General features: G+C 46.3%; 41 protein-coding genes, 1 tRNA gene, 3 pseudogenes and 1 riboswitch. Of the genes and pseudogenes, 22 read left to right on the forward strand and 23 right to left on the reverse strand.

Features of this window, described 5'->3' with window-relative positions; genetic code table 11:
* Window positions 1-18: 18 nt before the first annotated feature.
* Window positions 19-1,293, reverse strand: a complete 1,275-nt coding sequence (locus NXS07_RS09455) for a regulatory protein RecX (RefSeq protein ID WP_258086640.1) — start codon at window positions 1,291-1,293, stop codon at window positions 19-21.
* A 136-nt stretch (window positions 1,294-1,429) separates the two neighbouring features.
* Between NXS07_RS09455 and NXS07_RS09460 the strand changes: the two genes are divergently transcribed.
* The 3 genes from NXS07_RS09460 to rluA all read left to right on the forward strand — a co-directional run bounded on the left by NXS07_RS09460 (window position 1,430) and on the right by rluA (window position 7,691).
* On the forward strand, window positions 1,430-3,775 hold the full coding sequence (locus NXS07_RS09460; RefSeq protein WP_258086641.1) for a DNA polymerase II: 2,346 nt from the start codon (window positions 1,430-1,432) through the stop codon (window positions 3,773-3,775).
* Between the two features lie 218 nt (window positions 3,776-3,993).
* Window positions 3,994-6,903, forward strand: a complete 2,910-nt coding sequence (gene rapA, locus NXS07_RS09465; RefSeq protein WP_258086642.1) for an RNA polymerase-associated protein RapA — start codon at window positions 3,994-3,996, stop codon at window positions 6,901-6,903.
* A 134-nt stretch (window positions 6,904-7,037) separates the two neighbouring features.
* Complete coding sequence (gene rluA, locus NXS07_RS09470; RefSeq protein WP_012988291.1) at window positions 7,038-7,691, forward strand: bifunctional tRNA pseudouridine(32) synthase/23S rRNA pseudouridine(746) synthase RluA; 654 nt, start codon at window positions 7,038-7,040, stop codon at window positions 7,689-7,691.
* 6 nt (window positions 7,692-7,697) lie between these two features.
* Here rluA and djlA read toward each other — a convergent pair whose 3' ends face one another.
* Window positions 7,698-8,507: a co-chaperone DjlA gene (gene djlA / locus NXS07_RS09475; protein WP_258086643.1), complete on the reverse strand. Its 810-nt coding sequence runs from the start codon at window positions 8,505-8,507 to the stop codon at window positions 7,698-7,700.
* A 182-nt stretch (window positions 8,508-8,689) separates the two neighbouring features.
* Between djlA and lptD the strand changes: the two genes are divergently transcribed.
* The 6 genes from lptD (at window position 8,690) to apaH (ending at window position 15,447) form a co-directional block, all read left to right on the forward strand.
* Window positions 8,690-11,041 carry an LPS assembly protein LptD gene (gene lptD / locus NXS07_RS09480; protein WP_258086644.1) on the forward strand — a complete coding sequence of 784 codons (2,352 nt, stop codon included), beginning with the start codon at window positions 8,690-8,692 and terminating at the stop codon, window positions 11,039-11,041.
* 75 nt (window positions 11,042-11,116) lie between these two features.
* Entirely contained in the window at window positions 11,117-12,424 is a 1,308-nt protein-coding gene (surA, locus tag NXS07_RS09485; RefSeq protein WP_258086645.1) for a peptidylprolyl isomerase SurA, read from the forward strand.
* Entirely contained in the window at window positions 12,411-13,403 is a 993-nt protein-coding gene (gene pdxA, locus NXS07_RS09490) for a 4-hydroxythreonine-4-phosphate dehydrogenase PdxA (protein ID WP_258086646.1), read from the forward strand. Before surA ends, pdxA begins: the two co-directional genes overlap by 14 nt.
* On the forward strand, window positions 13,396-14,220 hold the full coding sequence (gene rsmA, locus NXS07_RS09495; protein ID WP_038196638.1) for a 16S rRNA (adenine(1518)-N(6)/adenine(1519)-N(6))-dimethyltransferase RsmA: 825 nt from the start codon (window positions 13,396-13,398) through the stop codon (window positions 14,218-14,220). The genes pdxA and rsmA overlap by 8 nt, the downstream gene beginning before the upstream one ends.
* Before the next feature lie 28 nt (window positions 14,221-14,248).
* A complete protein-coding gene (gene apaG, locus NXS07_RS09500; RefSeq protein WP_038196637.1) occupies window positions 14,249-14,626 on the forward strand; it encodes a Co2+/Mg2+ efflux facilitator ApaG/CorD in 378 nt (125 codons plus the stop codon).
* 2 nt (window positions 14,627-14,628) lie between these two features.
* Window positions 14,629-15,447, forward strand: a complete 819-nt coding sequence (apaH, locus tag NXS07_RS09505) for a bis(5'-nucleosyl)-tetraphosphatase (symmetrical) ApaH (RefSeq protein WP_258086647.1) — start codon at window positions 14,629-14,631, stop codon at window positions 15,445-15,447.
* Window positions 15,448-15,562: 115 nt separating this feature from the next.
* Here apaH and folA read toward each other — a convergent pair whose 3' ends face one another.
* The 8 genes from folA to nudF form a co-directional block, all read right to left on the reverse strand.
* Window positions 15,563-16,048 (reverse strand): type 3 dihydrofolate reductase, encoded by a 486-nt coding sequence (gene folA / locus NXS07_RS09510; RefSeq protein ID WP_038196635.1) that lies wholly within the window; start codon window positions 16,046-16,048, stop codon window positions 15,563-15,565.
* 259 nt (window positions 16,049-16,307) lie between these two features.
* Window positions 16,308-17,729 (reverse strand): cell division protein FtsP, encoded by a 1,422-nt coding sequence (gene ftsP / locus NXS07_RS09515; protein ID WP_038209280.1) that lies wholly within the window; start codon window positions 17,727-17,729, stop codon window positions 16,308-16,310.
* 277 nt (window positions 17,730-18,006) lie between these two features.
* Complete coding sequence (locus NXS07_RS09520) at window positions 18,007-18,738, reverse strand: 1-acylglycerol-3-phosphate O-acyltransferase (RefSeq protein ID WP_038196633.1); 732 nt, start codon at window positions 18,736-18,738, stop codon at window positions 18,007-18,009.
* 88 nt (window positions 18,739-18,826) lie between these two features.
* Window positions 18,827-21,082 (reverse strand): DNA topoisomerase IV subunit A, encoded by a 2,256-nt coding sequence (gene parC, locus NXS07_RS09525; protein WP_038221756.1) that lies wholly within the window; start codon window positions 21,080-21,082, stop codon window positions 18,827-18,829.
* A 53-nt stretch (window positions 21,083-21,135) separates the two neighbouring features.
* Complete coding sequence (parE, locus tag NXS07_RS09530) at window positions 21,136-23,031, reverse strand: DNA topoisomerase IV subunit B (RefSeq protein ID WP_038196631.1); 1,896 nt, start codon at window positions 23,029-23,031, stop codon at window positions 21,136-21,138.
* A 75-nt stretch (window positions 23,032-23,106) separates the two neighbouring features.
* Window positions 23,107-23,715: an esterase YqiA gene (yqiA, locus tag NXS07_RS09535; RefSeq protein WP_038209287.1), complete on the reverse strand. Its 609-nt coding sequence runs from the start codon at window positions 23,713-23,715 to the stop codon at window positions 23,107-23,109.
* Complete coding sequence (gene cpdA, locus NXS07_RS09540) at window positions 23,715-24,554, reverse strand: 3',5'-cyclic-AMP phosphodiesterase (protein ID WP_038209289.1); 840 nt, start codon at window positions 24,552-24,554, stop codon at window positions 23,715-23,717. The genes yqiA and cpdA overlap by 1 nt, the downstream gene beginning before the upstream one ends.
* A gap of 104 nt (window positions 24,555-24,658) precedes the next feature.
* On the reverse strand, window positions 24,659-25,294 hold the full coding sequence (gene nudF / locus NXS07_RS09545; protein WP_038186319.1) for an ADP-ribose diphosphatase: 636 nt from the start codon (window positions 25,292-25,294) through the stop codon (window positions 24,659-24,661).
* 217 nt (window positions 25,295-25,511) lie between these two features.
* Between nudF and tolC the strand changes: the two genes are divergently transcribed.
* The 3 genes from tolC (at window position 25,512) to NXS07_RS09560 (ending at window position 28,898) form a co-directional block, all read left to right on the forward strand.
* Entirely contained in the window at window positions 25,512-26,876 is a 1,365-nt protein-coding gene (gene tolC, locus NXS07_RS09550) for an outer membrane channel protein TolC (RefSeq protein ID WP_038221751.1), read from the forward strand.
* 183 nt (window positions 26,877-27,059) lie between these two features.
* Window positions 27,060-27,731, forward strand: coding sequence for a DUF1190 family protein (locus tag NXS07_RS09555; protein WP_196244117.1), 672 nt, complete (start codon window positions 27,060-27,062; stop codon window positions 27,729-27,731).
* 6 nt (window positions 27,732-27,737) lie between these two features.
* Window positions 27,738-28,898 carry a glutathionylspermidine synthase family protein gene (locus tag NXS07_RS09560; RefSeq protein ID WP_038221747.1) on the forward strand — a complete coding sequence of 387 codons (1,161 nt, stop codon included), beginning with the start codon at window positions 27,738-27,740 and terminating at the stop codon, window positions 28,896-28,898.
* 34 nt (window positions 28,899-28,932) lie between these two features.
* Here NXS07_RS09560 and ygiD read toward each other — a convergent pair whose 3' ends face one another.
* Together ygiD and ribB are read right to left on the reverse strand one after the other, a co-directional pair.
* Complete coding sequence (ygiD, locus tag NXS07_RS09565) at window positions 28,933-29,709, reverse strand: 4,5-DOPA-extradiol-dioxygenase (protein WP_258086648.1); 777 nt, start codon at window positions 29,707-29,709, stop codon at window positions 28,933-28,935.
* A gap of 272 nt (window positions 29,710-29,981) precedes the next feature.
* Window positions 29,982-30,635: a 3,4-dihydroxy-2-butanone-4-phosphate synthase gene (ribB, locus tag NXS07_RS09570; RefSeq protein WP_258086649.1), complete on the reverse strand. Its 654-nt coding sequence runs from the start codon at window positions 30,633-30,635 to the stop codon at window positions 29,982-29,984.
* Between the two features lie 117 nt (window positions 30,636-30,752).
* Window positions 30,753-30,960, reverse strand: a riboswitch (FMN riboswitch).
* A 136-nt stretch (window positions 30,961-31,096) separates the two neighbouring features.
* Here ribB and ubiK point away from each other — a divergent pair.
* Window positions 31,097-31,384, forward strand: coding sequence for a ubiquinone biosynthesis accessory factor UbiK (gene ubiK / locus NXS07_RS09575; protein WP_038221742.1), 288 nt, complete (start codon window positions 31,097-31,099; stop codon window positions 31,382-31,384).
* Between the two features lie 110 nt (window positions 31,385-31,494).
* Here ubiK and hldE read toward each other — a convergent pair whose 3' ends face one another.
* The 3 genes from hldE to NXS07_RS09590 all read right to left on the reverse strand — a co-directional run bounded on the left by hldE (window position 31,495) and on the right by NXS07_RS09590 (window position 36,874).
* Window positions 31,495-32,919 (reverse strand): bifunctional D-glycero-beta-D-manno-heptose-7-phosphate kinase/D-glycero-beta-D-manno-heptose 1-phosphate adenylyltransferase HldE, encoded by a 1,425-nt coding sequence (hldE, locus tag NXS07_RS09580; RefSeq protein WP_038221740.1) that lies wholly within the window; start codon window positions 32,917-32,919, stop codon window positions 31,495-31,497.
* A gap of 112 nt (window positions 32,920-33,031) precedes the next feature.
* A complete protein-coding gene (gene glnE, locus NXS07_RS09585) occupies window positions 33,032-35,872 on the reverse strand; it encodes a bifunctional [glutamate--ammonia ligase]-adenylyl-L-tyrosine phosphorylase/[glutamate--ammonia-ligase] adenylyltransferase (protein WP_258086650.1) in 2,841 nt (946 codons plus the stop codon).
* Between the two features lie 60 nt (window positions 35,873-35,932).
* On the reverse strand, window positions 35,933-36,874 hold the full coding sequence (locus NXS07_RS09590) for a CYTH domain-containing protein (protein WP_258086651.1): 942 nt from the start codon (window positions 36,872-36,874) through the stop codon (window positions 35,933-35,935).
* Between the two features lie 297 nt (window positions 36,875-37,171).
* Between NXS07_RS09590 and NXS07_RS09595 the strand changes: the two genes are divergently transcribed.
* Both NXS07_RS09595 and NXS07_RS09600 read left to right on the forward strand, forming a co-directional pair.
* Entirely contained in the window at window positions 37,172-37,792 is a 621-nt protein-coding gene (locus tag NXS07_RS09595) for a TIGR04211 family SH3 domain-containing protein (protein WP_038217286.1), read from the forward strand.
* A 15-nt stretch (window positions 37,793-37,807) separates the two neighbouring features.
* Window positions 37,808-38,989: a multifunctional CCA addition/repair protein gene (locus NXS07_RS09600; RefSeq protein ID WP_038221730.1), complete on the forward strand. Its 1,182-nt coding sequence runs from the start codon at window positions 37,808-37,810 to the stop codon at window positions 38,987-38,989.
* A 101-nt stretch (window positions 38,990-39,090) separates the two neighbouring features.
* On the opposite strand, the gene folB is transcribed toward NXS07_RS09600, so the two are convergent.
* Window positions 39,091-39,453: a bifunctional dihydroneopterin aldolase/7,8-dihydroneopterin epimerase gene (gene folB / locus NXS07_RS09605; protein ID WP_038196652.1), complete on the reverse strand. Its 363-nt coding sequence runs from the start codon at window positions 39,451-39,453 to the stop codon at window positions 39,091-39,093.
* Window positions 39,454-39,562: 109 nt separating this feature from the next.
* Between folB and plsY the strand changes: the two genes are divergently transcribed.
* Together plsY and NXS07_RS09615 are read left to right on the forward strand one after the other, a co-directional pair.
* On the forward strand, window positions 39,563-40,222 hold the full coding sequence (gene plsY / locus NXS07_RS09610) for a glycerol-3-phosphate 1-O-acyltransferase PlsY (RefSeq protein WP_038221728.1): 660 nt from the start codon (window positions 39,563-39,565) through the stop codon (window positions 40,220-40,222).
* Window positions 40,223-40,658: 436 nt separating this feature from the next.
* Window positions 40,659-41,633 carry a methyltransferase gene (locus NXS07_RS09615; RefSeq protein WP_038221726.1) on the forward strand — a complete coding sequence of 325 codons (975 nt, stop codon included), beginning with the start codon at window positions 40,659-40,661 and terminating at the stop codon, window positions 41,631-41,633.
* A gap of 65 nt (window positions 41,634-41,698) precedes the next feature.
* On the opposite strand, the gene tsaD is transcribed toward NXS07_RS09615, so the two are convergent.
* Window positions 41,699-42,736: a tRNA (adenosine(37)-N6)-threonylcarbamoyltransferase complex transferase subunit TsaD gene (gene tsaD / locus NXS07_RS09620; RefSeq protein WP_038196616.1), complete on the reverse strand. Its 1,038-nt coding sequence runs from the start codon at window positions 42,734-42,736 to the stop codon at window positions 41,699-41,701.
* Window positions 42,737-43,206: 470 nt separating this feature from the next.
* Between tsaD and rpsU the strand changes: the two genes are divergently transcribed.
* From rpsU to rpoD, 3 genes are all read left to right on the forward strand, one after another.
* The gene (gene rpsU, locus NXS07_RS09625; RefSeq protein WP_001144069.1) at window positions 43,207-43,422 is read left to right on the forward strand and encodes a 30S ribosomal protein S21; all 216 of its coding nucleotides are present in this window, start codon (window positions 43,207-43,209) and stop codon (window positions 43,420-43,422) included.
* A gap of 115 nt (window positions 43,423-43,537) precedes the next feature.
* A complete protein-coding gene (gene dnaG, locus NXS07_RS09630; protein WP_038221724.1) occupies window positions 43,538-45,286 on the forward strand; it encodes a DNA primase in 1,749 nt (582 codons plus the stop codon).
* A 256-nt stretch (window positions 45,287-45,542) separates the two neighbouring features.
* The gene (rpoD, locus tag NXS07_RS09635; protein WP_038196614.1) at window positions 45,543-47,393 is read left to right on the forward strand and encodes an RNA polymerase sigma factor RpoD; all 1,851 of its coding nucleotides are present in this window, start codon (window positions 45,543-45,545) and stop codon (window positions 47,391-47,393) included.
* A 52-nt stretch (window positions 47,394-47,445) separates the two neighbouring features.
* On the opposite strand, the gene NXS07_RS09640 is transcribed toward rpoD, so the two are convergent.
* Window positions 47,446-48,228: a GNAT family N-acetyltransferase gene (locus NXS07_RS09640; RefSeq protein WP_258086652.1), complete on the reverse strand. Its 783-nt coding sequence runs from the start codon at window positions 48,226-48,228 to the stop codon at window positions 47,446-47,448.
* A gap of 284 nt (window positions 48,229-48,512) precedes the next feature.
* Between NXS07_RS09640 and NXS07_RS09645 the strand changes: the two genes are divergently transcribed.
* Window positions 48,513-48,588 (forward strand) — tRNA-Ile (locus NXS07_RS09645).
* A 261-nt stretch (window positions 48,589-48,849) separates the two neighbouring features.
* Here NXS07_RS09645 and NXS07_RS09650 read toward each other — a convergent pair.
* Together NXS07_RS09650 and NXS07_RS09655 are read right to left on the reverse strand one after the other, a co-directional pair.
* Window positions 48,850-49,113, reverse strand: a complete 264-nt coding sequence (locus tag NXS07_RS09650) for a helix-turn-helix domain-containing protein (RefSeq protein WP_038221672.1) — start codon at window positions 49,111-49,113, stop codon at window positions 48,850-48,852.
* A gap of 390 nt (window positions 49,114-49,503) precedes the next feature.
* Window positions 49,504-50,214, reverse strand: a pseudogene (locus NXS07_RS09655) (ISAs1 family transposase); the annotation flags it as partial.
* 56 nt (window positions 50,215-50,270) lie between these two features.
* Here NXS07_RS09655 and NXS07_RS21600 point away from each other — a divergent pair.
* Window positions 50,271-50,354: pseudogene (locus NXS07_RS21600) on the forward strand (M15 family metallopeptidase); the annotation flags it as partial.
* 7 nt (window positions 50,355-50,361) lie between these two features.
* On the opposite strand, the pseudogene NXS07_RS09660 reads toward NXS07_RS21600, so the two are convergent.
* From NXS07_RS09660 to NXS07_RS09670, 3 genes and pseudogenes are all read right to left on the reverse strand, one after another.
* Window positions 50,362-50,940: pseudogene (locus NXS07_RS09660) on the reverse strand (phage major capsid protein); the annotation flags it as partial.
* 137 nt (window positions 50,941-51,077) lie between these two features.
* Window positions 51,078-51,311 (reverse strand): immunoglobulin domain-containing protein, encoded by a 234-nt coding sequence (locus NXS07_RS09665; RefSeq protein ID WP_038221656.1) that lies wholly within the window; start codon window positions 51,309-51,311, stop codon window positions 51,078-51,080.
* 153 nt (window positions 51,312-51,464) lie between these two features.
* Window positions 51,465-51,657, reverse strand: a 193-nt coding sequence (locus NXS07_RS09670) for a hypothetical protein (RefSeq protein WP_258086653.1), incomplete at its 5' end; no start/stop codon positions are given.

Consider the following 51,657-nt stretch of genomic DNA (forward strand, 5'->3'; position numbering starts at 1 on the left):
ATTAGTGGACGCGGTAAGTCAGTGTATTGTATTACCGACTATAACAAAAGTGCAGATAATTTCATTGATTAACTTATAATACTTACTTGCTCCACGACCAAGCACATCTTCAACAAGCGCACGTCTTACGAGCGTCGCAGAAAGAGGAAAACCACTTTTATGCAGTGAACTTGACACTTTTCTCGCCGTACTGGGAATAATAGAATCGGTAATTTTTATTATATTATCTTTTCCTAAATTCAAAACGTAATCATTGATCACATCGAATCTTTCCACTTCTATTAGGAATAGTAAATAAAAGAAACGGTTTTCTTCATATTGATTAGCTATATCCAAAAATAATTTTATAGCACTCCCTTTTTCATCCTTATCAAGAGTATTTTCATATAATTCGTAAAATTTATGGTTATAGTATTCCTTGAAAGCGTTAATACAAAGTTGCCTGGCTTCTTCTTTCTTGCCCTCTTCCATATTGGCCTTAATCAATAATTCCATTATCTTATCATCATTGAGTTCAACTGGCAGTTTGTTGTTTTTTTCTCTGAGATTTTCCAACAACACAATAGCTTCATCAGACCTGACATCTTCAATCAGCAATTCAGCGTAATCCAGATAATATCTTGGATATAAAAACTCTTTCTCCTTATCGAGATACGTCTTGAAGAATTCAATATCTTTAATGGAATAACTCAACTCCAGTGCTTCATCATCTTTTTTGTGCTGATAAAAGATATCTCTTAGCTGGCGAAGAATATCAAGACCCAAAGTAGATTTATATTCAGCCAGCAGGGACAAAGAGAAATAATATTCACCTTGGAAAATATTGAAAAGCTTATTTGCTACCGTAACCTTATCAATATCTTTTTGCAGAGATAACGCCTTAATCCAAGATTCAACAAGGTAGTAGTAATAATCCTGCCAGCCACCACTCGAGGTGTCTTTAGTTTCACTCAGGCGTTCAAAATCTTGTAACATATTTGACAGTAACACTTCTGATTCTGCTGGCTTTAAAGGGATAATCGTGTCAAAAAGCGTTGCCATATAGCTATGCAGTTCACCGAAGAAGATATCCGTTTCATAATAATCGAAAAATCGTTTGCTCTTGCTGCGTTTTTTATACTCTTTTTCAATGAGTTTCAGAATATCTTCAGACTCCAGCAAATATCCACTGACTAATGTGGTTTGAGCCAGCTCATTATTTCTGATTAATACATGGATGATTTCAAGTAATTCTTCTTTATTAAAACTGGCGAGTAACTCAGATTGTTTTTTACTCAATTCATTCTTCATCATAAAAACCCTATATTCTGACTTTACTAAAAAAACTACTGTATAAATAACCATTGTAACTGCTATAGTTTAGACTACTATTCATCACAATGTAGAGGCGGCTCTTTGCCCTCAACACAAAAACAGTTGCAGAAATATTATGCAAACAAAGCATGTTGAACAAGGTTTTATACTCACCCGCCACTGGAAAGATACGCCATCCGGTATTGAGTTAGTATATTGGCTAGCGACGGATCAGGGTGCACGCCGCATCACTATTTCTCACCAAAAAGCGGTGGCTTTTATTCCCCAGCATGATTTGCAGAAGGCAAAGCGGATTATCGGCCAAGAACAGCGTTGTGAATTCAAACCTGTTCCGTTGAAAGATTTCAATCGCCAACCTGTTACTGCCTTATATTGCCTGCAATATCGTCAATTGCAACAACTAGAAAAAGCGCTGAAAGAGCAGGATATTCCGCTCTACGAAACCGATATCCGCCCACCTGACCGATTTATGATGGAGCGTTTTATTACCGCACCCGTCTGGTTCAATCAGAAGCCGGATGGCAGCTATCAAATGAAACCGAATCCCACCTATCGCCCTAAACTGAAATGGGTTTCACTGGATATTGAAACCAGCCAGCATGGGGAGCTGTATTCCATCGGATTAGCGGGTTGCGGTGAGCAAACGGTGTTTATGCTGGGGCCAGAAAACGGGGGCAGGCAAAATAGGAATTTCAAGCTGGAGTATGTCGCCAGCCGTCCGCAGATGCTGGAAAAGCTAAACGAATGGATAGCATTTTACGATCCCGATGCCATTATTGGCTGGAGTCTGATCCAGTTTGATTTAAAAGTATTACAGAAACATGCTGAACGCTATAACGTACCGCTGAAACTCGGTCCTCATCATGGTTTGCTGGAATGGCGGGAGCACGGTTTCAAGCCGGGGCATTTTTTCGCCTCGGCTGAAGGCCGCCTGATTATTGATGGCATTGATGCGCTGAAAACCGCAACGTGGAATTTTCCTTCGTTCAGTCTTGAATCTGTCGCACAGGCGTTATTGGGGGAAGGAAAAGCCATTGATAGCCCCTATGATCGGATGGATGAAATCAATCGCCGCTTTCAGGAGGATAAACCCGCCCTCGCCCACTATAATTTGCAGGACTGTATTCTGGTCAACCGTATTTTTGATAAGACGGATTTGATGACGTTCCTGCTGGAGCGCGCTACGGTGACAGGGCTGGCAGTGGATCGCAGCGGGGGATCAGTGGCTGCGTTCACGCACCTTTATCTGCCGAGAATGCACCGCATCGGCTATGTCGCTCCCGTTCATGCAACTGACTCCGGTGATAGCCCCGGCGGTTTTGTGATGGATTCGTTTCCGGGGCTGTATGATTCAGTGCTGGTTTTGGATTACAAGAGCCTCTATCCTTCTATTATTCGCACTTTTCTGATTGATCCCGTGGGCATGGTAGAAGGCCTCGCCCAGCCCGATAGTGAACATGCCATACCCGGTTTTCGGCAAGCGTTTTTCTCTCGCACTCAACATTGTTTACCTGATATCGTCACGCAAATCTGGCATGAACGTGACAAAGCCAAAAAGCAACAAAACGCTCCGCTCTCCCAAGCGCTGAAAATTATCATGAATGCGTTTTATGGCGTACTGGGTGCGTCAGGCTGCCACTTTTTTGATCCCCGCCTGACTTCCTCTATTACCCTGCGCGGGCACCAAATCATGCACCAGACCCGTGAGTTGATTGAGTCACAAGGGTATCAGGTGATTTATGGCGATACGGACTCAACTTTTATCTGGCTGAAGCACCCTCATTCTGAAGCAGAAGCCGGTCAAATAGGTCATTCGCTGGCGCAATTTGTCAATCAATGGTGGCAAAGCCATCTTAAAACGCAGTTCAATCTTGAAAGTACTTTGGAACTGGAATTTGAAACCCATTATCGCCGTTTTCTCATGCCAACCGTGAGAGGCACTGAACAAGGCAGTAAAAAACGCTATGCCGGATTGAGTGGCGATAAAATGATTTTCAAAGGGCTGGAAACAATAAGAACGGATTGGACACCGCTTGCGCAGATTTTCCAGAATGAACTGTACACCCTTATTTTTCACCAGAAGCCTTACCAAGATTATATCCGTGATTACGTTGCCAACACGCTGGCAGGAAAATTCGATGACCGTCTCATTTACCGCAAACAGCTACGTCGCAAACTGTCTGATTATCAGCGTAATGTACCGCCTCATGTCCGGGCAGCACGTCTGGCGGATGAGTATAACCAGCTGAACAATCGTCCATTGCAATACCAAAATGGCGGTTGGATCAGCTACCTCATCACGCAATCAGGGCCTGAGCCTCTGGAAGACCAGACTACGCTGCCGGATTACGAACACTACATTAATAAACAACTGATGCCGATTGCAGACGCCATCCTGCCATTTCTTCAAGATAACTTTATGACCCTGCTGACAGGGCAGATGAGAATATCTTTCGAATAATGGATACTTTTGCAGGTGACGGCTTGCTCCTCTTGAATTAACATATCGCCCCTCTAATGGGCAATGGTGCTTTTACGACCTCGTTTCCAAAAAACGAGCGATGAAAAGTGTCGTTGAAAACTATCCCTATCGATAACCAATGATGATCGATATCCAACAAAAGCAGCCATCCTGCAACCATAAATAACATTGTCTAACAGAAAACTGAGCCAAAATTTATGCCATTTACCCTTGGTCAACGCTGGATAAGCGATACAGAAAGCGAACTTGGATTAGGAACAGTCGTAGCGCTTGATACGCGCATGGTGACGTTACTTTTCCCTGCCAGCGGAGAAAACCGCCTTTACGCACGCAATGATTCACCCATTACCCGCGTTATGTTTAATGCGGGCGATACCCTGACCAGTCATGAAGGCTGGAAACTCAAGGTCGATGAAGTTCAGCAAGATAATGGCCTGTTAATCTATATCGGTACTCGTCTGGATACTGAAGAGGAAAATATCACCCTACGAGAAGTTTTTCTGGATAGTAAGCTGACGTTTAATAAGCCCCAGGATCGTCTGTTTGCCGGTCAGATTGACCGAATGGATCGCTTTGCGCTGCGTTTTCGCGCCCGTAAACATCAAAGTGAGCAGTTTCGTCTAGCTGAAAGTGGGCTGCGTGGCATTCGCGCCAGCTTAATCCCTCACCAGTTGCATATTGCCAATGAAGTCGGCAAACGCCACGCTCCCCGTGTGTTGCTGGCCGATGAAGTCGGATTGGGTAAAACCATCGAAGCTGGCATGGTTATTCACCAGCAACTCATGGCCGGTCGTGCTGAACGAGTGCTGGTCATCGTGCCGGAAAGCCTCCAGCACCAATGGCTGGTGGAAATGCTACGCCGTTTCAACCTGCGCTTTTCCCTGTTTGATGATGGTCGTTATTCCGAAGCCCTGCACGATAGCGATAATCCATTTGAAACAGAACAATTGATTATCTGTTCTCTGGATTTTGTTCGCCGTAATAAGCAGCGTTTTGAACATCTGCTGGAAGCAAGTTGGGATTTAATGGTCGTCGATGAGGCTCATCATCTGGAATGGAGCGAAAAAGCACCAAGTCGCGAATATCAGGTCATTGAAGAGTTAGCCGAGCAGATCCCATCCGTACTGCTGCTGACAGCAACGCCTGAGCAATTAGGACAGGAAAGCCATTTTGCCCGTCTGCGTCTGCTCGATCCCAATCGTTTCCACGATTATCAGGTGTTTATTGATGAACAGCAGAAGTACCGTCCGGTCGCTGATGCCGTCACCCTGCTGCTGTCTGGCGAAACGCTGAACAATGACCCGCAGAACCTGATTGTCGAACTGATTAGCGAGCAGGATATTGAACCTCTGCTGAAAGCGGCAAACAGTCATCAGGATGAAGAGAGTGAAAAAGCTCGCCGTGAACTGGTCGCGATGTTAATGGATCGCCACGGCACTAGCCGCCTGCTGTTCCGTAATACCCGCGGCGGCGTCAAAGGTTTTCCACACCGTGAACTGCACGAAATCAAGCTGCCATTACCCGCTCAATATCAGACGGCAATCAAAGTGTCTGAAATCATGGGCGCCAAAAAATCCGTAGAAGCGCGCGCTAAGGATATGCTCTACCCGGAACGGATCTATCAGGAGTTTGAAGGCGAAAATGCGACATGGTGGAACTTCGATCCCCGTGTGGAATGGCTGCTTGGTTTCTTGCTGGCAAACCGCGATGAAAAAGTGCTGGTGATCTGTGCCAAGGCAGAAACTGCCCTGCAACTGGAGCAGGTGCTACGCGAACGTGAAGGTATCCGCAGTGCCGTGTTCCACGAAGGGTTATCTCTGCTGGAACGCGACCGTGCCGCGGCTTACTTCGCTTCCGAAGATGAAGGAGCGCAAGTGCTGCTCTGTTCTGAAATTGGTTCTGAAGGGCGTAACTTCCAGTTTGCTAACCAGCTTGTCATGTTTGATCTGCCTTTCAACCCAGATTTGCTGGAACAACGCATCGGTCGTCTGGATCGTATCGGCCAAAGCCGGAATATCAAGATCAGCATACCTTATCTGGAAAATACCGCGCAATCGATTCTCCTGCGCTGGTATCACGAGGGTTTGAATGCCTTTGAACAGACCTGCCCAACCGGTCGTCCCATCTATGACAAATATTATGAAACTCTGGTGAATTTCCTTGCCAAGCCAAACGAACAGGCTGGCTTCACGCCATTCATTACAGAGTGCCGTGAGCATCATGAGCAACTCAGGCAGCAGCTGGAGCAAGGCCGTGACCGTCTGCTGGAAATGAATTCCAATGGTGGCGAGCAGGGACAAAAGCTGGCAGAAACCATCGCCGCACAGGATAACGATACGGATCTGGTGAGTTTTGCTCTGAATTTGTTCGATATCATTGGCATTAATCAGGAAGATCGCAGCGACAATATTATTACCCTGAATCCATCCGATCATATGCTGGTGCCGGATTTCCCTGGCTTACCGGCAGATGGTTGCTCAATTACGTTTGATCGTGAAAAAGCCCTGTCCCGCGAGGATACCCAATTCCTGAGCTGGGAACACCCGATCATCCGTAACGGCTTAGATCTGATTTTGTCTGGAGATACCGGAAGCTGTGCCGTTTCCATTCTGAAAAACAAAGCACTGCCAGTCGGAACGCTGTTGGTTGAGTTAATTTACGTTGTTGAAGCCCAAGCGCCGAAACATCTGCAATTAACCCGCTTCCTGCCACCAACACCAGTGCGCCTCTTAATGGATCTGAAAGGAACCAATCTGGCACCTCAAGTGGAGTTTGAAAGTTTCAACCGCCAGCTAAATGCTATCAATCGCCATAATGCCAGTAAACTGGTCAGTGCGGTGCAAAAAGAAGTTCACGCTATTTTGCAGCAATCTGAACCGCTGGTGGAACAGCAAGCCCGTGAGGTGATTGAGAAAGCGAAGAAAGAGGCAGATAACGTGCTGTCTGCTGAGTTGTCACGGCTGGAAGCGCTGAAAGCGGTTAATCCAAATATCCGTGATGATGAGCTGGAAGCGGTTGAGTCTGAACATAAGCATCTGCTGCTCAATCTTGATCAGGCAAATTGGCGTCTGGATGCCATTCGCTTGGTGGTGGTCTCTCATCAATAAATAGCCACTAATAAATAGCCAATCCTGAAATACGGGGCGATCTCAATGAGATGCCCCTGCATTTTAATCTCACACCGTAAATCATATGCTGATAAAATCCGCCCCGTCATTTTTTCGACCCAACTGGAGCCACTATGCTGGAATCTTATAATCCCCCGACTGATCCCTGGTTACATGTGCTTTATCAAGACGAGCACATTATGGTTGTCAATAAACCCAGTGAGTTGCTTTCTGTACCGGGCAAAGCAGAGGACCATAAGGACAGTATCATGACGCGGATACAGGCCGAGTTTCCAACGGCTGAATCTGTTCATCGACTGGATATGGCAACCAGTGGTGTCATGGTCGTTGCACTGACCAAAGCGGCTGAACGTGAGCTAAAACGTCAGTTTCGCGAACGTGAGCCGAAAAAAGTCTATATCGCCCGGGTATGGGGAAAATTAGAACGGGAAAAAGGTCTGGTAGATTTACCACTGATCTGCGACTGGCCGAACCGCCCGAAGCAAAAGGTCTGTTTTGAAACCGGAAAATCGGCACAGACAGAGTATCAAGTGCTGGAATATGAAGCTCAGGCAACTCGCGTCAGGCTTGCTCCCATCACTGGGCGATCCCATCAGCTACGTGTACATATGCTGGCGCTTGGTAATCCCATTCTGGGTGACAGGTTCTATGCTCATCAGCAGGCAAGAGAACTGGCACCTCGCCTGCAATTACATGCACAAGAGTTGTCGATTACTCATCCGGCCTACGGCACTCCGATGCATTTTGAATGCAAGGCCGATTTTTGACAGGTGTTATTTAAAACCTTTTTCTTTTTTAATTAAATCATAAGCGGATTGGATGGACTGCGCTTTCTGTTTGGCAATATCCATCATTTCTGGCGGTAAACCTTTTGCCACCAGTTTATCGGGATGGTGTTCACTCATCAGTTTTCGATAAGCCCGCTTAATGGTTGTCGCATCGTCATGTTCCTTAACACCCAGCACCTTGCAGGCATCTGCCAGTGTCGCCCGCGGCTGCCCATGATCCTGATAACGGCCATGCTGCTGGTATTGCCCACCAAAATGGCGGCCACCTTCCATCATGGCGAGGAACTGCTCAAATTGAGCACGGGAAATACCCAGTTCTTCAGCAATGACAAACAACACTATTCTTTCATTAGGATGCAGTTCGCCATCTGAAAACGCAGCCTGTAACTGAATTTCCAAAAACATCCGAATCAGATCGAAGCGCCCAAAACAGGCACGTCGCAATTGCCGAAGTGTTTCACGCAGAGGAAACCGGGGTTGCTTACCCTCACGAAACGCCTGCTGTGCGGCAACCCTTGCATCACCATGCAGCTGCATCCTATCCATCAACTGGCTGACGAGCTGGATATCCGTTTCTGTCACCCGGCCTTTTGCTTTGGTCAAATGCCCCAATATCTGAAAGGTGCTGCGAAAAAACAGCGCCTGCCGGGATGGACCTTTGTCAGAAAGTCTTTGATTGCGCATCCTGACCTTATCAAGTACATGACCGAGCAACAGGCCAATCACTATGCCCCAAAAGCCGGCACCAGAAGCAATACCAAATATCAATCCAAATAATTTTCCCCAATACTGCATATACTCTTCAATTCCTCAATGCCCTGAGCGCAATTTTGCATTATCATACTATTCATTAAGCTCCGTGCCTAACAGCAAGATTAGTAAAGTTTAACTTTACTCTGGCGCATATTTATCAAGTGCGTTAGTCTCTGAGCGTTTGCCGGCATGATGCCACTGATGACGGAACCGCATAACTATCTATGAATAAATGTTATCCCACTCTGCTGGCCACAATGGTATGGGCAGCAATTTACAGTCAGCAAGCACATGCTGACCTTGCAGCACAGTGTATGCTGGGCGTACCTGTATACGATAAACCCATTATCACGGCTGATCCCAACCAAGTTCCCATTAACATTAAGTCTGATGATACACACGGTGAATATCCCAATGCAGTCGAGTTCGTCGGCAATGTTGATATCCAACAGGGGAATAAAACGCTGACAGCCGATAAAGTGTGGCTCGAACAGACACAGGATGAAGTCCCTGTCAGGACGGTGATCGCAACAGGCAATGTTAGCTATGATGACCCCCAGATTATTTTGAAGGGCCCCCGTGCCTGGTCTAACCTGAACAGTAAAGACACGGACATGGAACACGGCAAGTACCAGATGGTTGGCCGTCAAGGACGCGGTAACGCAGATAAGTTGATGGTACGCGATGAAAACCGCTATACCATTATGAATAACGGGATATTTACCTCATGTCTGCCAGGCAACGATAGCTGGAGTGTTGTTGGCTCCGAAGTCATCCTCGACCGTAAAGAAGAAGTGGCTGAGATCTGGAATGCCCGTTTCAGGGTGGCCAACGTGCCGGTATTTTACAGCCCATACCTGCAACTCCCCATTGGTGACAAACGCCGTTCTGGTTTTCTGATCCCCAATGGTAGCTATTCCAATAAAGAAGGCGTGCAATTCAAGCTGCCGTATTACTGGAATATTGCCCCGAATTACGATGCCACTATTACGCCGAATCTGATCAGTAAACGGGGTCTTAAGCTGGATAACGAGTTCCGTTACTTAACAAAAGCCGGAGCGGGTACAGTCGCTTTTGATTGGCTTGGGCATGACCGCCTGTATGCGGATGATAAAAAACTTGATAAAAACCTGTCAGATCGGGAGAGCAATAACCGCTGGTTATTCTATTGGAACCACAGTGGCGTACTCAATCAAGCATGGCGTTTCAGTGCTGATTACACCAAAGTCAGTGATTCCAAATATTTCACTGATTTTACCTCACAATACGGCACCAGTACCGACGGTTATGCCACCCAGAAATTCAGTATTGGCTATGCCCAACAGAACTGGGATGCAACCTTGGCAAGCAAGCAATTCCAGATCTTTACTGCCGGAAAAGATAGGAAAGCTTACCGTGCAGAGCCTCAACTTGATCTGAATTACTACAAAAATGATCTGGGGCCGTTTGATTTCCGAACCCATGCCCAAGTTGCCAAATTCACCAGCGTAGGCAAAGATTCCCCAGAGGCAACACGTTGGCATGTGGAACCGACTATCAATCTGCCGCTCTCCAATCGCTGGGCAAGCCTCAATAATGAATTTAAATTGATGGCAACCCACTATCAGCAAGATGTTCCTGCTACGACACAGAACTCTGCGCTAGAGAAGACAGTCAACCGTGTCCTGCCACTGTTTAAATCCGATGCGAAGATGGTGTTTGAGCGCACCATGTATATGAACAAGGATTACACTCAGACACTGGAACCCCGTGTTCAGTACCTTTATGTACCTTATAAGAATCAAGATAACATTAACAACTTCGATTCTTCCCTGTTGCAGGCTAACTATTCCGGGCTGTTCCGAGACCGCTTCTTCAGTGGGCTGGATCGCATTTCATCTGCCAATCAGTTTACCAGTGGCATCACCACCCGCATTTATGATGAAGATTTAGTTGAACGTTTTAACCTATCTGTAGGTCAAATCTACTACTTTGAAAGTCCGCGTACCCAAGATACTGACTCCAAAGACTCAAACAAAAATATCCTCAACACCAAAAAAAGTACGGGTGCGACAACATGGGCCGGAGATGTTGAGTGGAAAATCAATGATTCATGGGGATTTAAAGGGGGTCTGCAATACGATACCCGTCTGAACAGTGTGGCAATGGGCAATACGGTAGTGGAATACCGCAATGATGCAGAACGTCTGGTGCAGTTGAATTATCGTTTTGTTAACCGCGACTATATTCAAGCCACACTTGGAAGCCAAGCGCCGTCATTCCAGCAGGGCATTTCGCAGGTCGGGCTAGTGGCAAGCTGGCCGCTGGCGGATCGCTGGGCGTTCGTGGGTTCATATTATTACGATACCAAAGAGAAACAGCCGGCAAGCCAGCTGGTTGGCCTCCAATACAACACCTGCTGCTGGGCGGTGAATGTCGGTTATGAACGTAAAATCGTCAGCTGGAAGGACAACAGCAGTGAATATGACAACAAATGGTCATTCAATGTTGAACTTCGTGGCTTAAGCAGCAATCAAAGTTTGGGTAGCCAGAAGATGCTGGAGAGAGGTATTCTGCCTTACCAGCGCGCATTCTGATACTGATAAACATGATGCAAACACAATGTAAACACAATAACCCCGCCAAGGCGGGATTGATATGATGGGAAACGTATGAAGAACTGGAGAGCGCTCATTCTCGGATTGATGTTTTCAGTGAATACTGTCGCAATGGCAGCACCACAGGAACTCAATAGGGTTGCTGCCGTTGTCAACAATGGTGTCGTACTGGAAAGTGATGTCGACGAGCAATTACAATCCGTTAAACTCAGTGCAAAACATGCTGGTCAGCAAATACCGGATGAAAAAGCCTTGCGTCACCAGATCCTTGAGCGTTTGATTATGGATGACATCATTTTGCAAATGGCAAAACAGATGCAGATCACTATCCCCGATCAAGTCTTAGATTCCACTATCTCAAACATTGCCGCCCAGAACCATATGGGTCTGGATGAATTGAAAAAAAATCTGACTGCCGAGGGTCTCAACTTTAATACCTACCGCAATCAGATCCGCAAAGAGATGGTTATTGCCGAAGTACGCAATAATGAAATTCGTCGCCGCGTCACTATCCTGCCACAGGAAGTTGAGGCGCTGGCCAAGAATCTTAGCAGCGAAAATAACCAGAATACCGAGTTGAATGTCAGCAACATTCTGATTCCACTGCGAGAAAATCCAAGTCAAGCACAGGTAGAAAAAGCGACGGCGATCATAAACAAGATTTTATCTGAACTCAAGAATGGCGCCGATTTTGGTAAGCTGGCCATCACCTATTCCGGCGATACACAGGCCCTGAAAGGTGGCAATATGGGTTGGAGAAAATTGCAGGAATTACCCTCTCTGTTTACAGAACAGCTCCAGTCAGCACATAAGGGACAAATTATTGGCCCAATCCGTTCCGGCGTTGGTTTCCATATCCTGAAAATTAATGATATCCGCGGTAGCAATATGCCGCCGGTTGCGGCCACTGAAGTTAATGCCCGTCATATTCTGCTGAAAACTTCACCTATCATGACCGATGATCAAGCCCGCAGCACTCTGATGAAACTTAGAGAAGAAATCTTAAGTGGTAAAATCACATTTAACGCAGCAGCGGAAAAGCATTCTGAAGATCCGGGCACAGCCATGCGTGGTGGTGAACTGGGCTGGAATGTACCAAGTACTTATGCGCCAGCTTTCCGTGATGCCTTAGTGAAACTCAAAAAAGATGAGCTCAGCCAGCCTGTTCACTCTACTTTCGGCTGGCATTTAATCCAACTGATTGATACCCGCAAGGTTGACAGAACGGACTCGGCACAGAAAGATAATGCCTACCGCCTGCTGTTAAACCGTAAACTCGGTGAAGAAACACAAAACTGGATGCAGGATTTGCGTGCCTCCGCTTATGTGAAAATTTTAGATGGTAGCGATGCACAACAATAAACCCATCATTATCACCCCCGGCGAACCAGCCGGGGTTGGCCCTGATTTAGTCATTGCCCTCGCACAAAAAGAGTGGCCTATCCAACTGGTTGTATGTGCTGATCCTGAGTTGATGCTCTCACGAGCCAAGCAACTCAACCTGCCCCTTCAACTACAACCTTACTCCCCTGAATACATTTCCCCAACACAGGCCGCCGGAACCCTGACTATTCTGCCCGTTTCCCTCCATTCACCTGTCATTGCCGGTGAATTGAACCGGGAAAACGGTATTTATGTCACGGAAACGCTGGCAAAAGCCTGCGAGGGTTGTCTGAATGGCGAGTTTTCTGCGCTGGTGACAGGCCCTGTCCACAAAGGTGTCATCAACGAGGCAGGCGTTCCTTTTACCGGGCATACTGAGTTTTTTGCTGACCACAGCCAATGCTCAAGGGTAGTCATGATGCTGGCAACAGAAGAGCTACGGGTGGCGCTGGCAACGACGCATCTGCCGATTATGGATGTTCCCAAGGCGATTACGTTTGATTCACTGAGAGAAGTAGTCACTATTCTCAACCATGATCTGAAAACCAAATTCGGTATCCGCCGCCCCCATATCTATGTTTGTGGCCTGAATCCACATGCAGGGGAAGGTGGACACATGGGGCATGAAGAAATTAACGTGATTATTCCCGCATTGGACAGCCTGAGGGCAGAAGGTATCTGGCTAGAAGGGCCGCTGCCGGCCGATACCCTGTTCCAGCCTAAGTACTTGGATCATGCTGATGCCGTACTTTCGATGTATCACGATCAAGGGTTACCCGTGTTAAAATATCAAGGTTTTGGCAGAGCCGTGAATATCACTCTCGGACTGCCATTTATCCGAACGTCTGTCGATCACGGCACAGCTCTAGAGCTGGCAGGGACAGGCCAAGCAGATGTGGGAAGTTTTATTACCGCATTAAATTTAGCAATTAAGATGATACAAAACAGTAATGAATAATAAAGTCCATCAAGGGCACTACGCCCGTAAACGCTTCGGGCAAAACTTTTTAACCGATCAGTTTATCATTGAAAGTATTGTCGATGCGATGAACCCACAGCCTGGTCAGGCTGTCGTGGAAATAGGCCCTGGTCTGGGTGCACTGACCGAGCCAGTGGGTGAGCGCATGGATAAAATGACTGTCGTCGAACTTGACCGTGATCTGGCAGCTCGCCTGCATGTTCATCCTAAGCTAAAAGATAAGCTGACCATCATTCAGCAGGATGCGATGACCGTTGATTTTGGCCAACTGGCCAAGGAACAGGGGCAGTCCCTGCGTGTATTTGGTAATTTGCCTTATAACATCTCTACACCATTGATGTTCCATCTTTTCAGCTATACTGATGCTATCGCTGATATGAGTTTTATGCTGCAAAAAGAAGTGGTGAACCGTCTGGTCGCTGGGCCTGGCAGTAAAGCCTACGGGCGTTTGAGTGTAATGGCACAATATTACTGTCAGATTATCCCTGTTCTTGAAGTACCACCTACTGCATTTACGCCAGCCCCCAAAGTGGATTCAGCCATTGTGCGTCTTATGCCGTACAAAGCTATGCCTTATCCGGTTAAAGACATTCGCATGTTAGCCCGAGTTACTACTCAGGCATTTAACCAACGGCGCAAAACTATCCGCAATAGCCTTGGCGATCTCTTTTCAGTTGAGCAATTGTCTGAACTGGGCGTTGATCCGGGCACACGGGCTGAAAACATTTCTGTCGAGCAATACTGTAAGATGGCAAATTGGTTATCATCTCAGGCAAAAACTGCCAGAAATCAATAAACAGCCATTACAGTAACAGGAGGCATTTATGCTCAACGAACCAAGAATTCATATTCAAGTACAGAGTACTTACGTAGAAAGCCAATCAGAACCAGAGCAACAGCGTTTTGTGTTTGCTTATACGATATCAATTCACAATCTTGGGCATTCCCCCGTGCAACTTATCAGCCGTTATTGGCGTATAACCAACAGTGATGGACACCGAACAGAAATTCAGGGTGAAGGGGTTGTAGGAAAACAACCCGTGATCCTTCCTGGAACAGATTATCGCTACAGCAGCGGGGCTATTCTGGAAACGCCTTTAGGCACAATGGAAGGTCATTATGAAATGCGTGATCATGATGGTCGCCCATTTCGTGTCGCCATTCCCGTGTTCAGACTGGCTATTCCAACACTGATAAATTAACTATGGCTACATACCTTATTGGCGATATTCACGGCTGTTATCATGAATTTCGCGATTTATTACAACAAGTTGCTTTTCATCCCAGCAAAGATACGTTATGGCTCACGGGCGATCTGGTCGCCCGTGGCCCTGATTCGCTGGAGGTGCTTCGCTATATCAAGCAACTCGGCCCAGCGGTTAAACTGGTCTTGGGCAACCATGACCTTCATTTGCTGGCCGTTTACGCCAAAATCAGCCGTAATAAGCCGAAAGACCAACTAGATAAATTACTCTCAGCACCGGATGTTGATGATTTGATTAATTGGCTAAGAAAGCAGCCAATGCTACAGATTGATGATGAACTAAAACTGGTCATGGCACATGCAGGATTGGCCCCCCAATGGGATTTAGACACCGCCAGAATATGTGCCCGTGAAGTGGAAGCCATTCTCCGCAGTGACAGCTACCCTTTGTTTCTCAATGCTATGTACGGTGATATGCCCAATAACTGGGATCCCGAACTGAGCGGGCTTGCTAGATTGCGTTATAGCACCAATGCACTGACACGAATGCGTTACTGCTTTCCAAATGGTCAATTGGATATGATCTGCAAATCGAAACCCGAAAATGTCTCTGCCCCACTAAAACCCTGGTTTGAATTGCCGCATAACATCCCTGAAGAATATTCTATTGCATTCGGTCACTGGGCTGCACTGGAGGGCAAAGGTACGCCTGTCGGCATCTATGCGCTGGATACTGGCTGCTGTTGGGGAGGTAAATTGACAATGCTGTGTTGGGAAGATAAGCAATATTTCAGCCAATCATCATTGCTAAATCGTTAATGACCCCACGGAATAAAATCTGTGACGCCGGAGTGCCTTGCGACACTCCGTAGATGAAATCTGATTAGTTGTGCTGACTACAGCTGTTTTTGTGATTGTTTTTTACTGCTGGCGCTCATTCACGGCGTTCTAGAATTTCAAAGCAATAGCCGTGTGAGTTGTGCTCGTCTGCATCATGATATTCGGTAAAGACTGAATTCCACTCATCGGGTGCGTAATCGGGGAAATGGGTGTCACCAATCACTTCCGCATCAATGTGAGTCAGATACATACGGTGGGCCAGAGGAATAAACTGCTCATAAATTTTGCCTCCCCCCATCACCATAATTTCATCAACATCACCTGCTGCGGCCAAAGCCTCTTCGATAGTGCGAACCCAAGTGGCACTATTATCACGTGCTGGCTGACTGCTTATCACGATATTCAAGCGTCCCGGTAAAGGGCGTCCTATCGATTCGTAAGTTACCCTCCCCATCACAACCGGTTTTCCGAGTGTATTGCGTTTGAACCAGGCTAAATCACCTGGCAGAGTCCACGGCATGGCATTTTCCATACCAATAACTCGATCCATAGCCATCGCAGCAATCAAGCTGATATTCATTAAGTCACCTTACAGGCAAATAAATAGTATGAAAATTTTGGACACTATACGGAAAGGGCTACTCTCAGTCGATAAGATTAGCAATTTATTCAGAACAAATAGTGTGTTCATGCACCAAGTTCCAAGCAAGTGATCGCGTCATCAGGAGCACCCTGATTTTCTGAAATAATGGCTCCATCCGCTCTGACAGGGCTTCGAGGCATTTTTCTTATTCCAACATCAGGCAAAGCAGTGGTGGTTATTATTATTGGTTTTTTCCTTAGCTCGTGGCTGGAGTGACAACCATTTGGCCAGCCACTCCGTCATCCGCCATTTCCAATATTTGACTGTAGTACTTGAAAGGAAAGACCTCATAAGACGGCTGCATCATATTCACCAACAATTCGGTTCTACCCTCAATCCAAACCGTATCTTTCCAGCCATAATCTTGTGGAAGTGGTCGATTTCCATTATGACTGATGACCTTGAATCTCCCCCCTTGGATATGGAAAGGCTGCGGAGCCGAAGTAGTGACAACCCAGCGCTCCCATGCACCTTGCTGGCTGCTGATGTCGATTCGATTCCTATTCAACAATACCCCATTGATCCCCTGAGTCGCATCCCCCAAAACAAACTGACGATTATGGATGGATGAGTTAATTTCCGTGGTATCCACCACTAGCTGCGTCGGTAATTGATCTGTCACGAGAGAAAGCAGCCCACTGGCCTTGATAGTCAGGACGGTCGTTGACAGCAATTTGGTTGAAGGCTCAAACAGCCCTTTCAGACGATCAAGCATGCCTGCCGACTCTCCTGCGGTAATGGCTACGCTATCCACTTTCGACATATCGACCAAAACCTCACGGCGTTCCCCTGGAGCAAGTGACAATTGCTGTACCGTCACGGGAGCAGGCAACAATCCCTGATCAGTACCTACCATATAGAAAGGACGGCCATCACTGAGTTGCAATTGATATCGGCGGGCATTAGAAGCATTCAATAAACGTAATCTGACCCAGCCTCTGGCAACCTCAATAAAAGGGTTTTCAACACCATTAATAAGCAATGTATCGCCAAGAAAACCTTGATTGATCGCCGGGTTATACTGAGGTACACCAAAATTATCTAACCGCTTGTCCTGCAAAATGACAGGAAAATCGTCAACGCCATAATTTTTGGGTAGAGGTAAGCTGCGGCTATCTTCATCTTCCACCAGCCACATACCTGCAAGCCCGGCATAAACATGCTGTGCCATTCGGTTTGGCGTGTTGGCATGATACCAGCAAGTTGCTGCCGGCTGGTTAATGGGGATAATCGGAGACCAATTTTCATTTGACGATATCAGGCGCGCCGAGCCTCCTACCAATGTCCCAGGAACCAACAGCCCTCCTACAGTCATTGAGACAGGTTCAGACAAACGATTGCTATATATCAGCTTGACGTTATCCCCTTTACGAACCCGAATGGTTGGCCCTAAATATCGCCCATTGATGCCCCAAACTTGCACCTTATTTTTGCCATCAAAAGACCAATGGGTCTTTTGCAGGGCTAAAAACAGGGGTTGGCCACCACGGGATTCCAGTAAGGGGGGGAGCGGCAGTGCCGTTTGTTGATCTTTATTGGCCCGAACCGCAAAAGGGAGCGCACCTAAACACATTGCCAAACCAGAAGCCTGTATAAATTGGCGCCGACTCAGTGACATATTTTCTCCACGACAGGAATAGCAATCCCCAAATGATTGCTTATATGAACGCAAGCACTTCACAATTCAAATAATTATTGGGATGAATTACCCAATATTTAGGCTATTGGGGTTGATTTTTCTACAGATTGCGTTTAATAAAAACGCTAATTTATTAAACGCAATCATATCGCGAATAAAGTGCAAATTCTAAAACTATCTTAAATTTATAGCCAGAATCCGCCCAAAGAGCAGGAGAAAATAGGTTATGAAATTAGCCTAACCAACAGCAATTTGATTATCTGCGCTTATCCATTACTTCGACTTCGTTATTCAGCTCTTCAATTTTGGCTTGCATCATTTGACGACAATGCTCTGCCAGCTGACGAACCTGCTCTTTAGTATATTTCGTCGTATCAATAGGGGGCAGCATTTCAACAATGACAGTGCCATTATTCCAGCGATTGAATTTGATGCGATCATGCGTGGAAGAAACACAGACTGGCACGATGGGTACGCCGGCTGCAATCGCCGCATGAAAAGCACCTGTTTTGAAAGGCAGCAGACCACGGCCACGGCTGCGGGTGCCTTCTGGGAACATCCAGACAGAAATATGCCTTTTTTTGATTTGTTGAACAACCTGTGAAATCGTACCGTGTGCTTTTGAGCGGTTTTCTCTGTTGATCAAAATATTGCCCGTCAGCCAGTAAAGCGGACCAAAAAAGGGAATGAATAGCAGGCTTTTTTTACCCACGGTTACAGTGCGGGGCTGTACGGCATTCGACATGGTGACCATGTCGTAATTGTTCTGGTGATTACCGATGTAGATGCTTGGCCCATATTGCTTCGCCTCTTCAGGAATGCGCTCCAGCATCTTAATGCCAAATACTTTGTGCAATTTGCCAAATGCATGACCAAAGGTCATGACATGACCCGGATTACGGGGGCTGAATAAACAGTAGATACTACCAAATAGACATATCAGGACTGATAACAGAAAAACAATAATTCCACGAATGATTGCTAACATAGCCGCCTCTTATAAAGCAGGCCAGAATAAATCTGGCCTGCTATTGTGATTGTTGTGTAACAAAAATCGTTTTGTTACTGCCTTCGGCCTATGACCGGGGCATCTCCACTTCAATACGCTCAACACGCTGTAATCCACGTGGTAACGAGGTTCCCTTGCGCCCTCTCTCAGCCCGGAACTTCTGTAAGTCTTCTGGACGAAGCAGTAACTTACGCTTGCCAAAGTAGAGCGTGATTGAGGATTGTACTGGCAATACTAACAACCAGCTCAACATATCTTCCCCAGAAGCCGCCTGTGCTGCGGGAATGGAAACAATTTTATTGCCCTTGCCTTTCGAAAGCTGAGGAAGATCCGCCACAGGGAACATCAGCATACGACCCTCTTTGGTGATCGCCAGCAACATATCATCCTGCTCGTTGGTGATCTCCAGTGGCTGCATGACCTTAGCATTTTCTGGCAGGGTTATAAGCGCCTTACCCGCACGGTTTTTAGCTATAAGGTCACTGAATGTACAGATAAAACCATAACCCGCATCAGATGCCATCAAGAATTTCTGCTCTTCTTTAGCTATCAGAAGGTGCTCAATAGATGCTCCCGCCGGTAATGCCAATAATTTACCCGTCAGCGGTTCACCCTGCCCTCTGGCAGAGGGCAAATCCAACGGATCAACGGAATAACTGCGCCCTGTCGTATCGATAAAAACAACGGGCTGGTTGCTCTTACCACGTGCTGCACTACGGAAGCTGTCACCCGATTTGTAATTCAAACCAGCAGGATCGATTTCATGCCCCTTCGCACTGCGTACCCAGCCCATTTCTGACAGCACAACCGTAATCGGCTCTGAAGGCAGGATATCGTGATCACTCATCGCCTTCGCTTCAGAACGTTCTTTCAACGGCGAGCGACGATGATCTCCATAGTTCTCAGCATCAGCAATAATCTCTTTTTTCAGCAGAGTACTCAATTTACGCTCAGAACCGAGGATCGCCTGAAGTTTGTCACGCTCTTTTGCCAGTCCATCCTGCTCGCCACGAATTTTGACTTCTTCCAGCTTCGCCAAGTGGCGCAATTTCAGTTCCAGAATCGCTTCGGCTTGGGTTTCAGTTAGTTCAAAACGTTGCATTAACACTGGCTTCGGTTCATCTTCAGTGCGAATGATGTGGATCACTTCATCAATGCTGAGGTAGGCCGTCAGCAAACCTTCCAGAATGTGCAGGCGCTTAAGGACTTTTTCCAGCCGATAATTCAGGCGATTACGCACGGTCTCGCGGCGGAAAACCAACCATTCGCTGAGGATCTCAACCAGACCTTTAACGTTGGGACGGTTATCCAGTCCGATCATGTTGAGGTTAACGCGATAACTTTTTTCCAGATCGGTCGTCACAAACAGGTGGTTCATCACCTGCTCAACATCGACACGATTGTTTTTAGGCACAATCACCAGCCGGGTTGGATTTTCATGATCGGATTCATCACGCAGATCATCTACCATCGGCAGTTTCTTCGCCCGCATCTGGCTGGCGATCTGTTCCAGCACTTTCGCACCCGATACTTGGTGTGGCAGAGCCGTAATAACAACATTACTCTCTTCTTTTGACCACACCGCACGCATACGCACCGAGCCACGGCCATTTTTGTAGATCTTGCGGATATCTTCTTTTGACGTAATGATTTCTGCTTCTGTGGGATAATCCGGACCTTTGATGTATTCCATTACATCATCAAGCGAACAATTGGGATTATCCAACATAGCAACCAGCGCACTGACTACTTCGCGGACATTATGCGGCGGGATATCTGTCGCCATGCCGACAGCAATACCCGTCGTGCCGTTCAGCAGGATATTCGGCAGACGCGCAGGCAGCATTTTCGGCTCCTGCAACGTGCCATCAAAGTTTGGTGCCCAATCTACCGTGCCGTGACCAAGTTCACTCAGCAGCAATTCGGCATATTTGGACAAGCGAGATTCGGTATAACGCATCGCCGCGAAAGATTTCGGATCATCCGGTGCCCCCCAGTTACCCTGACCATCCACCAGCGGATAGCGGTAAGAGAAAGGCTGTGCCATCAATACCATCGCCTCATAACAGGCGCCATCACCATGTGGGTGGTATTTACCGAGCACGTCACCAACGGTACGGGCGGATTTTTTGAATTTGGCGCTGTTGTTCAGCCCCAGTTCCGACATCGCATACACAATACGGCGCTGAACAGGTTTTAAACCATCACCGATAAAAGGCAGCGCCCTGTCCATAATGACGTACATGGAGTAATTCAAATAGGCGTTTTCGGTGAACGTGTGCAGCGGCTGGCGCTCCACACCATCGTGAGTTATCTCACTCATGTATTAATTTCCTCAGAATCTGTGTTGACTACCTGTGCGCTCTATTCTGTGCGCTATACTTCAATATCGAAGGAACTTCCCCTCTCCTGTAGCCAATTGCGGCGATCTTCCGAGCGTTTTTTCGCCAGAAGCATATCCATGACTGAGAAGGTTTCCTGATAATTGTCATCGTCGATAGTCAATTGCACCAGACGGCGAGTATTGGGATCCAGTGTGGTTTCACGCAACTGTATTGGGTTCATTTCCCCCAATCCTTTGAAGCGCTGAACATTCGGCTTGCCACGTTTACGGCTTAAACGTTCCAGTATGGCGGCCTTTTCCCCTTCGTCCAGTGCATAATGCACTTCTTTGCCAAGATCGATGCGATACAGTGGCGGCATCGCCATATAGACATGCCCACGTTTCACTAGCGTAAGAAAGTGACGGACAAACAAAGCGCACAGCAGCGTTGCTATGTGCAAACCATCGGAATCCGCATCCGCCAATATGCAGACTTTGCCGTAACGCAATTGGCTGAGATCATCACTGTCTGGATCGATCCCAATAGCGACGGAGATATCATGCACTTCCTGCGAAGCCAGCACTTCATCTGAAGAGACTTCCCATGTGTTCAAGATTTTTCCGCGCAGTGGCATGATCGCCTGATATTCGCGATCACGGGCTTGCTTGGCAGAGCCGCCTGCTGAATCCCCTTCCACCAAAAATAGTTCGGTAAGTTTCAGATCCTGCGAGGTACAATCCGCCAGTTTGCCTGGCAGAGCGGGGCCATTGGTCAGCTTTTTGCGCACGACTTTTTTCGCCGCACGCATTCTGCGCTGTGCACTGGCAATCGCCATTTCAGCAAGTTGTTCCGCGTCTTGAATGTGCTGGTTCAGCCACAGGCTGAAGGCGTCTTTCACCACACCGGAAACAAAGGCCGCAGACTGACGTGAAGAGAGGCGTTCTTTGGTCTGGCCGGCAAATTGGGGATCTTGCATTTTAAGGGATAACACGTAAGCACAGCGATCCCAGATATCATCGGCAGAGAGTTTAACTCCGCGCGGCAGTATGTTGCGGAATTCGCAAAATTCACGCATGGCATCCAGCAAACCTTGGCGCAGGCCATTAACGTGAGTTCCGCCCTGTATGGTTGGGATCAGGTTGACGTAACTTTCGGCCAGCAATTCACCGCCTTCTGGTAGCCAAAGCAACGCCCAGTCAACCGCTTCGGTATCCCCGCGCAATACGCCCACGAATGGCGCCTGTGGCAATGTCACCAACCCATTGACGGCTTCCAGCAGATAATCAGTCAGACCATCGGCATAGCACCATTTTTGTTCTGTACCAGCGAGTTTATCTTTAAAGACAATCTCAACACCCGGACACAATACCGCCTTTGCTTTCAGCAAGTGGGTTAAACGCGATGCAGAAAAACGGGGGATATCGAAATAACTCTCATCCGGCCAAAAATGGACACTCGTCCCCGTATTACGTTTCCCACAACTGCCGATAACTTCCAGTTCCTGCACTTTATCGCCACTTTCAAAGGCAATCTGATGGACTTGGCTGTCACGGCGAACAGTCACTTCCACCCTTCTGGACAGGGCGTTGACCACAGAGATCCCGACACCATGCAGGCCACCGGAAAACTGATAGTTTTTATTGGAGAATTTTCCCCCTGCATGCAGGCGAGTGAGGATCAACTCAACAGCAGAAACTTTTTCTTCAGGATGGATATCAACCGGCATACCACGGCCATCATCTATCACTTCCAGAGACTGATCGCTGTGAAGGATCACTTCAATATGTTTCGCGTGACCCGCTAGAGCTTCGTCCACGCTGTTATCGATCACTTCCTGTGCCAGATGGTTCGGACGGGTTGTATCGGTGTACATTCCTGGGCGGCGACGAACTGGCTCCAGGCCACTGAGGACTTCAATGGCCTCTGCGTTGTAACTAGATTGAGTCATGTTGTAATTCTGTCGGTTGCTTCGTGATTAAAGGGCTAATCAGTACTGATATATACTGTTGATAATACCAGTCACTTATCTATTTTTGGCAATTTTTTTGTTATTGCCGCTGGTTAGCCCCAAGAAGTTGATGATTTGAGGGAAGTAATGTTCGAAACCAATAAAAGCATGATTCCCACCTGATTCGACCGTCTGTCTGCATTGCATCAGGTAAGCAATGGCCTGACGATAATCCAGCACTTCATCTCCTGTTTGCTGCAATAACCAGATAAGATCTGGCGATTCCAGCGGGTCAATGTGCATTACTTTGAGATCATAAATGTGGCTTTGCTGGAGAGTATACCGCTCTTCGGTATAGGGATTCACGTTTTCCCCAAGATAATTCTGAAGAAGGTCAAATGGGCGCACCGCAGGATTGACGACTACGGCAGGCAGGCCAAAGCATTGTGAAAGCCAGATGGCCAGATAACCGCCAAACGAAGAGCCTACCAGACCGATACTTTCGCCGGCGCGAGTCATTACCAAATCTTCCAGCAAACTGGCCGCGTCTTCAGGATAAGGAGGCAATTGCGGCACGAGCATATCGATTTCCGGGTGCTGCTGGTATAACCACATTTTCAGCGCATTTGCTTTCGCAGATTGTGGCGAACTGTTGAAACCATGTAAATAAAGTAACGTTGACATTAATACCCGTCCGAATCTAAATCCGGGCAAAATTCATTACTCTTCAGCCTGTGAACCTGCGTTTGCAGTCTCGCTTCCCGATTGCCAGCCACAGACAGTTCGAGATAACGCCATCCCGGAGCCACTGTATCAAGCATAAAATTAGTACAATGTGGCTTAAATTGCATACAGGTTGATGGCGTTGCCATAACACGGATGCTATTCCACATTTTATCCAGTTCCTGATGAATGTGCCCGCACAATATCGCTTTTACCTGTCGTTTATCCTTCAGGGATTCTGCCAGGGCCGGGGCATTGCGTAAACTATGCTGATCCAGCCATGTGCACCCCGATGGCACAGGATGGTGGTGAAGCATAACAATCGTATTGCGATCATTATGCTCATCCAGACATTTTTGCAACCATTCAAGCTGGTAATCCGTCAATTCACCATGAGGAACGCCCTGCACCTGACTGTCAAGCATCACCAGCTGCCAATGCTGCCCAATGAGTATCTGTTTGGAAGGTGAAATTCCTGCCGCCGCCAGCACATCGACCATTGCTGGCTGATAATCGTGATTACCGGGCAACCAAACACAGGGAACAGGCAGACGGGCAATACCTTCAGCAAAATTCTGGTAGGCGCCGATCGTCTGATCCTGAACCAAATCACCTGTAGCAACGATCAAGTCAATATCAATACTCTGCTCAAGGATCGCATCCAGTACGGCATGGTAACTGCGGTAAGTATTGATGCCCAGTAGCGCATCGCCTTTACTGGCGAAAAGGTGCGTATCAGTGATTTGCAGTATTCTGGCTGTGGCTCCCTCCGCCACAGGTACTTTAAGCAGGCTTTCCAAATGGTTTCCTTTTCCTGTCAGTCATAAGAATTATTCTAGCGCTTCTTTACAAAAAAGATCTGCTGACTGGGACACACTTCCCGTTTTCCAGCATAAATTAGGAATTATTTCCCTAACCATGCTGTCTTGAGTTTTTCATGGTGCAGAGCTAGCCATTGTATTGCAATAACCGAAGCAGCATTATCAATAATCCCTTCTTCCACCCACTGGTAGGCCTGCTCACGGCTGACAACCAGAACCCGAATGTCTTCATGTTCACCAGCCAGTCCATGTATTCCTGAAGCCGTGGCAGCATCAACTTCACCGACAAAAATCGCCATACGTTCTGTCGTTCCTCCCGGGCTGGAAAGGTAGCTCAGGGCAGGCTGACAGCGTTTGACTTCAAGACCGGCCTCTTCCATCGCTTCCCGGCGAACTACCTGTTCAACGTCTTCGCCTTCTTCAATCATGCCGGCAATCACTTCCAGCAACCAAGGTGTTTCACTGGTTTCAATTGCTGGAATGCGGATCTGTTCAATCAAAACCACTTCGTCACGTACCGGATCATAAGGCAGCAGAACAGCCGCATGGCCTCGTTCAAAAACTTCCCGCTTGATGTTATCGCTCCATCCTCCTCGAAACAGGCGGTGCCTGAATTGATACTCGGTCATTTTGAAAAAACCACGGTAGAGCGTTTTTCGGGAGATAATTTCAACATCCTGCGTCGTAAACGTGAGCGGTGAAACGAGATTTTCACTCATAAAGTCTCCTAATTATTTTTTTAATTGCCTATTATTAAAATGTATTTTTCCACATTGATCTAAATAAATTCGCTTTGATGATACAAACACGCCGAAAAATAAGGCAAGATGGCACAAACAGCCTCCCTAGCTTACTGGCATTCTCTGCTAAAATCAGTGGTATTGGTCTGTACACAGAGGCAAATTAAGCAAAATAGCTGCACAACAAGGAACGCAAATGAAAAAATTGCTCTCTCTTTTTATCGCTATGAATCTGGTAGGTTTCAGCACTTTAAGCCATGCAGAAGATCTATTACAAATTTACAAGCAGGCGAAAGAAACTAACCCCGAATTGCTTAAGGCACAGGCTGACCGCAATTCAATTGTTGAAAAAATTAATGAAGTCCGTAGCCCTTTGTTACCACAACTGGGGCTGAATGCAGGTGTTGACTACGGCAAAAGTTTTCGCAGTAAAGCAGACTCAGAAAGCTATGGTACAAATGCAAAACTACAACTGACGCAAACGATTTTCGACATGTCAAAATGGTATCAACTGAATCAGGCTGAAAAATCAGCAGGTATCGCTGATATCAGTTACCAAGTCGCCCAGCAAAAGTTAATTTTGGATACAGCCAAAGCTTATTTTGATGTCTTAAGTAAAATTGATGCGTTAACGTATACCGAAGCACAGAAGGCCTCGCTGTACCGCCAATTGGATCAATCAAGCCAACGCTTTAAGGTCGGTCTGGTTGCCATTACCGACGTCCAAAACGCTCAGGCCCAATACGATACCATTCTTGCGCTAGAAGTTTCAGATCGTAACAATCTGGAAAACTCGCTGGAAGGACTGCGCCTGATGACAGGAAGCTACTACCCACAACTGGCTTCATTGAATATTGTGCAATTCAAAACCAATCAACCTAATCCCGTTGATTCTGTGCTGAAAGAAGCCGAAACCCGCAACTTAAGCCTGTTGTCAGCACGTTTGACACAGGATCTAAAACGCGAATTTATCAAAGATGCGCGGACAGGCTACATGCCTACCGTTAATTTGACGGCAAGCACTGGGGTCACCAACAAACATGACCGTGGTGCCCAACGAAGTGATTCCTACGATGGCGGTAACAGCGTTGGTTTATCATTAAGCCTGCCACTTTATAGCGGTGGTCTCACCAATTCTCAGGTCGAACAGGCAAAATATAACTTTATCAGTGCCAGCCAGGACTTGGAGAATACCTATCGCAAGGTTATTCAGGATGTTCGCTCCTCCTCCAATAACCTTTCTGCTTCTATCAGCAGCATTACAGCCAATAAACAGGCAGTCGTTTCGACACAAAGTTCTCTGGATTCAATGGAAGCCGGTTATCAGGTAGGAACCCGCACCATTGTTGATGTTCTGGATGCCACAACCAAGCTGTATCAGGCCAAACAGAGCCTGTCCAAGGCGCGTTATGACTATCTGATTAATCAACTAGTGAATAAGCAAGCGCGTGGCACCTTAAATGAAGATGATCTGGTGGCACTCAATAATATTCTAGGCACAAAGATCTCAACGGATGCCAGCAATATTATTAAAGAGATGAAAACACCAACAACTCGCTGATTTAATGCTCTACCGTTCCTGATTAAAAAACGTTATATTAAAAACGCTATACTATAAAGAAAAGCAGCCCGCCAATTGTGTGGGCTATTTTTTAAGAATATCCCCAAGAGCCCGTCCCGTTGGGCGCCATTAATGGGATTAGCTCTTATTCAAATACCTCCAAGGTGGATGCCCCCTATGACAATGAAACGGACAAAAGAGATAAACCACGATACTTTCCGTAAAACGTGGCGAAATTATCGTTTGGCACCTGTGGCACTCGCTATCAGTGCGGTTTTCATGCTATCGGCCTGTGAACAGAACGATGAAACTGTATCACTCTATACAAATGCCGATGAGTGCTCCCAGGCAAATCCTTCTCAAAGTGAGCAATGCAAGACCGCTTACAACAATGCTCTGAAAGAAGCGGAAAAAACCGCACCGAAATATGCCTCACGCGAGGAGTGTGTTGCTGAGTTTGGTGAACAACAATGTACCCAGACCCCAGCTCAAGCTGGAGTTGGAACCCAGGCTCAGTCTCAGGCTCAAAGCAGCAGCGGGAGTTTTTGGATGCCATTGATGGCTGGCTACATGATGGGACGTTTGATGGGCGGTAGTTCTACACCATCACAACCGTTGTTTACGTCAAAATCCGCCTCCAGCCCAGCCAACGGCAAGTTTGTTGATGCTACCGGCAAGAGTTATGGCTCTGCCGCCGCAGGCGGTCGCACCATGACGGTACCAAAAACGGCGATGGCACCAAAACCAGCGACGACAACCACCGTTACCCGCGGCGGGTTCGGTGATTCCGTAGCGAAGCAGTCTACCATGCAGCGCTCATCTGCCAGTTCCACTTCCCGCTCTATGGGTGGTTAAGCAAAAATGAAACGCATTGGTATTACCGAGCGCCCGGACTGGCGCGAAAAAGCAGCAGAATATGGTTTTAACTTTCACACCATGCATGACCAGCCCTACTGGAGTGAAGAAGCATATTACCAATTCTCTCTGAGCCAGATTGAAGAAATTGAAGATGCTACGACAGAGCTGCACCAAATGTGTTTGCAGGTGGTGGAAAAGGTCGTCAATAGTGAAGAGCTACTGACTAAATTCCAGATCCCTAAACATTGCTGGGAGTTTATCCGTTCTTCATGGATAACCAGCCAGCCTTCGCTCTATTCCCGTTTGGATTTCGCCTATGATGGCAAAAACCCGCCCAAGCTGCTAGAAAACAACGCAGATACCCCAACTTCACTGTATGAATCTGCCTTCTTTCAGTGGATTTGGCTGGAAGATCAGCTCAACGCTGGAAATCTGCCTGCTAATGCAGATCAGTTCAATAGCCTGCAGGAAAAGCTGATTGAGCGTTTTGGGCAATTACGTGAAAAGCATGGGTTTGGCCTGCTCCATATGGCTTGCTGCCAAGATACTGAGGAAGACCGTGGCACCATTCAGTACTTGCAGGACTGCGCCTCAGAAGCGGGTATTCCGACGGAATTTCTGTTTATTGAAGACATCGGTCTGGGTGAAAAAGGGCAGTTTACCGACTTGCAAGATCAAGTGATCGGCAACCTGTTTAAACTGTATCCGTGGGAGTTTATGCTGCGTGAGATTTTCTCAACCAAACTGGCCGATGCTGGCGTCCGCTGGCTGGAACCTGCATGGAAGAGCATTATCTCCAACAAGGCGCTGCTGCCGATGCTGTGGAAAATGTTCCCGAATCATCCGAACTTGCTGCTGGCTTATTTTGCCGATGAACACTACCCAGAAATGGATAGCTATGTCATTAAGCCTTTATTCTCCCGTGAAGGTGCCAATATTCGCATTATCGAGCAAGGCAGGGAAATCGCCAGTGCCGATGGCCCTTATGGGAAAGAAGGCATGATCGTACAGCAATTCCATGCCCTGCCAAAATTTGGCGATAGCTATACGCTGGTCGGCAGCTGGCTGGTCGATGATCAATCTGCGGGTATTTGTATCCGTGAAGATCGTGAGCTGATTACGCAAGATCTTTCACGATTTTACCCGCATATTATTTTAGACTAAGTATTTTGGATTAAGTCAGTTGGCTGATTTGCAGTTATCCGACTTGAATCGACAACATACTCAAAGAGCCATCTTCAATACCCTCAACAGGGGTTGAAATCGGCTCTTTTTTGTCCCATGTTCCCATCACGTAAAACAGCGGCAGGAAATGTTCTGGCGTTGGGTTGGATAATTTGCCATCTTCCCTGTCCAATGCATGGAACAAGGGATGTGGTTCCTCAAGGCTAGTCAAGCTTTCGCGGACAAACTGCTCAAAAGACAACGACCAAGAATAAGGCTCGACTCCCAGTTTTTCGGCAGGCAAGTTATGCACGACATTACCGCTACCCATGATCAGAACACCTTCATCTCGCAGTACCGCTAATTTCTTGCCGAGCTCATAATGAAAAGAAGCTGGTTGGTTGCGATCCATACTCAACTGAATCACTGGAATATCTGCATCTGGATACATTTTTGCCAAGATACCCCAAGATCCGTGATCCAAACCCCAATGTTCAAAATCGGTTTCAACCTCAATGGGCTCAAGGATATCTTGTACCAACACCGCCAACTCAGGAAAACCTTTAGCCGGATACTGCATATCGTACAGTACCTGAGGAAAAGCGCCAAAATCATGGATAGTTCTTGGCTGAGTCATGGCTGTCACAACCGTTCCATCAGTGTACCAATGTGCGGAAATCACCAGAATGGCTCTCGGTCTGGGCAATTTTTTCCCTAGTTCAAACCAAGCACGTGAGTAGCGGTTATCTTCAAGGGCATTCATTGGACTACCATGACCAACGAATAAAGCGGGTATTCTCAGGAGACTCATTTTCGTCCCTCATACAACAAATTAAACATTCTGGATTACGTCGATTGTCAATAATGACAAAAATATTATGGCAAGATTACGACTTTTCTTCCTTGAATACAGCCAACCAAAAATAATGGAGTATTTCAAAAATACTGAAGGCCGCAGTGTGTGGACTGCGGCCTTTCAAGCGTACACGCAATATAACTGATATATTCAGTCCCGATACGTTTTCTATTCCGAACAGCTTTCTATTTCACCCAAGAAAACAATATGGCAGAAAACAATATGACCTAGCTGGCAGCCTTCGCCATCTGCTGGCGATAGTCTACTAAGTCTTCAATGGTAACGACTGGCATATCATGCTGTTCTGCAAATTCAATCACTTCAGAAGCACGAGCCATTGAGCCATCATCATTCGTCAGTTCACACAGCACACCTGCTGGCTTAAAACCTGCCAGTTTAACCAAATCAATGGTCGCTTCAGTATGACCACGACGGGTCAAAACCCCTCCCGGCTGTACCCGCAGGGGGAAAACATGCCCTGGTCGACTCAGATCATTTGGCTGCGCACCCTCTGCAATGGCGGCGTGAATAGTGGTAATGCGATCCGCCGCAGAAACTCCCGTTGTCACCCCTTGTGCGGCTTCAATGGTGACGGTAAAAGCGGTCTGATACTGACTGGAGTTATTTTCCACCATCATGGGCAATTGCAGTTGTTGACGACGTTCTTCGGTCAGGCAAAGGCACACAATTCCGCTGCCATGACGGATGGTCAATGCCATTTGTTCTACGGTCATCGTTTCGGCAGCGAAAATCATGTCACCTTCATTTTCACGATTTTCGTCATCCAGTACCATCACTCCGCGGCCTGCGCGTAAAGCAGCGACTGCACGTTCAACACGTTGAAATGGTGTTCCATATGAGGAAAGTAGCGTCTGATTCATGGTAAAAAAACCTCTTAAAATTTATGGGTTACCAGAATCAGGGCAATTTTGAGGAGTTGATGCTGCAAAAAAATACGGCAACAAAACAACAGGCGAGCGCAAGCACTCGATTGATGCTGTTATTCTCTCCCATCCGGACTATCACCGTCGGCTCCAGAATCACACTGGATCTGCTGACCTCTGTTTTATCCATCGTTGTTCTGAAACATCTGCGAACAACAAAAAAGATAACTGCAAACAGAGCGCTCGCGGGCTTAATGAAATCACCAGAAAGTCCTTTCACTTTACCGCCGGTAGGGACTTTCACCCTGCCCTGAGATAAACATTTGCACTATAGCTCTAATAATTCGCAGGGGCAATCAACAAAATCAATTATGAAACCTGGCTCGCAATCATTTATGCTTTCGCTATCAGATATTAAAATAGCGACAACACCGTTATGTCACAAAAGGATGCTTATCATGCTCGATCCAAAGAAAATTGAACAAATTGCCCGCCAAATCCACAATTCTATGCCGAAAGGCGTAAAAGAATTTGGTGATGATGTAGAAAAAAAATTGCGTACTGTTTTGCAATCCCAACTGAGCAAGTTAGATCTCGTCAACCGTGAAGAGTTTGATACCCAGACTCAAGTTTTACTGCGTACCCGTGAAAAACTGGCCGCAATGGAACAACGTCTGGACGAACTGGAGGCCCGTATCGAAAACCCGCAGGCAGGAATTGAAAAGAAAACTGAACAGGCGGAATAATGCGTGAGGAGAATTGCCGCTGTACACAATTCTCCCTCATAAATTAGACAATGCCGTTTATGTCCCGCAAGAAACATAACGGCATAATGATGCGGTAAGAGGCGGCAAACTTACTGGTTTTTGATAGCTTTGATGATATTGCTGGTCGAGATACCATCCTCAAAATTCAATACCATGACTTCCCCATCAGCTGCCCAGACTTCCTGACTGCCCGCGATCTCTTCTGGCGTATAATCACCGCCTTTGACCAAGATATCCGGCAGAACGCCTGCAATTAAGCGCTGTGGTGTATCTTCTTCGAATGCCACGACCCAATCCACCGATTCCAGTGCGGACAACACGATCATGCGCTGATCCAACGGGTTCACGGGTCGGGTTTCCCCTTTCAGCCGTTTGGTAGAAGCATCACTGTTAACGGCAACGATCAAGCGATCGCCCAGTTTGCGAGCGTTGGACAGGTAAGAAACATGCCCTGCATGCAGGATATCGAAACAGCCATTGGTCATGACGATTCGCTCACCGCGCTGACGCGCCTGTGTCACCACGTTTTTCAATTGTGCTTCGCTCATCACACCAAACCCGGTTTCTGCTCGGCCACGCACTGCATTTTCCAATTCCACTGGCGAAACAGTGGAGGTTCCCAGTTTGCCGACAACAACACCTGCCGCCGCATTAGCAAGATAACAGGCTTCATTCAATGGTTTTCCTGCGGCCAGCGCCGCTGCCAATACGCCAATCACAGTATCACCCGCCCCGGTCACATCAAAGACTTCCTGTGCCTGAGTTGGCAGATGCAAAGGTGGCTGCCCTACTCGCAGTAAACTCATTCCTCGTTCAGAACGGGTAATAAGCAGAGCTTTCAATTCCAGATCCTGAACCAGTTTTGTGCCTTTCTCCACCAGCTCGTCATCGCCCTTACAGTGTCCCACAACCGCTTCAAATTCTGACATATTCGGTGTGAGCAACGTTGCGCCACGATAGCGCTCAAAATCACTGCCTTTTGGATCGATCAGTACAGGCACATGGGCTTCATTAGCCAGTTTGATCATTGTCTGAATCTGACTCAGTGCGCCCTTGGCATAATCTGAAAGCACCAACGCCCCGACATGAGGCAGGGATTGCTGGATCTTTTCCAGCATTGGCTGGGCATCCACATTTTGGAAGCCTTCTTCAAAATCCAGCCGGATTAATTGCTGGTTACGCGATAAAACACGCAGTTTCGTGATAGTTGGATGCGTAGGGACAGCGACGAAATTACACTGGACTTTCACACTACTGAGTTTTTCATTCAATGCCCGCGCAGCATCGTCAATGCCCGTCAGACCGATCAGATGTGAATGTGCCCCCAGCGACGCAATATTCATAGCGACGTTAGCCGCTCCGCCGGGGCGCTCTTCGATAGTCTCCACCTTAACCACGGGAACCGGTGCTTCCGGTGAAATGCGGCTGGTTGGGCCGTACCAATAGCGGTCTAACATCACATCGCCAACAACCAAAACACCTGCGCGGTGAAAATCAGGGAGTATTACTTTCATCCCATGCTCCAAATATCAAAATAAACTGTTGCGGATATTACCATAACCTTACTGAATGCCAGCAAGATCCAGCAGGAAAAGCTCAGTTCCCCTCACATTATCAACGAGCCAATCAGCGACCGAGCCATTTCTGCCAGCTATCACGCACCAATATTTGCTGCTGGCTGAAGCTTTCGGCAGGAACACGACTGGGTAAGGCCTGCAAGGCAAGGTGATGCAGTTCATCACGCATGGTGATATAAGCCTGCGTCAGCGCCATCGCTTCCTGTTCATCCATAATGTTATAGTTCGCCATCGATTCGAAAATGCGTACATTATCAGACCAACGGGTCAGCTTTGCGTTTTCCGGTGCATAGCGCAGTACTTGATACTGGGCGATGAATTCAATGTCCGTGATCCCACCCGGATCAGCCTTGATATCAAACTGGTCATGTTGGTGGCTACCTAAATGACGATGCATTTTCTCGCGCATTTCACGCACTTGCTGACACAAAAGATCCGGATCGCGAGACCTGCATAGGGTTTCACGGCGAATACGTTCAAAATCACCCCGCATTTTCTCATCACCAAACACCATTCTCGCCCGAATTAATGCCTGATGTTCCCATGTCCACGCCTCATGTTTCTGATAATCATCGAAAACATCGAGGGTACTGACCAACATGCCCGATTCACCGGATGGACGCAAACGGGCATCAACATCATACAGCACTCCCGAAGCCGTCCGGGTACTGAACAAATGAATAATGCGTTGAGCAAGGCGCAAATAAAATTGACGGGCATCAATGGCGCGTTCTCCATCAGTCACTACGTCCATAGGGCAATCCAGTAAAAACACCAGATCCAGATCAGAACCATAACCCAGTTCCCATCCTCCCAACTTGCCATAGCCGATGATGGCAAAACCTAGTCCTGGCTGCTGGGACAAGTGCGCTGGTGCACCATAACGTTTTACCATCTGGTTCCACGCCTGCTGTACCACAGTCCCGATAATCGCTTCCGCCAGATAAGTCAGGTGATCGCTGACTTTCATCACAGGCAGTACACCCGCAATGTCTTCTGCGGCAATCCGCAATAACTGCGCTTGCTTGAATTGCCGCAACGCTTCCAGCAACTGCTCCTCATCATCTTCAGGAATGCGCAGTAAATATTGATACAATTCATCCCGATAGGCTTCAAGTGGCAACGGTTCATACAACGATTTAGGATCGAGCAGTTCATCCAGCAATAAAGGATGGAGAGTAAGCTGGCTGGCAATCATCGGGGAAGCAGCACACAGACGGATAACGTGAGTCATCACCTGTTCTGATTCCAGCATCAACTCCAAATAAGTCGTCCGGCTGACGATACTGAGCAGCAAAGGAACCATTCGTTCCAACACCGTATTGGTATCTTCCCTCATCCCAATTTTTGCCAGCAGACGAGGCATCAACCGATCGAGAACATCACGCCCCCGTGGACCAATAGTGCGCTTACTGACATCGTGACGAAACAGGGCAATTACATCGAGCATTTTCTGAGCACCCGCCTCATCAAGATGAGGAACAAGCGTCATCAATTCACCTCTGTTCAAAGCCTCCTGCCATACACTCTTAAACGGCACATGACTGGCTTCTTCGACATTTTCGTCAGTTTCATCACCGATCAGTTGCCTGAAGATGCTTCGAACAGCATGCATTCTGTGCTCTGTTTCCGCCAACAACCCATCCCAATCTACAAAACCCATGCCCCAAGACAAGCGGGCGCGATCCAGCGTACTTTCCGGCAAAGTCTGTGTTTGTTGATCACGAATAGATTGCAGCAAGTTTTCCAACCGACGTAAAAACAGATAACTTTCTTCAAGCTCCCTCACCTGTTCCGGTGTTAACAATGCCAATACTTCAATGGCTTTCAATGTCAGCAGCAATGAACGGGATTGCAGGCTCGGCTCCCGCCCTCCCCGGATCAGCTGAAATACCTGTGTGATAAATTCGATTTCGCGGATCCCACCTGCGCCCAGTTTAATGTTGTCTTTTAAACCTCGACGGCGCACTTCCCGCTCAATCATGCCCTTCATATTACGCAAAGACTGAATCACGCTGAAATCGATATAACGGCGAAAAATAAACGGCCTCAACATCTGGCGCAGTTCCTGGCAATACACCTGCTCGTCGTACCCCAAGATCCGCGCTTTCACCAAAGCGTAACGCTCCCAGTCACGTCCTTGCTCCTGATAATAATCCTCCAGTGCCGAAAAACTGAACACCAGTGGCCCGCTATCACCAAACGGCCGCAATCTCATGTCTACACGATAAACAAATCCGTCCACCGTTTGTTGATCCAGCACTTTGATGAGTTTCTGCCCCAGCCGAGTAAAAAACTGGCAATTATCCATTTCGCGCCGTCCACCTTGTGTCACACCATTTTCGGGATAGGCAAAAATCAGATCGATATCGGAGGAAAAATTGAGTTCCCCGCCGCCCAATTTCCCCATACCAAGGATTAACAACGGCTGTGCTACGCCTTCATGATTGGTTGGAGTTCCCCAATCCTGACAGCAACGCAGATACAACCTATCGCGGGCTGCCACAATCAAAACTTCGGCCAACATACTCAGTTGTTGCAATATCTGTTCTGTCGTACTGCCTTGTAGCGCCTGCAACCACGCAATTCTAACCAGCATCCGGTGACGGAACAGACGCAGAATTCGCATCAGGGAATTTTCATCACTTGCCACAGACAGCGCCTGATTTAACCAATCAGGATAGTGTTGCCCTTCCTCCGGTTGAGGAGGATTCTGACGAATTTCATCAAGCCATGTCAGATGTAACAGCAGATTTTCCGCCACAAAGTCACTCAGAGACAACACCGCCTGTTCATGTGGCGCAAAGGATTTTATTGTTCCCAATGATTGTTGGAAATTAGCAACGACATGCTGTAATTGGTGAGCCAAAGGCACTGAAAGTGGCAACATAGCAGGGTTTCCGTTCGTTATCGTGTCGTTATTATTGCGATTATTTTATAGAGACTGGTTTTATCGTGCTTGAGCCATCAACCACTGAGTTAACGCCAGCTTACATTGCAGCCATGATGCGCTGTAACACAATGTTTCTGCATCTGCATTCACTGCTGATAAAGCCCCTTTTAATGCAGGCAATGAGTCAAATACAGGAAAAGCTTCCGCCTGTTGTTCTATAAGCTGCTCTACCCACACCAAAACCTGCTCTAATCCTGTTTTTCCTTCAGGTATACCTGCCAGCCATCCTTCTTCCTGCTCCTGCCACTGAGCTAAAATTTCAGGCAGAAGAACAGATAATGGCTGTTGCCATCCCAACGTTTCGGAAACCTGCGATAAATCGGTCTGAGTCAAACCATACGCAAGGGCATATCCCCGCGCCGCTTTGCTCTTATTCGCCAACCGCAGCCCCTCCTGCAATGCCAGTTTATCTGCCAATAACAGAATATCTGCCACATTCCCCTTTTTCAGTTCCAATTCAAACTCACAAATAGCGGCCGTTCGATGACCAGAACGAATGACACCTTGATCCAAGGCGACTTCAATTTCACTCTGTCCGTGGTCCAAGATCCACTTTTCACGGGTAAAATCCGTGCTGAACAACGCGGTCAGTTGATCTTGTAATTGTGTAATATTAGTATTTTCAGGCCAGATATGGGTAGGAAACTGAGCCAAATCCAGTTCAGGATGATGAAGTGGCACATTGAATTCAGGTCGCTGGTGTAATCCACCCAACACTTTGCCGGCTGTTTTGATGGTCATTTCATAGTGCCCATCAAAACCACGGATACGCAGCCCCATATCCCAGCGACGCAATTGATTATCTGGCGTCTCAAAGTAAATATTAGTCAGGTGTTGTGGTGAAAAATAATGGTGGGGAAACTGAAACAATTGCTGGCGAACTGCCGGTATAGCATCGGGCTTGACAGACAATTTTAACTCTACCTCTACAGAACGCATATGTTTATCTCTCAATTTATACTGCGGGTTCCGCAGGAGAACACGCTTCTCCCTGCGAGTAACTTCTTTTGGGGAATGTTGGGGTAAAGAGAAAAAATAAACCACAATAGGGGGTTATCTCAACAATGATTATGCTCACTTCGCAAAAAAAACACGAACAAGGTCTGTATTCGGTCAGTTAAGAGAGTTCTCATTCTGGTTTACTGATTGCACCTGCAAACTTAACTCTTTACTATCCGTTTAAGTAGTTTGATCACAATAGTCCCATACACAAAGAAAAGAACAGTTGAGCACAGAATGCAAAAACTACATCGATTATTTATCCTGTTCCTGGGTTTTACTCTACCGTTATCCGTACATGCTGAAGAAAAACGTTATGTTTCTGATGAGTTATCAGCTTACATTCGTAGCGGCCCAAGCAATCAACACCGTATCATGGGTTCGCTGAATTCAGGTGAAGAAGTCACCTTGCTGAGTAATAATTCAGAAAATGGTTACTCACAAGTCAAGGATAGCAAAGGGCGTATAAGCTGGATCTTAACCAATGAACTGAGCACTATTCCCAGCCTGCATGAACGCATTCCTGCTATGGAACAAGAGATCAAAACTCTGACGAGTAAGCTGGCTAATATTGATAATGACTGGAAACAACGTACCGCAGATATGCAAAACAAAGTGTCTGCCAGCGATAAAATTATTAATGATCTAAAAAAAGAAAATGCCAAGATCCAGAACAAACTGACTGTAGCTGAAAAAAAGGTAGATATGGCCAATTTACAGCTAGATGATAAACAAAGAGAAATTATCTTACAGTGGTTCATCTATGGTGGCGCAGTCGCAGGTATCGGCCTCATTCTGGGTCTTGTACTGCCACATATTATTCCACGCCGCAAACGCAAAGATCGCTGGATGAGCTAATTTAAGGGAGTAAAAGTGAAAGTTTATTTGGTTGGCGGTGCTGTTCGCAATCAACTCTTGGGTCTGCCCGTTACAGAAAGAGATTGGGTGATAGTCGGAGGCAGGCCTGAAGAGCTTTTATCTCAAGGGTATCAACAGGTCGGGAAGGATTTCCCCGTTTTCCTGCATCCAAAAACCCATGAGGAGTACGCGCTAGCACGCACAGAAAGAAAATCCGGTCAGGGGTATACCGGTTTTACCTGTTATGCCGCTCCCGACGTGACTTTAGAAGAAGATCTGCTGCGTCGAGATTTGACGATTAACGCCATTGCACAAACTGCCGAAGGCGAGTTGATCGATCCTTATCATGGTGCTGATGATCTCAAGCATCGCATTTTGCGCCATGTCTCTGGCGCATTTTCAGAAGATCCATTGCGTGTACTGCGTCTGGCTCGTTTTGCCGCTTACTTTGCTCACCTGAGTTTCTCAATTGCGCCGGAAACTCAGTCACTCATCACAAAAATGGTGAAGAGTGGCGAGTTGTCATCCCTGACGCCCGAACGGGTCTGGCGGGAAACCGAAAAGGCACTTACGTCACCCTCACCGCAAATCTACTTTCAGGTTTTACGTGATTGTGGTGCGCTGGCGATTCTTTTCCCAGAGATCGATCGCCTGTTTGGTGTAGCCCCCATTTCCTCATGGGAGAAAGCCCCACTTCAAATGGATGCAGGCATTCATGCATTGAAGGCCTTACACATGGCCACTCAATTGAGCCAAGAAATCGATATTCGTTTCGCCTCATTGTGCGCGCACACCGAAGCCATGCAGGTTAAGCAGATGTGCGAACGACTGCGCATTCCCAATGCAGCACGCGATCTTGCTGTCATTGTGGCGCAGTACCACAATTGGGTACACACTGCCGAGCAGTTGCCTCCAGAAACCCTGCTGGCATTGTTTAATGCCGTGGACGCATGGCGCAAGCCCCAACGAATTGAGCAGTTGATTCTTTGTAGCCAAGCTGACGCCCGTGCATATGCCGAACTGGAAGCATCCCGCTATCCGCAGGGGCGTTATTTGCGTGACGCCTTTACCACTGTCAGTCAGGTGAATGTCCAAGACGTAATTGCTCGTGGGTTCCAGGGCGCTGAGATCCGTACCGAATTAGATAGGCAACGCCAGCTCGCCATCACCAAATGGAAACAACACTCTACTGGTTAATGCCTGATGCTTGATCATTTCCGGTAATTGGTAAAAGCGCCCTAAATAACCTATCAATTTGAGGCGCTTTTTTTAATGCAGTAGCTGATCAAATCAGCCATTTACACTAAACCATTTAAACTACGTTCAATCACCACACCAACACTTTTTGCCTGAGCAACAGCGCCCGGTTTACTGACTTTGATTTTTACCCAGGGCGAATGAAATTGATTCAGTAAAATATCCGCCACCTCTTCTGCCACCCGCTCAACCAAGGCAAAACGCTGGCTTTCCACATAGTGGACCACCGCTTCGCTGACTTTGGCATAGTCCAGACAGTGTTCGACATTATCGCTGGAAGACGCACGTTTGTTGTCCCATCCCATTTCGATATCGAACACCAGTTTCTGTTTAATTGTCTGTTCCCAGTCATAAACACCAATTGTAGTAATGACCGCTAATTCTTCTATAAATACGATATCCATCACGACCTTTTCCCCGTTTTTCGGTTCACCGGATACCACTTCCGGTCAAATGTGCGTATTATCCATTGTTAGAGTTAAGAAAACGACCCTTATTCATTGGAGATATCTTATGAGTGCTATCGCACTTGGCATGATCATCTTCGCGTACCTATGTGGCTCCATATCCAGCGCGATATTGATCTGCCGTTTGGCAGGACTACCCGATCCCCGCCAGAATGGTTCCGGTAACCCGGGGGCAACAAATGTACTGCGCATCGGTGGCAAAGGTGCTGCACTGGCAGTGCTTATCTGCGATGTCCTGAAAGGAATGATTCCGGTTTGGCTGGCGTACAAACTCAATATTCAACCCACCTATTTGGGCATTATCGCCATTACCGCCTGTTTAGGCCACATTTACCCCGTGTTCTTCCGCTTCAAAGGCGGTAAAGGCGTTGCGACTGCGTTTGGGGCGATTGCCGCCATTGGTTGGGATCTTATGGGATTAATTGCTGGTACATGGCTACTGACCGTGCTGTTAAGCGGTTACTCATCATTGGGTGCCATTGTCAGTGCGTTGATCGCTCCTTTCTACGTTTGGTGGTTTAAACCTGAATTAACCTTTCCCGTCGCGATGCTTTCCTGTCTGATACTTCTGCGCCATCACGATAATATTCAGCGCCTTTGGCGTGGGCAGGAAAGCCGTATTTGGCAGAAGCTGAAAAAGAAACAGGAAATGACGGATAAAGAAAAAATCCAAGCTGTTAAAGAGCAGGAACAGCAAGACGAGTAATAACAGATAGCCCCCGCAAGGGGCTGCCTACCTTTTCCATTAAAGCGACTCTGAAAGCACCGCCCTGCATCTGGTGCTTATTCAACCACCGTAGCAATCCTTATTCAGAAAGAAAATTATCTGCCAGATTTATTCAAAACAACCTCTTTTATTAATAAGAAACAATATTTTTTAATAATATAAAAACATTTAATTATACTTAATTAGTGGATATGATTACATTTATTATTTTTATATTAAATAAAAATGGCGGATATCAATATTTTTTAATAACTCTATCAAAAATAATCATAAATAAATTTAAACACAATGAATTAAAAATAATATTCCTTAGTTACCATTTAATAAGATTTAGAATAAACAATTCTTCAAATAAATTAAATAACGACCTCATAAGTTAATAATAGTTACAATGTTTGTCATAAGGATATCAATAATGCTTACAGAAATGACCACTGTCTATCGTAAATCTATTGCACTGTTTACTTTTGTTGACAGTAAAGCCCCGACATATTTAAGCACTCAAGATGGCAAAACCGCAGAACAACTTGCTAAACTATGTCATGTTTCCGTCGATAGATTTCACCGACTACTCAATTATATGCGGTCACTTGGTGTATTACTGGAAAAAGACGATAAATTTTATCTTACCGAACAGTGCTCATCACTAAGCGATCCGAATAGCCTTGAGACATTGCATATAAAATTTGAATTAGATTCAATTAATTGGAATTCTTGGACAAAATATAGTACTTCCTTAAACGAAGAAAATAATAAATCGGCTTTTGAAATTAATTATAATGAAACGTTTTTTGATTATTTGGGTCATGAACAGAATAAAATCCTTAAAGATAACTTCGATAACTTAATGTCAAAAGTAACCAATATAATGAATGAAGATATTATTAAGCACATTCCACTGCATAATATTTCATCAGTCATTGATGTCGGTGGCGGACACGGCGCTTTAGCAAAAAGAATAAAAGAAAGTTATCCCAATATCAGATGTGCTGTCATGGATCAGTATGATTTTATCAAACAAGAATCAGAGGGAATTACCTTTATTAATGGTGATTTCTTCTCCGCTATCCCTTCAGGATATGATGCTTATTGCATGAAAAATGTTTTACATAATTGGCCAGATGAGCGCGTCACTGACATTCTAAAAAATTGTCATCAAGCCATGCACAAAGATTCGACTCTATATGTTATCGATATGATTAAAGAACACAGTAATGCAGAAGCAGAATCCTTTGATTTATACATGGATGTTCTTCTGTTAGGTAAAGAACGGTATCAATTCGAATTAGAAGCGCTGGTAAAACAGGCCGGACTCACCATCACTAACATATACAAAATAGGCGGTTCCAAAACAGGAGGGCCACAATATGTTATTGAAATTAAAAAATAAATAACCAATATCCGATGCAATGATCGCTAAAGTTTAGCGATCATTAGCGTGGTCGTATTGAATTTTCATTTTTGCAAAGAAGGGAGATCAGCCAGAGGCCAACGTGCTTTCACTGTCACACCCAGAGCACCTTCAGTGCCCCCTTGCAGACGAATCATACCGGCAAGTGCGATCATTGCACCATTATCGGTACAGAATTCAGGGCGAGCATAAAAAACTTCTCCCCCCAGTTTTTCCATCACTTCCTGCATTTTGGTACGCAATGTCCGGTTTGCACTGACACCACCTGCCATCACTAAACGTTTGAAGCCAGTTTGTTCCAGTGCTCGCTTACACTTAATTGCCAGTGTATCCACAACCGCATCTTCAAAGGCCCGGGCAATATCAGCTTTGGTCTGTTCATCTTCGCTGGGATCATGACCATGAATATGATTGCGAATCGTATTGGCGGCGAAGGTTTTCAGGCCAGAGAAACTGAAATCCAGCCCTGGACGATCCGTCATTGGGCGCGGGAAGACAAAACGACCTGCCTCGCCCTGCTGTGCTATACGAGAAAGTACAGGCCCCCCCGGATAATCCAGCCCCAGTAATTTTGCCGTTTTATCGAATGCTTCACCTGCTGCGTCATCGACAGATTCACCCAACAGTTTGTACTCACCAATACCGGTCACACTGATCAGTTGAGTATGGCCGCCAGAAACCAGCAACGCGACAAAAGGGAACTCAGGTGTATTTTCTTCCAACATCGGTGCCAACAAGTGGCCTTCCATATGGTGCACAGGAATGGCAGGGACATCCCACGCAAAGGCCAATGAGCGACCGATGGTTGCCCCAACCAACAGCGCTCCCACCAGACCTGGGCCTGCGGTGTAAGCGACAGCATCGATATCTTTGCTCGTCAGACCTGCTTCCTTCAACGCGGCCTGAATCAAGGGAACCGTTTTACGAATGTGGTCACGGGACGCCAGTTCAGGCACGACACCGCCATAATCCGCATGCAGCTTTACCTGACTGTACAGTTGATTGGCTAGCAGACCGGCTTTATCATCATAAATTGCGATTCCGGTTTCATCGCAGGACGTTTCTATACCTAAAACTCGCATTTTACTATTCGTCTCGTCACTATTCGATTTATTACTATTTCATGTATTACTATTCGATTCGTTACTCTATCGACGCTATGCTATTCGTATGTTTTGCATCCACCTCAACGGGCGTCAGTGTATCACTATCCGTTTATAACCACATCCGTCTATAACGACTATTCACATCAACATTCACGTCGATGAGCAGTATCACAACTGTCTCCATTTACATGCTGACTATTTTTTCTGTTTAGTCTATAATCAGCACCCTACTTGAATATCCTGTGTGGTTAATGTTAATAACGTCGATGTCAGCTTGCTTGTTTTATACGCTGAAAAGCGGGCTATAGTCCGTGGCGTTGTATGTTTCAATTTTCCTCGGCACTTTACAAAGCCGTGTTCATTGAAGTAAAATTCCGCACCATTTTAAAGACGGCTGGCACTATCCCGCCAGCGACAAACCCGATTTCTATTGAGGTGATAGGCACATGCCAGTAATTAAAGTACGTGAAAACGAGCCATTCGACGTAGCACTGCGTCGCTTTAAGCGTTCTTGCGAAAAAGCAGGCGTATTAGCAGAAGTTCGTCGTCGTGAATTCTATGAAAAACCAACGACTGAACGCAAGCGCGCTAAAGCTTCTGCTGTTAAGCGTCACGCTAAAAAACTCGCTCGTGAAAACGCACGCCGCACTCGTTTGTACTAATCCTTGCGGTCTATCCGCATAGTGGTTGTATTAACAAACTACTGCAGTTAAAGGCCGTGCTTTCCCCAAAGGAAGCGCGGCTTATTCTCGTTCATCAACAGGCGTAAAAGGGCTTATGGCTGGACGAATTCCACGCGCATTTATCAATGATTTATTAGCAAGAACCGATATCATTGATTTGATCGATATAAGAGTGCCTCTCAAAAAGAAAGGCAAAAATCATCAAGCGTGCTGTCCTTTTCATAACGAAAAAACCCCTTCATTTACTGTTAATGCTGATAAACAGTTTTACCATTGCTTTGGTTGCAGTGCGCATGGAAATGCCATTGATTTTCTGATGAATTATGACAGGCTCGATTTTGTCGAATCTATCGAAGAACTGGCGGCTATGCACGGGCTGGAAGTGCCCTATGAAGCAAACTCAGGCGGCGGTCACATCGAACGCCACCAAAGACAAAACCTTTATCAGTTGATGGATACGATAAACAGTTTCTATCAACATTCACTGACGGCGCCCAACGGCCAACCAGCCCAACAATATTTACTCAGACGCGGGCTCAGTGAAGAGGTCATCCACCGCTTCTCTATTGGCTTTGCTCCAGCGGGGTGGGATAACGTCCTGAAACGGTTTGCCCATAATGCAGAAGAGCGAAAGCAGTTAAACGACGCGGGAATACTGGTCACAAACGACAATGGCCGCACTTATGACCGTTTCCGCGAGCGTGTGATGTTCCCAATCCGCGACCGTCGGGGTCGTGTGATTGCATTCGGTGGCAGGGTACTGGGAGATGCGCTTCCCAAATACCTGAACTCACCGGAAACAGAAATTTTCCATAAAGGCCGCCAGTTATATGGCCTTTATGAAGCACAGCAGAACCACAATTCCCTTTCAAGGCTATTGGTGGTTGAAGGTTATATGGATGTTGTCGCGCTGGCTCAATTTGGCATTGACTACGCCGTGGCTTCGTTAGGAACATCTACGACTGCCGAACACATTCAGTTACTTTTTCGAACAACTGATAATGTCGTCTGTTGTTACGATGGAGACCGTGCAGGCCGTGATGCTGCCTGGAGGGCGCTGGAAACGGCGCTACCCTATCTGAATGATGGCCGGCAATTACGTTTTATGTTCTTGCCTGATGGCGAGGATCCAGATTCACTGATTCGCAAAGAAGGACGTGAAGTATTTGAACAAAGAATGGAAAAAGCGCTGACTTTGTCTGTGTTTTTGTTCGAATCACTGTTACCACAGGTTGATTTGAGTACCCCGGAAGGAACGACCAAGATCAGCTCGCTTGCTATGCCGTTGATCAGTCAAGTCCCGGGAGAAACGCTGCGACTCTACCTGCTGCAAGAACTTGGTAACCTGTTAGGAACACCTGATACAACACAATTGGAACGATTTTTGGCAAAACTTGTCAAAAGAGATACCAGTACCTATCAGGCGCTAAAACTGAAGCCAACAACAATGCGTATCTTGATCGCATTGTTGGTGCAAAATCCGCATTTAGCGACATTAGTTCCTTCATTACAAGGATTGTTTTCAGTTCAGATAGCGGGATTACCGTTATTCATCGAGCTTGTCGACACATGTCTTGCACAACCAGGCTTAACAACCGGGCAACTTTTAGAGCAGTATCGCGATAATAAGTACGCAAAACAGCTTGAAAAGCTCGCCGCATGGAACGATATACAGGTAGATGAAATTGCTGAAAAAACTTTTAGCGATGCGCTGAATCATCTTTTCGCATCAGCGCTTGATGAACGTTTCAGCTTTCTGATTGCCAAAGAAAGAACAGAAGGCCTGACACCAGAAGAACGTGAAGAAGTCAGATTAATCACGGAGTCCGGTGGCAGAAAATAAGAGCCTATCTCAACAGGACTATATTACTCGGTTATATGGCAATTTGTGATTATTGCAATATAGCCTGATGAAATAGGTTCTAAACCAAAATTTAGTACGAAGACACAGAATTCACGGCTTAAATGCCGCATTAGGTAGGGTCATAGCCCTACGGTTGCCTCTATTAAAGAAAGCAGCAATACAAGAAAACTTATTGTTGGCATATTTGTTTCGCCGACCGATACCAACCAATACTCTGAAGTGTGGATACCGTCTTATGGAGCAAAACCCGCAGTCACAGCTAAAGCTACTTGTCACCCGAGGTAAGGAGCAAGGCTATCTGACCTATGCTGAGGTCAATGACCATCTGCCGGAAGATATCGTCGATTCTGATCAGATAGAAGATATCATCCAAATGATCAATGACATGGGCATTCAGGTGATGGAAGAAGCACCTGATGCTGATGATCTCATGTTGGCAGAAAACACAAACGATACCGATGAAGACGCGGCAGAAGCTGCTGCTCAGGTGTTATCCAGTGTCGAGTCAGAAATCGGACGCACCACCGACCCGGTTCGTATGTATATGCGTGAAATGGGTACGGTTGAGCTACTGACTCGCGAAGGTGAGATTGACATTGCAAAACGCATTGAAGATGGCATCAACCAAGTACAGTGCTCTGTCGCCGAATATCCTGAAGCGATCACATATCTGCTGGAGCAATACGATCGTGTAGAAGCAGGCGAGAGCCGTCTGTCTGACTTGATCACTGGCTTCGTTGATCCTAACGCAGAAGAAGATCTTTCACCGACAGCCACTCACATTGGCTCAGAACTTCCTCAGGCAGAGCTTGATAACTCTGACGACGATGATGACGAAGAAAGTGAAGACGATGCTGACAGCGAAGATGATAACAGCATCGACCCAGAATTGGCTCGCCAGAAGTTTCAGGAACTGCGCGACCAATATGAAACGACCCGTCAGTCAATCAAGAGTTACGGTCGCAGCCATCCGAATACCGCAGCAGAAATTTTAACGCTGTCCGAAGTATTCAAACAATTCCGTTTGATACCGAAACAGTTCGATTATCTGGTCAACAATATGCGTTCCATGATGGATCGCGTACGTCTTCAAGAGCGTCAAATCATGAAGATGTGTGTTGAACTGTGCAAAATGCCGAAGAAAAACTTCATCACCCTGTTCTCTGGCAATGAAACGACTGATACTTGGTTCACCGCAGCAAAAGCGATGAACAAGCCGTGGTCTGATAAATTGTCAGAAGTTGAAGACGATGTGATGCGTAGCCTGCAAAAGCTGCGCCAAATTGAAGAAGAAACCGGCCTGACTATTGAGCAGGTCAAGGATATCAACCGTCGTATGTCCATCGGTGAAGCCAAAGCTCGCCGTGCGAAAAAAGAGATGGTTGAGGCCAACTTGCGTCTGGTTATTTCGATTGCGAAAAAATATACCAACCGTGGCCTGCAATTCCTCGATCTGATTCAGGAAGGTAATATTGGTCTGATGAAAGCGGTTGATAAATTTGAATATCGCCGTGGTTACAAATTCTCAACTTACGCAACATGGTGGATCCGTCAGGCAATCACGCGTTCTATCGCTGATCAGGCTCGTACCATCCGTATCCCGGTACATATGATTGAAACCATCAACAAACTCAATCGTATTTCCCGTCAGATGTTGCAGGAAATGGGTCGAGAGCCTTCACCGGAAGAGCTGGCAGAACGTATGTTGATGCCAGAAGACAAGATCCGTAAGGTACTGAAAATCGCCAAAGAGCCAATTTCAATGGAAACACCAGTAGGTGATGATGACGATTCACATCTGGGGGATTTCATTGAAGATACCACACTGGAGCTGCCGCTGGATTCTGCAACATCAGAAAGCCTGCGTTCTGCCACCCACGATGTGCTGGCTGGGCTGACTGCGCGTGAAGCGAAAGTGCTGCGCATGCGTTTCGGTATCGACATGAACACCGACCATACGCTGGAAGAAGTGGGTAAACAGTTTGACGTAACCCGTGAGCGTATTCGTCAGATCGAAGCGAAAGCCCTGCGGAAACTGCGTCATCCGAGCCGTTCAGAAGTACTGCGCAGCTTCCTTGATGATTGATCAGGGAATGTGCTCATAAACCTAGAAAACGCCTGTTCCGACAGGCGTTTTTTTATGGCTCACGGATAAATCCCTGATATTCAAACAATGGCTTAAACCCAATCCTTTGATACAGCGCATTACCATCATGGGAAGCATCCAGATAACACGCGCCCGCCCCATGCTGTTTGGCCTCATGCAGAACATAATTTATTAAAGCAGAAGCATATCCCTTCCCCTGCTTTCCCACTACTGTGCCAATATCATCAAGACGAACAATATTATCCACCCTCGACAACGTTAAAGCACAGAGCGGCTGCCCATCCACATATAATGCATAATGTTGCAGACATTTTCCTGCGTCCAAAGCAGCTTGATGACATGCCTGGTATTGCCCTGAAAGTATATTTCCTGTTTCAAACGCACTTTCTATCGGGATAGCCCAGTCTGCCAGACAGTGATCAACATTTCTGATTTCATACGCCAAAAATGCACCCTCGCTCATCTGCCAATTAGCCAAATCCAGCCGCATAGTCGTCGTCATGCTATCGGGTTCGGGCACGAATCCTGCCTGCTGGAGCACTTCTAGAGTTTTGCTGTCAGGCTCCACGGCAAAAATACCAAAAGGAACACTCACATTTTCATCCATCAACTGTATAGCCATTTTTAGCGCTTCTTCTGTTTTCATGTGACCATCTGTCACTAACAAAAAATTTAAAGCATAAGTTCCAAGCCCAGTCACATAGGCTCGAACATGTTCACTGATATGCGCATGCATCTGGCTGATAGATGAAAAGAATTTATCTTCTATTTGATGATGGTCAAAAATAGCCGCTGACAAATGATGTTTGTTCATATTAATTCACAGAAATATTTTTATAGAAAGTGATGAGAACGGATGAAAATCAATGGAAAGCAAAAAAAAGTGCCAATCTAACTCTGTTAGAGTACGACAAAGTACGATAAGTAATCAGAATAATTTATCAAAAAAACGACTGGAATCACTAAAACCCAAGTTAGCTTACCACCAAACGGTTAAATTACGTTAAAAGTTGCTGATTATTGAACATAAAACGCGCATATGAATTTTCGGGACTAGACCTGAGACCAAACTGTACCGTATAATTCTCCCACTTCACTGGCCCCTTAGCTCAGTGGTTAGAGCAGGCGACTCATAATCGCTTGGTCGCTGGTTCAAGTCCAGCAGGGGCCACCAGAATTATCAAGGGGTTGCATCAAAAGTGCGACCCCTTAGTTTTTTCTAGGATACCCATAGGATACCTTCTGGCAGTAGCGTGAGGTATAACCGATTAACACCGCTACGGTAATGAACCGTTGTCGTATTTTTCTCTGTGATATTTATCACATCCTCTGAACATACGATGTTTGCCTTTTTGCTTCCCTAATCACCACTTGAAATGCAAAACGCCATGATTTTTAAAATGGCTAAGTTTGAATCTCAAAAACTGATGAGTAATTATTCCAGTGGCTTATTGCGAGCGTGACGCTCAATTAATCGACCATACGAATCAAAATAGCGACTAGGCCAGATTTCTGAGGGGTGTATTTCGAGATAGTTAGCAATAATCCATTCGCCTTTAGGCCAAGGCCGACTGAGAGTATTTGCTAGTGTAGATGAACTGAGTCCTGCTTCACGGGAGACAGCCGCTAAGGTTGTACCACGTTTACGTAATGCAGCAATAATATCGGCTTGATGCCAGTCATTTTTAACGTTATTCATTCCTGCTACCCCTTCCATTAATTAATATTGATGGTGGCGATTCAAACAGGGTTCTCACAACTGGGAACTATCTTCCAGCGAGGCCGAAGCCTCCCCCGTCTGAACCGCCATTGAAAGGGCGATCGCAGACACACTGGCAGAAACTTCCTACCAGTGGATAGTTCTTTACAAGGGTGAGAATCCTTGACCACTAGATTTTGCTAATGGCGGGGCTACTTTAACTGATTGGTTTATCGGACTCAATAAGCGAATCAGTATAAACGCTTAACTTTTTGCGTTATGTGCTATTAAACAGCTCATGCGAGCTGTCCCCTTGCTACTCTGGATTCAAGTAAATATGACAATCAGCTCAGTGCCAGAGCCAGGGCGGGATTCCACTTCGTTCGTAATTTAACCAAATATAAGCTCATTACGAAATTCGCCTGACCACCCAGCCCTCCGGCGTTTTGCTGCATGACTGTCTTTCATCCTGGTATGCTGTTTAATGACATTTAATGCAATCCGATTGAAGAGTGCCATTTGTGCCGCACCCTCAGGATCTTTTAGCGATAAGGTATCCTCCCGAAAGGTCATATCTAATACCCAATGTAATTCATTCTCAATAGCCCAGTGTCGTCTGATCGCTTTCGCGGCCACTTCAGGCTCCAGCGGTAACGAACTGATATACCAGCGTGAATCACGGTGAATTTCCCCTTTCTCTCCCCTCTCGCTGACCACTTCGATTAAGCTGTGTACGGATGGCCACTGGCCCTGAAGGTCTTTAGGAAGTCCGGCACTGATTTGCATAACGGCGCGAAGTTCTGTACGTCCATGTCCTTTATTTTTCTCTGTAAATTCAACCCGTTCATCACTATCGTAGTGGCTGGCAAAACGCGATTTTACAAATTGGTAAAGAGTACTTTGATTGCCTTTAATACCGACGATAAAATCGCCCCCTCGCTGGGTAATCAGCTTGAGCGTTTCTTTTTGACAATGGAGTGCATCCAATGTGACGATGGCTTTATCAAGTGCAAGTAATTCAATCAATTGTCTGGCAACAGGGCCTTCTTTACCTTTGCTTTCTGTCGCTCGTTGATATAGAGCAATGCCAGAACCGACATCAGACTTCATCGGTCAATTGCTGCGTAAGGCGGCAGAGAAAAGAGCGGGGGTCAGTAATGACAACGAATAATTTCAAGTTCAGCCAACGCAGTGAAAATAACCTCAAAGGCGTCCATCCTGATTTGGTGGCGGTCGTGCGTTGGCATTATCCACATCACTAAAGTCGATAATCTCTTGGGTCGTCTTGGGATAGGCGTAAATAGGGAACAGTTTGATGCTGACTTCTTCCATTTTCGGTGTGGCAGTCTCGCAGCGTGTCTTACCTTCTTCCCCGTGTGCCACTGCTGCGCCACCGACCGAAACCAACTGCTTATATTCGTTGCTGCATGTGGTTTTGAGAGTACAGATTTGGCGCATGACAGATTCATCAGCCAATTGCTGCATGATTTGTTTGTTCAACTCAGGGATAACGGTATAACCGCCGTCTACCGGGACGCCTGTAGACAAGGAACGCGTTTCTCCGGTCAGAATATAATTGCGTAGCTCGTCATTACTGAGTTTTTCATTGGCTGTCTGATTCTTTACCTGATTGCGTTCTTCATCAGACAGCACCTCATAACGAGCGATTTCAGCATTGAGTACATCAGACTGGCTGCGCAAGTCGTCGAACTGTTTCGCTTCATCTGTGGTCAGGGAGCGCTTTTCGTCTTCGGCTCTGGTCAGCAGCGAGCGCATTTGTTGGGTTAAATCAGTTTTTTGTTGGCGCAATTCGAGTAGTTTTTTCATGGTGTTTTTCAGAATAGTTATTTTTTCAGCAAATAACTTTTAACATCATGAAAATAATAAGAAAGAATTATGATTCTGTTGAGAACAGCATACAAGTATAGAAATGGCGATGTAAATCGCCATTCTAATAATAAAAATCATTCTTTCACTTTTATTGTGTAGATTTTATTAAATTTACCTACTTTTGTAAACATATTGCCATAAACACCACCAGATATTTTTATAGTTATTTCTCCGGCATGTATAGGCATTCCTTGAATCTGAATACGGCTATAGTCTTTTTCTGTTGCTGTCAGAACAGGGGTTTTATAATCGCTAGGATTCCATGTTAGACCTGAGTTTGAAGGTGTTATTTTGGCTGAAAAACCCATATCTATAACACCCGGTATGTTTATTATTTCATTATATGGAACTCCTACCTGAGCATCTTTTAAATAGTTTCCATTAGGATAAATGGAAACAGTTTGTCTTGTACAAGCAGAAACAAGTAAGATGGATATAATGAAAAAAAATATTTCTCATTTTTATTTTATTGGTTTAAAAACCAACCCTCCAAATGTATGTTTTAAAAAATAATTTAAATCATTATTAGGTTTAACCCGCTCACTAATTCCTCCCCAAGTAAACATATTTAAATTAACTATATCCGTCGTCATTGAAGATGCTTGATTTTTCATTTGTATCAGATCATGATCGCGCTCATGAAAATTAATCTGA

It is taken from the genome of Xenorhabdus bovienii, from assembly GCF_024721015.1.
Taxonomy (GTDB): Bacteria; Pseudomonadota; Gammaproteobacteria; order Enterobacterales; family Enterobacteriaceae; genus Xenorhabdus; species Xenorhabdus bovienii.

Excerpts from the sequence above, each read along its gene's own strand:
- NXS07_RS09455 (WP_258086640.1), bottom strand. The coding sequence starts at position 1,293 with ATGATGAAGAATGAATTGAGTAAAAAACAATCTGAGTTACTCGCCAGT.
- NXS07_RS09460 (WP_258086641.1), top strand. The coding sequence starts at position 1,430 with ATGCAAACAAAGCATGTTGAACAAGGTTTTATACTCACCCGCCACTGG.
- rapA (WP_258086642.1), top strand. The coding sequence starts at position 3,994 with ATGCCATTTACCCTTGGTCAACGCTGGATAAGCGATACAGAAAGCGAA.
- rluA (WP_012988291.1), top strand. The coding sequence starts at position 7,038 with ATGCTGGAATCTTATAATCCCCCGACTGATCCCTGGTTACATGTGCTT.
- djlA (WP_258086643.1), bottom strand. The coding sequence starts at position 8,507 with ATGCAGTATTGGGGAAAATTATTTGGATTGATATTTGGTATTGCTTCT.
- lptD (WP_258086644.1), top strand. The coding sequence starts at position 8,690 with ATGAATAAATGTTATCCCACTCTGCTGGCCACAATGGTATGGGCAGCA.
- surA (WP_258086645.1), top strand. The coding sequence starts at position 11,117 with ATGAAGAACTGGAGAGCGCTCATTCTCGGATTGATGTTTTCAGTGAAT.
- pdxA (WP_258086646.1), top strand. The coding sequence starts at position 12,411 with ATGCACAACAATAAACCCATCATTATCACCCCCGGCGAACCAGCCGGG.
- rsmA (WP_038196638.1), top strand. The coding sequence starts at position 13,396 with ATGAATAATAAAGTCCATCAAGGGCACTACGCCCGTAAACGCTTCGGG.
- apaG (WP_038196637.1), top strand. The coding sequence starts at position 14,249 with ATGCTCAACGAACCAAGAATTCATATTCAAGTACAGAGTACTTACGTA.
- apaH (WP_258086647.1), top strand. The coding sequence starts at position 14,629 with ATGGCTACATACCTTATTGGCGATATTCACGGCTGTTATCATGAATTT.
- folA (WP_038196635.1), bottom strand. The coding sequence starts at position 16,048 with ATGAATATCAGCTTGATTGCTGCGATGGCTATGGATCGAGTTATTGGT.
- ftsP (WP_038209280.1), bottom strand. The coding sequence starts at position 17,729 with ATGTCACTGAGTCGGCGCCAATTTATACAGGCTTCTGGTTTGGCAATG.
- NXS07_RS09520 (WP_038196633.1), bottom strand. The coding sequence starts at position 18,738 with ATGTTAGCAATCATTCGTGGAATTATTGTTTTTCTGTTATCAGTCCTG.
- parC (WP_038221756.1), bottom strand. The coding sequence starts at position 21,082 with ATGAGTGAGATAACTCACGATGGTGTGGAGCGCCAGCCGCTGCACACG.
- parE (WP_038196631.1), bottom strand. The coding sequence starts at position 23,031 with ATGACTCAATCTAGTTACAACGCAGAGGCCATTGAAGTCCTCAGTGGC.
- yqiA (WP_038209287.1), bottom strand. The coding sequence starts at position 23,715 with ATGTCAACGTTACTTTATTTACATGGTTTCAACAGTTCGCCACAATCT.
- nudF (WP_038186319.1), bottom strand. The coding sequence starts at position 25,294 with ATGAGTGAAAATCTCGTTTCACCGCTCACGTTTACGACGCAGGATGTT.
- tolC (WP_038221751.1), top strand. The coding sequence starts at position 25,512 with ATGAAAAAATTGCTCTCTCTTTTTATCGCTATGAATCTGGTAGGTTTC.
- NXS07_RS09555 (WP_196244117.1), top strand. The coding sequence starts at position 27,060 with ATGAAACGGACAAAAGAGATAAACCACGATACTTTCCGTAAAACGTGG.
- NXS07_RS09560 (WP_038221747.1), top strand. The coding sequence starts at position 27,738 with ATGAAACGCATTGGTATTACCGAGCGCCCGGACTGGCGCGAAAAAGCA.
- ygiD (WP_258086648.1), bottom strand. The coding sequence starts at position 29,709 with ATGAGTCTCCTGAGAATACCCGCTTTATTCGTTGGTCATGGTAGTCCA.
- ribB (WP_258086649.1), bottom strand. The coding sequence starts at position 30,635 with ATGAATCAGACGCTACTTTCCTCATATGGAACACCATTTCAACGTGTT.
- ubiK (WP_038221742.1), top strand. The coding sequence starts at position 31,097 with ATGCTCGATCCAAAGAAAATTGAACAAATTGCCCGCCAAATCCACAAT.
- hldE (WP_038221740.1), bottom strand. The coding sequence starts at position 32,919 with ATGAAAGTAATACTCCCTGATTTTCACCGCGCAGGTGTTTTGGTTGTT.
- glnE (WP_258086650.1), bottom strand. The coding sequence starts at position 35,872 with ATGTTGCCACTTTCAGTGCCTTTGGCTCACCAATTACAGCATGTCGTT.
- NXS07_RS09590 (WP_258086651.1), bottom strand. The coding sequence starts at position 36,874 with ATGCGTTCTGTAGAGGTAGAGTTAAAATTGTCTGTCAAGCCCGATGCT.
- NXS07_RS09595 (WP_038217286.1), top strand. The coding sequence starts at position 37,172 with ATGCAAAAACTACATCGATTATTTATCCTGTTCCTGGGTTTTACTCTA.
- folB (WP_038196652.1), bottom strand. The coding sequence starts at position 39,453 with ATGGATATCGTATTTATAGAAGAATTAGCGGTCATTACTACAATTGGT.
- plsY (WP_038221728.1), top strand. The coding sequence starts at position 39,563 with ATGAGTGCTATCGCACTTGGCATGATCATCTTCGCGTACCTATGTGGC.
- NXS07_RS09615 (WP_038221726.1), top strand. The coding sequence starts at position 40,659 with ATGCTTACAGAAATGACCACTGTCTATCGTAAATCTATTGCACTGTTT.
- tsaD (WP_038196616.1), bottom strand. The coding sequence starts at position 42,736 with ATGCGAGTTTTAGGTATAGAAACGTCCTGCGATGAAACCGGAATCGCA.
- rpsU (WP_001144069.1), top strand. The coding sequence starts at position 43,207 with ATGCCAGTAATTAAAGTACGTGAAAACGAGCCATTCGACGTAGCACTG.
- dnaG (WP_038221724.1), top strand. The coding sequence starts at position 43,538 with ATGGCTGGACGAATTCCACGCGCATTTATCAATGATTTATTAGCAAGA.
- rpoD (WP_038196614.1), top strand. The coding sequence starts at position 45,543 with ATGGAGCAAAACCCGCAGTCACAGCTAAAGCTACTTGTCACCCGAGGT.
- NXS07_RS09640 (WP_258086652.1), bottom strand. The coding sequence starts at position 48,228 with ATGAACAAACATCATTTGTCAGCGGCTATTTTTGACCATCATCAAATA.
- NXS07_RS09650 (WP_038221672.1), bottom strand. The coding sequence starts at position 49,113 with ATGAATAACGTTAAAAATGACTGGCATCAAGCCGATATTATTGCTGCA.
- NXS07_RS09665 (WP_038221656.1), bottom strand. The coding sequence starts at position 51,311 with ATGGGTTTTTCAGCCAAAATAACACCTTCAAACTCAGGTCTAACATGG.